Here is a 57057-nt window from a genome sequence, read left to right on the forward strand (position 1 = left end):
GGCCGCGCTCGCTTTCGATACGGGTGCGGAATGGGTGCCGCGCGCACTGACTTTCCACGTCGACCTCGGCTTCCAGCGCCTCGACGATCCGGGTAACGATCAACCGCTGATGGCGCGCGGCAATCCCGTGCTGCTGCACGAAGTGATCGCCAATCTGCTGGATAACGCGCTCAAGTACGTGCCGCCTTCGCGTTTCGATGGCGGCCGCATCACCGTGACGGTGTCGCAAACCGTGATCGACAATCTGCGCATGGCCGAGATCGTCGTCGAAGACAATGGGCCGGGCGTGCCGCTCACGCAACAAGCCGATCTGTTCAAACGGTTCTTCCGCGGCGACGGTCAGAGCGACGCCGGCGTGGATAGCGGCGCCGGCCTCGGTCTCGCGATCGTTCACGACATCATGGTGCTGCATCACGGCAGCGTGCATTACGAAGATGCGCCGGAAGGCGGTGCGCGCTTTATTGTGCGCATTCCGCTGATACCGATCCGCGTGCAGCACGAAGTCGATCCCGAGGTACGGCGTCCGTCAAAAAAATCGGCGCACTCGGCGCCGATCGATATATGACTTTACAGCCGGTTTAAAGTACTGCCACGGGCTGCCTTGAGCTCACTTACGTTCAACTCAGGCAGCCCGCGTTTCATTTCTTCTTCGCTTTTTTCGCGGACGTCTTCGCCTTCTTCACCGTCTTGTCGGATTTGGAAGCGCCCTTCTCTTTCTCCGCCGGCGCCAGCATCGTGCCGCGGCACTTGCGCGCGCCGCAGCGGCATTCGTATTCCTTCTTGAGCTTCTTGGTCTGGCGCGCGTCGATGACGAGGCCGTAGTCGTAAAAGACTTCCTCACCCTCGGCGATGTCGCGCAGCGCGTGCACGTACACGTGACCGTCGATCTCTTCGGCTTCGCAGTTCGGCGCGCACGAATGGTTGATCCAGCGCGCGCTGTTGCCGTCCACTTTGCCGTCGATCACCTTGCCGCTGTCGAGCGCGAAGTAGAACGTGTGATTCGGTTCGTCCGGATTGTGCGGATGACGGCGCAGCGCTTCTTTCCAGGAGATCCGCTCACCCTTGTATTCGATCAGCCGTTCGCCCGCCGCAATCGGCTCGATGGCAAACACGCCTTTGCCGTGCACACCCGAACGGCGCACGGCGATCCTGCGTGAACTCATTGAATGAATCCTTGTGAAGAACTAGGGGTGAAGATCCGGCAGCCGTCAGAAATGCCCGCGTCTAACGCGCTGCTTTTTCCGACGCGGATAGCAAACGCGGCGCCTTGCGAGCGCCGCGTCGACCTGCGACGCTCATGCGCCACATCCGGCATCCTACACGCTCAAGACGGCTTCGTTCAACCGTCAATAAGACGTGCGCGCACAAGGCGCGTTGGCAGGTTCACCGTTGTCCGAACGAAATATCGCCGAACAGGGCTTTTTGCTCGCGCGGTTGCGAACGCCAGTACTGCGGCGGCGCCTCGACCGTTGCACCGAGTTGCGCCGCGGCATGCCACGGCCAACGCGGGTTGTACAGCAACGCGCGAGCCATTGCGATCAGATCGGCATCACCTTCTTCGATGAGTTGCTCGGCATGCAGCGGATCGGTAATCAAGCCCACGCCGATGGTCGTCAGGCCCGTTGCCTGTTTGACGGCGTGCGCGAAAGGAATCTGATAGCCCGGCTCAAGTGGGATCTTCTGCAATGGCGAAACCCCGCCGGACGACACGTCGATCCAGTCGCAGCCGCGCTTTTTCAATTCTTGGGCGAACGCGATCGTGTCTGCGAGCGTCCAGCCGCCTTCGACCCAGTCGGTCGCCGAGACGCGCACGCCAACCGGTTTGTCGGCCGGAAACGCGGCACGCACGATGTCGAAGATTTCGAGCGGAAAGCGCATGCGGTTTTCGAGGGAACCGCCGTAGTCGTCGCTGCGTTGATTGGCGATCGGCGACAGAAACTGATGCAGCAGGTAGCCATGTGCCGCGTGCACTTCGAGAGCATCGATGCCGAGGCGCGCGGCGCGACGCGCAGAGGCCGCGAACGCTTCACGAATCCGGTTCAGTGCGGGCGTGTCGAGGGCGAGCGGCGGCTCTTCACCCGCCTTGTGCGGCAACGCCGACGGCGCATGCGGCAGCCAGCCACCTTGCGACACCGGAATCAGTTGCCCGCCTTCCCAGGGCACATGGCTCGACGCCTTGCGCCCTGCGTGCGACAACTGCATGGCGACGCGAATCGGCGAATGCTTGCGGATCGCGGCCAGGACCGGCTTCAGCGCGGCTTCGGTCGCGTCGTCCCACAGCCCGAGATCGCCCGGCGTGATGCGGCCATCCGGTTCGACGGAGGTTGCCTCGATGCACAACATGCCGGCGCCGGATAACGCGAGACTGCCGAGATGGATCATGTGCCATGCCGTCGCCTCGCCACGTTCGGCGGAATACTGGCACATCGGGGAGACGACGATACGGTTGGGAAGCGTCACGCTACGCAGCGTGAGCGGGGAAAAAAGCGCGCTCATGGATTACGCCCAGTAGAAACCCGAGAGCGATCGAGCATAGCACCGCGGATGATTGTCTGCAGGCGTGCGCGGATCAGGGTTTCGGCTCGACCTGATCGAGCCACTCGCTGAACATCCGGCGCGCGGCGGTTTCCAGCACCGGACCGAACTGAGCGGTCTCGGCCCGCAACTGCCGCGCATCGATACCGTGGCCGGCAATTTCACCGGCGTTGCCGATCAGCCAGGGTTCGAACCGGTCAGCGCGAATCTCTGGGTGACATTGCAGACCCAGCACATGGCCGCCCCACGCGAACGCCTGGTTTTCGCAGGCAGGCGTCGAGGCGAGACGTGTGGCGTTGTCGGGAAGCTCGAAGGTGTCGCCGTGCCAGTGCAGCATCGACGTGTGGGCGCCGTCCAGATGACGCACTGGCGAAGCACGGCCCGCATCGGTGAGCGTAAGCGGTGTCCAGCCGAGTTCGGTACGGCCCGCGGGGTAGACCCGCGCACCGAGCGCACGCGCGATCAATTGCGCGCCGAGGCAGATGCCGAGTGTCGGCAGGCCGGCGGCGATGCGCCTTTCGATCATGGACAGCAATGGGACAAGCGTCGGGTAAAGCGCGTCGTCAGTTGCACTGATCGGGCCGCCGAGTACGACCATGAGCGATGCGGCAACCGGGTCAGGCGCTTCGATACGGCCAACGCCGACGTCGAGATAGCGCACCGGGCGCCCCCGTTCGCCGAGCTCCAGCTCAAGACTGCCCAGATCCTCGAAGTGCACGTGGCGAATGGCCAGAACTTCCCGATTCATCAGCCTGCCCCACCTTCAGGTTGCCTAAAGACTTGCCGCTACACGGCGCGAACCGGCCGGCGGACGGCAATCGCCGCCCGCCGGCACACGGTTTGGCAGTGTAACGGATTGTCCCAGGAGAAGCCGCCTTATTGGGCGAAGATCTTCCAGGTCTTCTTTTGGGTAGCGACGTCGGCCACTTCGTACACCGAGCAATCGAGACGCAGATCCGTGTCCGACATCTTCATGTCGAGCAGCGCGCAGTGGTGCGGCGTCTTCTTCGGATTCTTGCTCGGCTCAAAGTGCGAGCAGCTCAGGCACATGCGGTGCGGCGGAATCGTGCCTTGCGCTTCCAGCTGATGGATGGTCTTGAGCAGCGTGCGATAGAACAGCGTCTGCTCTTCGTCACGCAGCGTGCCGACCGCTTTGGCCAGGAAGTCCGGCCATTGCGCAGCGCGCTTCGCGGCCGTGCGGCCACGCGCCGTCAGACGGACCGCGAGGGCGCGGCCGTCGTCGAGGGCGCGGCGCTTTTCGACCAGGCCTTTGGTCTCGAGCGTGCTCACCGCATCGCTGGTGGTCGCGGCGGTCAGGGCCGTCTCGCGGGCGATCTCGCCAAGACGCATCGGGCCCTTGCGTTGCATCAGCAAGACCAGGATTTCGCCCTGGGTCGGCGTAAGGCCTGCGCCCTCCGCCCATTCCCAAGCCTGGCTCCGCATGGCCGTGCTCAATCGCAATAGGCTGTGGGTCACTCGCCCGGTTGCCTGTTCTCCGTATACGCCTTCGCTCATAATCTTCGTTTGGTTTATTAAGCTTGCGAGCGATGCCGGCAAACCGTTGCCGAACACGCCCGTAGCCTGTGTGGGGTAGCCCCGCCCGAAAGCAGACGAGACGGTTTCTACTATCTCAAAAATTTACCGCCTTGCAAGCCAAAGGCAGATGAAACGACATTCTATGCGAGACCGGCCAATCGTACAGCTAAGTTATCCAGCGCAAGCTGTGGATAACCATGGGAAAACACAGGGGATGGCATGTGTGTCGATTCTTGATAAGCAGCTTGCCCCCTCTTTCCTTACTAAAGTTGTCCTCGTTTACCGCCATCGATGCGCCTCGGATCAGCCCAGTTATGGTTTACGTAGCACTTTGACTTTTCAGGGAATTATTCAGTTGTCCACAGGCAGATGCAATGCTTGTTAACTACTACTACTTTTGTATACGTAAATTTTAGAAAAACCTGAAGGCCCGCGAGCTGGAAATTTATTTACGAAAAAAAACCCGCACGAGGCGGGTCTTCCTTACGGTTTAACGTAAGCAATCCTCTACCTGGCTAGGCTCGCCACTGCAGACACTGCTGTCTGACAGCTTCGTGCAAGGACTTTTCCTGATCGAAGACGCCCCGCAGCCACGTCGCGTCATTGACCTGACCGCGCGCAATCGCACCGATTTCGGCGAGCGCGTTGCCCGAGCCCAATGCTTCGGCGTGCGGTGCAATCAGATCCAGCGTTTCGAGGATGTCTTCGGAAATCGTCTTGCGTTCGCTCGTTTGCGGATTGATGCAGTTGCCGGCCAGACCGAAGCGGCATGCTTCGAAGCGGTTGAACGTGTAGACGAGATAATCGTCTTCCTGCGGCGTGATCGGCTTGTCGAGCAGCAGATGCCGGGCCAGCGTCTGGATGTAGCAGGCAATCGCCGCGGCGCGATCCACTGAAAACGGCGTATCCATCACCCGCACTTCGATCGTGCCGAAACCGGGCTTTGGCCGGATGTCCCAGTAAAAATCCTTCATGCTGTTGACCACGCCGGTGTGGACCATCTTCGAGAAATATTCCTCGAAGCTGTCCCACGTCAACACGAACGGCGCGCGGCCCGAGAGCGGGAATGCGAACACGGAATTCAGTCGTGCCGAATGAAAACCGGTGTCCACACCCTGCACGAACGGCGACGAAGCGGACAACGCGATGAAATGCGGAATGAAGCGCGACATCGAATGCAGCAGATACAGCGCGCTGTTCGGATCCGGACAGCCGATGTGCACGTGCTGGCCGAACACTGTGAACTGCTTGGCAAGATAACCGTACAACTCGGAAAGATACTGAAAGCGTGGCGTATCGACGATTTGCCTTTCACTCCATTGCTGGAATGCGTGGGTACCGCCGCCGCACAAGCCGACGTTCAGACGGTCAGCCGCGGACACCAGCGTGTCGCGAATCGTGCGCAAATCGGTGACGGCCTGTTCATGCGTTGTGCAGATACCGGTCGACAGCTCGATCATGCTTTCCGTGATTTCCGGCGTGATGTTGCCGGGAATTTTTTCGTCCTTGATGAGGCGCATCAGATCCGAGCCGGCTTTGGTCAGATCATAGTCGTGCGTATTGACGATCTGCATCTCGAGTTCGACACCGAAAGTGAACGGTTTCGAATCGATGAAGGGTTCGAGTGACATGGCGTCCCCTGAGTCAGGTCGGCCGACGTGTGTCACATGTCTGTGTCACACGCCCGGCCGTTTTTGAATCGAATAAGTTGGATAAAGCGCGCAAATCAGGCGCATAAAGCGTCAGACAGCGCATCGGACAGCGGCGTGCCCTTACCGTGCGCTTACTCTTCGCGCCGTTCAGCCACCAGCGCCAGGCTGCGATACACGAGCCACGGCCCGAGAATCTGCAGCACGAAAATCGAACACATCACGATCGCGCGCAGTTGCGGATCGAAATTCGGATAGAGGTTGTAGGTATCGTCGACGAGCAGGTACGCGAGCGCCGACATGGGCGATAAGGACAAACCGAGCGCCATGCCCTGCTTCCAGTTCAAGCCGCTCGGCTTGGCGAAAGCCATCACGCCCACCAGTTTCGCAACCAGACGCGCAACAATCAGACCCAGCGCGGCGACACCGCCTAACGCGATGTCTTTCCATTCGAACGAAGTCAGCGTCAGCACGAACAGAATCACAGTCAACAACCAGCCGGCCGTGCCGAAATGTTCCGGCCACAACTGCGGGCGAGCTTCAAGATTCTTCACGATGATGCCCGCGGCCAGCAACGCGAGAATGGTGGAAAGCTTGAACACATGCGCCACCGCAATGGCGAGCAGCACGAGGCCGAACAGCGCGACGAACGAATGCTCGTCCTGCATGTTCAGACGACGATAAAAAAACGTGCAGGTGCGCGCCAGCAGATAGGCCAGCACGAGTGAGCCGACCAGCAGATACAGCGGCTGCAGAATCGTGGCGTAGACGTTGCCGTAAACCTCCTGATGCAACCAGCTCGAGACAAGCTTTTCGACCACCACCGCATACATGCTGTTCAATGCGGTAAGGGTCAATAGACGTTGAGTCACCTGACCTTCCGCGCGTAGCTCCGTTTTGAGCTGGATCACCATAGCCGGCGAAGTCGCCATGGCAATTGCGGCAAGCACCGTCGCTACGATCAGCGGCACTTTCAGGAATAACAAAACCGGCAAAACCAGCGCGAACGTCAGCGTAGCTTCGGCGATGCTCGACAGAATCAGCCAGGGATTGCGGCGAATCCAGCGCAGATCAAGCCGGCTACCGAGTTCGAATAACAACAAACCGAGCGCCACGTCGAGCAATGGCCGCGCGGCGCTCGCGGAATCGGCGTCGATTACGCCGAAACCGGCTGCGCCGGCTACCAGACCAATGACCGCATACCCGGAAATGCGCGGCAAACGCCATGCGCGATAGCACAGTTCACCGCACAGACCCGCGGCGAGCAATGCAAGACCAGCCCAAAAAATGGCGTCGGGTGTGAGTGGCCAGGCTGGGAAAAATGAAAACGCCGACTTCATCGTGATGGGTTCTCCTTGGCAGCAACGGCAGACAACACGAACCGGCGCAAACACCGGCGAGCGGATGAACGCATGAGGCGTTCACTGTCGCGATCGCTTCGCGTGACCCGCGTTGCGAGTTTTCAACGATCGGATGATCTGAATGTGCTGCAGCCGCAAGGGGCGCAGCGCATTCTGGGGGCGGCCGTAGCTACCGGCCCGGCACGGTGAAAGAACGCCGTCGACTTTGAATCAGATTCTGATTGCGCGGCACCGTTCCATTGCAGCGCGTGCGGCCAGCGGCGAGGCGCGACGCGGAAAAGAACGGCGATTGTGCCATAGCTTTTTCAGACTTGACCGAAAAGACAGGAACATGCAGGCAAAACGGTAAAAACGTACGTTATCTTCGTGAGATGAGGAAAAAGCGACCGCTTTAAAAACGGGTCGGGCTCTCATAGCGTACAGATCTGACGTTGCAGATGTGTTTCCTGGGACACGGCCAGAACCGTTTTCCTTCAACTTTCGACGCTTCTGGCTCAACGATTGCGCTCGATCTCGGCACGGCCTTTCTGTTTACAGGTTTACCGTATGTATACGTAGTAACAGTTAACAAGGTGACTCGTTTTCTGTGGATAACTCGGGTTTACCGAATTGATTCATCGGCTTGCCGCTCGCATAACAGGATGCACAGCGTGTGCGGCAGCGGCGGGTATACAAGGGTAACTTTTCGCGATTTTCGGCCGCGTCGAAGTTACCCCGTTTACGTCCACAACGGTTCCACACGAGTTGCTTCGGTAAACGGCGCGGTTATCCACAAGTTTCGGTGGATAACTTTTCCTGGCGGCGATGTGCGGCGATGTGCGGCGCGCGCGGTTAACTACGGGTTAACTCACCGTACCCTGGCGCAACGCACGCAAGAGGAAGCGGGCTGGATCGATGTCTTCGGCCAGATCCCGTTCGAGCGGCCACGGTTCGCCTTCGATCTGCGAGGCGATCAACTCTGCTCCAAGTGCCGCCCATACCAGACCGCGAGAACCGTATGCGAAGGCGCCGTACAAGCCGTCGACGCGTGGCAGATCGAGCGGCCATGCGCCACGCAGGCGCTGGGCGTCGCGTGCCGAGGCGGCTTCATCGGCGAAGTTGCCGATCATCGGCATCCGGTCGCTCGTGACGCAGCGAAACGCGACGCGCCCGTCGAGCGCCGCCGCTTGTGCCGGATCGACGACGCCGTTAAAGGCCGGCAGCATTTGCGCTACACGCTCGAGGTTTTCCAGATGGCCATCCGGTCGCAGCGCTGTGTCCGGGTCGTCGAGTTCGTAGGTGGCGCCGGTCAGCGTAGCGCCGTCGGCGAGTGGGACGGCGTAGCCTTCGCCGATAACCGGCATCTCGAGTGGAGGCACCGTGCCCGGCGGCAGCAAAGTCAACTGGCCGCGGATGCTGCGGGTCGGTGCGTACTGCAAACAGGCGAGCCGCGCGGCGTCGTGCGCGCTCGCGACAATGACCACCGGCGCACGCGCGATCGCTTGTCCCGCTGCGTCGAACACGGTCCATTGATTGCCGGATCGCTCGAGGCGCGCCACATCCACTCCGAAGCGGCGTTCGAGCAGCCCGCCCGCAGCTGCGCACTGCGCGGCGCAAAGCGACGCCGGGTCGATCCAGCCGCCTTGGGGAAAGAGCCAACCGCTTTGCGCGAGCGGCATTCCAGCAAGCCTTTGTGCTTCGCTCAGCGAAACGGGCGTCACATATTCCGCCGGGTAACCGAACGCGGCGATTGCCTCGCTCATCGAGCGTGCTTCTTCTTCGTCCGCTGCGATCTGCAACAGACCTGGCGCGCCGCGCAATGGACGGTAGCCCAGCCGTTCGAGCGCGGCCCAGCGTCTGAGCGTGTAGAGAAAGCCCGCGCGCGTGACGCGTGAAGCGACGCTGTCGTCGCGCGAGATCATGGGGTGGAACACGCCGGCCGGATTGCCCGAGGCGTCCTGAGCGACCGACGCGTGCCGCTCCAGCGATGTGACTCGCCAACCGCGTGCGGCCAGGCGCTCGATCGACGCGCAACCCGCGAGTCCGGTGCCAATCACGATTGCATGCCGTTCATCGACTTCAAGTGGCGCGGGCGGTTCATAGCGGCGCACACGCCAGCGTGGCGCGAAATGGCCGACCAGCATCGCGCGTTTCCAGCCGAAGCCATCGACTTTTTGGTACACAAAGCCGTTTTGCGTCAACGCACGCTTGATGTCGCCGGCACTGCTGTAGGTCGCGAACGTGGCGTTTTCGCCGGCCATCCGGGCGAGCGCCTTAAAGATCGCGGGCGCCCACATTTCGGGGTTTCTCGCCGGTGCGAAGCCGTCGAGATAGAACGCATCGGCGCGCAACCTCAACGCCGGCAGGCTCTGCGCGGCGTCGGCGAACACCAGCGTCAACGTGATTCGCCCGCCCTCGAATTCGAGCCGGTGCGTGCCGGGGACGAGCATCGGCCATTCAGCGGCCAGCGTTTCTGCGAGCGCGGCGATCTCGGATTCTGAAATCGTCTTCGCATAGACGCTGCGCAAATCGGCTTGAGTAAACGGATGCTTCTCGGTCGAGACGAAGTGCAAGCGTTCGCAACGCGCCGGATCGGCACGCCAGGCGGCCCAAGTCATCAGGAAGTTGATCCCCATGCCGAAGCCGGTTTCGAGCACGGTGAAGACGCGGCGGCCCTCCCATCGCTGCGGCAGTCCATTGCCGCGGAGAAAGACGTATTCAGCCTGCTCGAGACCGCCGACAGCGCTGTGATAGATGTCGTCGTAGAACGGCGAAAAAGGCGTGCCGTTGTCGCGAAAAGCGAGGACGGCGGGGATCAGCGGATCGGTCATGCGCGGCGGAAATGACGCTCGAAAGAGCGAGTCAGACGTTACCGCCAGCGCGCGCAGCTCGCCGGGCGGCGAAAAAGACGTGTTGCAACGTTGGCAAAAACCAACGCCAAGCCCCGTCCATACTGGGTTTCAGCCTTCAATTGGGTCCTGCGAGGAGGAAAAGGAAGGGTTTCCCCTCGATATCTGCCCCAGAACCGCTTAAATCTTCGAAACCCTTATCCTGATTGGGTTTGCGCTGCGCTATCATAGCAAGCGCCGCGAAGGGAGCGGCAGCACGGCCGACGGGCAGTCACTGCCCGGCGCTAATTGTCCGGAGGGGATCCGGAGCCGCAGCTGCTCGACGGCGCGGCCCGCGCACGTATAATCGGCGCGTTCGCGCTGTTCGTGTCAACCTAAACTCAGAAAGGAACCTTAATGAACAAACAGGAACTGATCGACGCCGTCGCAGGACAGACCGGCGCCAGCAAGGCTCAAACCGGTGAGACGCTGGACACGTTGCTTGAAGTGATCAAGAAGTCTGTGTCGAAGGGTGACGCGGTCCAGTTGATCGGCTTTGGCAGCTTCGGTTCGGGCAAGCGCGCAGCACGTACGGGTCGTAACCCCAAGACCGGCGAAACTATCAAGATCCCGGCCGCCAAGACCGTCAAGTTCACGGCTGGTAAGGCGTTCAAGGACGCAGTCAACAAGCGCTAAGCAGATTACTGCCTGGCAGTTGACACCCGCCAACGGCGGGTTTTTTTTCGTCTGCGATTTCTGTTTAGCCGCGACGCCCGTCGCGGCTAAACAGTCAGCACCGAGCGCAAAGGCCGCTCGAGCTTAATCGTGGCGATGCACGATTTCGCCGTGGCCATGACCGCCGTGGTCGTGATCATGGTGATCGTGGTCGTCTTCGTCGAAGTCCCATGCCGGGAACGGATCGGCGAATTGTTGCCACGCTTCTGGTCCCGCCGCGTATTCCTCATCGGTCAGGAGGCATGCGTCGAACTTGGCTTGCCAGACAGCCGGGTCGATCCCGACGCCGATCATCACCAGTTCCTGGCGGCGATCGCCAATGCTCAGATCGTCCGGATTGCCGTACCAGTCGGCGGCAATTTCGGCGGCCAGCTCGTCATCTCCGTCCGGCCATTCGCTGCGATCCTGCGCGGCCCACCACATCCCGGCCGGACCATGCCGGCAAGCGCCACCCGCCTGCGACAGCGATCCGGCAATGTCGTTACGCGTTGCGAGCCAGAAGAAGCCCTTGCTGCGCAAGACGCCCTTCCACTCCTGATGCAGCAACGCCCACAGCCGCTCCGGGTGAAACGGCCGCCGTGCGCGGTAAATGAAATTGCCGATGCCGAATTCGTCTGCTTCGCCGTGATGAGTATAACCGTGGTCGTGCCCATGTTCGTCGTTAAGCGACGCCAGCCAGCCCGGTGCGCTCGATGCCTCATCGAAATCGAAGCGCCCGGTGTTCAGCACTTCAGCCAGCGGTACCTCGCCGAAGCGGCTCACCACCTGCACGGCACGCGGATTGATGCGGGCGAGGATGCGCTGCAAACGCGTGAGCTCATCGGCGCTCACCAGATCGGCCTTGTTCACCACCAGCACGTCACAGAATTCAATCTGCTCGATCAGCAATTCGACCAGCGTCCGGTCGTCCTCTTCGGTTGCGGCGATGCCCCGCTCGGAAAGCGCGTCAGAAGAACCGTAGTCACGCAGGAAGTTGAACGCATCGACCACCGTCACCATCGTATCGAGCTGTGCAACGTCGGACAGCGACGCGCCGTCATCGTCGACGAAGGTGAAGGTTTCGGCGATCGGCATCGGCTCGGCCACGCCGGTCGACTCGATCAGGATCGCATCGAAGCGCTTCTCACCGGCAAGCCGCTTGATCTCGACCAGCAAGTCGTCGCGCAACGTGCAGCAGATGCAGCCGTTCGACAATTCGACGAGCTGCTCTTCGACATGCGAGAGCGCGGCGGCGTCGCGCACGAGCGTTGCATCGATATTGACGGCGGCCAGATCGTTGACGATCACGGCGACGCGCAAACCGGCGCGATTCGCGAGGATGTGGTTCAGGAGCGTGGTCTTGCCGGCGCCCAGAAAACCGGAGAGCACGGTGACGGGCAATAGCGGCTGGTTCATCGCAGTACGGAAAAACAAGAGGATTGGAAGGCGTGCCGGGTTGGGGTCGCATGATTCCGGGGCCGGAAGATGGCCGAACACCGACGGCAGCACGATGCCGCATTGTGCATCAAACGGGAAGCGGCCGCGTGACGGGCCGGATCGGGACGTGCGGGAGTCAGCGTGCAGCAGCCGGCATCAGATTCCACTTGCGCAGGATTGCGGCGATCTGCATCGCATACTTATCACGCAGTGCCGGCGTCTCGGAGTGGTACGCGCCGACCGCCTGCCAGGTATTGCCGTACTTGTTCATCTGGCGGCGCAGATGCCACGCCGCGATGTAGACGTTCTTGCAAGGCTCCATCAGGGTGCCTTGCGAGATGCCGTACTGCGCGAGTACGGGCAGATGGATCGAATTGATCTGCATCACGCCGTAGTCGGTCGAGCCGTTGGCGTTCTTATGCTGCGCGTCCGGCCGATTGTGTGACTCCTGCCACGCAATTGCGCGCAGAATCAGGGGGTTGACCTTCTGATACTTGGCCGCTTCGTCAAAGCAATCGGCGCGCGCCTGCCCTGCTGCGATCAGCACGACAAGTCCAGCGGCGACGGTGACGAGGGTTCGTTTCATCAGTCAAGACGACTAATCAAATCGCAAGGGTAAGGTTTGGTAAGGCCAGGCGTCGGCCATACTTCAGTCTCTGGAAGCCGGTGAGGCGTACTGGCAGGGCCTTCGTCGGTCATCGGGGAAAACCCGCGTTGCCAAGTCACAACCAGTACCTCGAACGGCTCGTATCATACCGGCAGACTTACACGCGTCAAGTTGGCTAACCGACATAATCAACCGTAAAACGAAGCGCTTCTGCGGTTCGGCGCACACAAGCTCGTTTGCTTTCAATTGTTTGACAGTCTGCGACGGTCTTTAGAGTAATCGCACGGAGCTGTTCGTTTTGTGACAAATCCGACATGAAAAACTGTTACTGTTCCTTTTTTTCGGGCATTGGACGTAAGGCATCCAGGGCGTTGATCGCCTGTGAAGCCGACTGGCAGACCGACAGGGCGGCGGCCTGCTCAAATGTTCGCACTGCATGACCGTTGGCGGCTGCGGCCGTCGGCATCGATCCCATATTCCATGAGAAGAAATCGTATGGCATTGCGTCGCGTCGCAACGGCGCTGCTGGTGGCTGGATTGATCACCGCGCAGACAGCACAGGCACAGGTGACACTCAACTTCGTGAACGCCGATATCGACCAGGTGGCCAAGGCGATCGGCGCGGCGACCGGCAAAACGATCATCGTCGACCCACGTGTGAAGGGTCAGCTGAACCTCGTGTCGGAAAATGCAGTGCCTGAAGATCAGGCGCTCAAGACCTTGCAATCCGCTTTGCGGATGCAGGGCTTCGCGCTAGTCCAGGACCACGGCGTGCTGAAGGTCGTGCCCGAGGCCGATGCCAAGCTGCAAGGCGTGCCGACCTACGTCGGCAATACGCCGGTGGCACGAGGCGACCAGGTGGTCACGCAGGTGTTCGTGCTGAAGAACGAATCGGCTAATAACCTGTTGCCGGTGTTGCGTCCGCTGATCTCGCCGAACAATACGGTGGCGGCCTACCCGGCCAACAACTCGATTGTCGTGACCGATTACGCCGACAACGTCCGGCGTATCGCGCAGATCATCGCGGGTGTCGATACGGCGGCGGGCCAGTCGGTATCGGTCGTGCAGTTGAGGAATGCCAACGCGATCGACATCGCCACGCAGTTGACCAAGATGCTCGACCCCGGCGCGATCGGCAGCACCGACGCGACGTTGAAGGTGTCGGTCACCGCGGATCCGCGCACCAACTCGCTGCTGATTCGCGCATCGAACGGCGGCCGGCTCGCGGCCGCGAAGCAACTGGCGAAAGAACTCGACGCGCCGACCACCATGCCCGGCAACATGCACGTCGTCGCGCTGCGCAACGCTGACGCGACGAAGCTCGCGAAGACCTTGCGCGGGATGCTCGGTAAGGGCGGCGACACCGGCTCGTCGGGTGGCTCGAACGAAGCAAATTCGTTCAACCAGAACGGTGGTGGTGGAGGTGGCCTCGGCAGCAATTCGACGGGCACGTCGGGTACGCCGCCGCTGCCGTCGGGCGGACTCAACGGCAGCTCGGGCGCGTCACCATTGGGCGGTGGCGGGGGCGGATATGGTTCGAGCGGCGGTTCGGGTTCAGCCGGCCTGCTCGGCGGCGACAAGGACAAGAACGACGACAATCAGCCGGGCGGCATGATTCAGGCTGACTCGGCGACCAACTCGCTGATCATCACGGCGGCTGAGCCGGTGTACCGCAACCTGCGAGCGGTGATCGACCAGCTCGACGCGCGGCGCGCGCAGGTCTATATCGAGGCGCTGATCGTCGAGTTGAACTCGAACACGAACGCCAACCTCGGCATTCAGTGGCAGGTCGCGAACAATTCGATCTTTGCCGGCACCAACCTGGCGACCGGCAATGGCAACAGCATCATCAATCTGACGGCTGCGGCCGCAGCGACGGGCGCGACCGGCGGTCTCGCCGGGGCGCTCGCAAGCGGGAGCGGTATCCAGCAGGGCCTCAACGTCGGCTGGATTCACAACATTTTCGGTGTGCAGGGACTCGGCGCGCTGTTGCAGGCACTTTCGCAGACTCAGGATGCGAACGTGCTGTCCACGCCTAACCTCATCACGCTCGACAACGAGGAAGCGAAGATCGTTGTCGGTACGAACGTGCCGATTCAGACGGGTTCGTACTCGAACCTCACGAGCGGCACCACCAGCAACGCGTTCAATACGTTCGACCGCGTCGATGTCGGCCTGACGCTGCACATCAAACCGCAGATTACCGAGGGCGGGATTCTCAAGCTGCAGCTCTACACGGAAGACTCGGCGATCGTGAACGGCACGACCAACGCGGCCACCAATCCGGCGGGTCCCGAGTTCACCAAGCGTTCGATCCAGTCGACCGTGCTCGCCGATAACGGCGAGATCATCGTGCTGGGCGGCTTGATGCAGGACAACTACCAGGTCAGCAACAGCAAGGTGCCGTTGCTGGGCGATATCCCGTGGATTGGCCAGCTGTTCCGTTCGGAACAGAAGACCCGCGCCAAGACCAACCTGATGGTGTTCCTGCGCCCCGTGATCATCACCGATCGCGATACCGCGCAGGCCGTGACGTCGAACCGTTACGACTACGTCCAGGGCGTGACGGGTGCGTACAAGTCGGATAACAACCTGATCAAGGACAAGGACGACCCGGTGGTTCCGCCGATGCCGATCGGCCCGAGCCAGGGCGGTTCGCCCGCGATGAACCTGTTCGATCTCGACAGGATGCGCCGTCAGCAGATGGCGCCGCCGGTCATGAATGGTGGCGCTGTGCAGACGAACCCGGTCACGAGCGGTGGCGCTGTGCAGACGAATCCGGTACCCACGGCACCGTCCACGGCGTCGCCTGGAGTGCAGCCGTGAGCACGCCGTCCACGCCGCCGCCAGCTTCGGGATCGTCCGCAGCGGCGCGCGTCGCTGCATCGACGCAAGCCGCGGCGATTTCGCCGGCAGTCGTGGCGGAGCAAGCCGAACGCATCGCACCGTCGGCAGTCGCTGCGCGCCTCGTGCCCTACGGCTTCGCCCGTGGCGGCCAGATTCTGGTCGCGCATCAGCACGCCGATAGTCTCGAAGTCTGGATCAGCGAACGCACCAGCGATGCTGCGCTTGCCGAAGTCGCACGCAATTTCGGCGCATTGTCCGTGGTACGTGTGCCGGCTGACGAACTGGCGCTCGCGATCAATCAGGCTTACGCGCGCCAGGATGGCAGCGCGGCGCAGGTGGTCGGCGAAGTGGAAGGTGAAGTCGATCTGTCGCGTTTGATGCAGGACATTCCCGAGATCGAGGATCTGCTCGAGTCGGAAGACGACGCGCCGATCATCCGCATGATCAACGCGCTGCTCACGCAGGCGGCACGCGAACAGGCCTCGGATATTCACATCGAGCCGTTCGAGACTTCGTCAGTGGTGCGCTTCCGCGTCGACGGCACGTTGCGCGACGTCGTGCGGCCGAAGAAAGCGCTGCATGGCGCGCTGATCTCGCGGATCAAGATCATGGCGCAGCTCGACATTGCGGAGAAGCGTCTGCCGCAGGATGGCCGGATCACGCTGCGCGTCGGCGGACGTCCGGTCGACGTGCGCGTCTCGACGTTGCCCACCGGTCACGGCGAACGCGCGGTGCTGCGTCTCTTGGAAAAGGACGCCTCGCGCCTGAATCTCGAAGCGCTTGGTATGGCGCCCGACACGCTCGTCAAGTTCGACAAGCTGATAGGCAAACCGCACGGCATCGTGCTGGTGACCGGCCCGACCGGCTCGGGCAAGACGACCACGCTGTACGCGTCGATGTCGCGGCTTGAGACGGCGACCACCAACATCATGACGGTCGAAGATCCGATCGAATACGACCTCTCAGGCATCGGCCAGACGCAGGTCAACGAGCGGATCGGCATGACCTTCGCGCGGGCGCTGCGCTCGATTCTGCGGCAGGACCCGGACGTCATCATGATTGGTGAAATCCGTGACCTGGAGACCGCGCAGATCGCGGTGCAGGCTTCGCTCACAGGTCACCTTGTGCTGGCGACGCTGCACACGAACGATGCAGCATCCGCCGTGACCCGTTTGACCGACATGGGCGTCGAGCCGTATCTGCTGGCGTCGTCGCTGCTCGGCGTGCTGGCGCAGCGGCTGGTGCGGCGCTTGTGCCCGGTGTGCCGCGAAGAACGCGTCGAGGAAGATGGCAGCGTGCGCTGGCATCCGGTCGGCTGCGAGAAATGCGGCCAGTCCGGTTATGCGGGACGTCGCGGTGTCTACGAACTGCTCCTGATCGACGACGAAATCCGCACGCTGGTTCACCGCAATGCATCCGATGCGGAAATTCTCACTTCGGGTCGCGCGCAAGGCATGCGCACGCTTCGCGAAGACGCGGACCGCTGGCTCGCCTCCGGGCTGACGTCGCTCGAAGAAGTGATTCGCGTGACGGGCGGAGCATAAGCGCATGCCGGCATTTCGTTTCGAAGCAATCGATGCGGCGGGCAAAGCGCAAAAAGGCGTGCTCGACGCGGACAGCGCGCGCGGCGCGCGGACCAATCTGCGTTCGCAGGGACTGACGCCACTCGTCGTCGAACCGGCTGCGACGCGCACACGCGGTGAGCGCAATCAACGCTTGTCGCTAGGACGGCGTTTGTCGCAGCGCGAGCAGGCAATTCTCACGCGGCAACTGGCCAGCCTGCTGATTGCCGGTCTGCCGCTCGATGAAGCGTTATCGGTGTTGACCGAGCAATCGGAGCGCGACTACATCCGCGAGCTGATGGCGTCGATTCGTGCCGAAGTGCTCGGCGGCCATTCGCTTGCGAACGCGCTGACGCAACACCCCAAAGACTTCCCCGAGATCTATCGGGCACTCGTGGCCGCCGGTGAACATACCGGCAAGCTCGGTCTCGTCCTTTCGCGTCTGGCCGACTACATCGAGCAACGCAACGCGCTCAAGCAGAAGATCGTGCTCGCGTTCACGTACCCGGCGATCGTGACGCTGATCGCCTTCGGCATCGTCACGTTCCTGTTGAGCTACGTGGTGCCGCAAGTGGTGAACGTGTTCGCCAGCACCAAACAGCAACTGCCGATCCTCACCATCATGATGATGGCGCTGTCCGGTTTCGTGCGGCACTGGTGGTGGGCGATGCTGATCGGCGTGGTCGTGCTGGTGTATCTGGTGCGCTCGATCCTGAAGCAGCCCGGCCCGCGCCTCGCTTTCGACCGCTGGCTGTTGACCGCCCCGCTGCTCGGCAAACTCGTGCGCGGCTACAACACCGTGCGCTTTGCCAGCACGCTCGGCATTCTGACGGCGGCCGGTGTGCCGATCCTGCGCGCATTGCAAGCCGCAGCCGAAACGCTCAGCAATGTCGCGATGCGCGAGAACATCGACGATGCGATCGTGCGTGTGCGCGAAGGCACGTCCTTGTCGCGCGCGCTCGGCAATACGAAGACGTTTCCGCCGGTGCTGGTTCACCTGATCCGTTCGGGTGAAGCGACCGGCGACGTGACGACCATGCTCGATCGTGCGGCCGACGGCGAAGCACGTGAGCTCGAGCGTCGCACGATGTTCCTGACGAGTCTGCTCGAGCCCTTGCTGATTCTGGCGATGGGTGGCGTGGTGCTGGTGATCGTGCTGGCGGTGATGCTGCCGATCATCGAGTTGAACAACCTGGTGCAGTAAGGCCGAAGCCGGGCAGAACGCCTGGCTCAGCGCACGTAGATGGTAGGTCCTGCCGGATTGGCCGGCAGGAACACTTCGGAATGCGCGCCATTGCGGTCGATGATGATCGAGCGGGCGCGGACTTCGGAGAGTTTGGCGCCTTGCATGAGCGCGCTGCCGAGCGACACCGCATGCGGCGGTTCGCCACCGACGCTGACGATGGCCGCGGCGCCTTCCCGCAAAGCGAGGATGCCGAACAGATGCACGTCCTGGTTGGCGCTGCGGGTGAGCTGGCCGCCGAACAGCGTAGCCGCCTGATCGGTCGAGACCTGCGTATGCGCGGCGGCGGCGGGCAACGGCGCGCCGGACGTCGTGGAGATCGTGATGACCCAGTAGGTCAGCGTCGCGCAGAACACGGCGAACAGTGCGAGCGACAGAAGGCGGATTTGGATAGCGTTCATGCGCTTATTGTACGGACTATTGTGAAAATTGCGTTGGGGTGCCTGGCGGTTTCCCGCAACCCTTCAAGAACATGACATTAAAATGACCGGCCGGGCGTGTTCAATGGCACCTTGATTGCCTGACGCGCGAATTCCGCCCGATCGAAATTTCACCTGAAAAGAGGTAGCAAGCTATGCAATTGTCGACCCTTCGCCGTCATGAAATCGCGGGTCCGCGCAGCCGTCGTCAACGCGGTTTCACGCTGATTGAAATCATGGTCGTGATCGCGATTCTGGGTATTCTGGCCGCGCTGATCGTGCCGAAAATCATGAGCCGTCCGGACGAAGCGCGGCGTGTCGCCGCCAAGCAGGATATTGGCACCGTGATGCAGGCGCTGAAACTCTACCGTCTCGACAACGGCCGTTATCCGACTCAGGAGCAAGGCCTGCGCGCGCTGATCGAAAAGCCGAGCACGGACCCGGTGCCGAACAACTGGAAGGACGGCGGCTACCTCGAACGTCTGCCGAACGATCCGTGGGGCAATAGCTATCAGTATCTGAATCCGGGCGTGCATGGCGAGATCGACGTGTTCAGTTATGGCGCCGACGGTAAAGCGGGCGGCGAAGGCAACGACGCCGACGTAGGGTCGTGGCAATAGACGGATAGTTGATCGTTCGTGGCCGGCACTATGCGACTGTCCGCTTGCAAGTCCCGTGTGGACACTCCGTGTACGGCGTCGCTGCCGGGCACGGCGTGCGCCGGCGCGCGTGATTTCAGTGCAGGCCGCCGGAAGCGTGCGGCGGGTTTCACGCTGCTGGAAATGATGGTGGTGCTGGTGATCGCGGGCATTCTGGTATCGCTGACTGCGCTGACCATGACGCGCAATCCGCGCACCGATCTGAACGAAGAAGCGCAGCGTCTCGCGCTGCTGTTCGAATCGGCCGGCGACGAAGCCCAGGTGCGCGCAAGACCGATCGCATGGCAACCGCTCGATGGCGGCTTCCGCTTCGATCTGCGGACCGAAGACGGCTGGCGTCCGTTGCGTGACGACCTGCTGGGGCCGCGCAACTGGGAAGGTGGTGTGACCGGCGTCACGATCGATTACCCGGGATCGGACTCGCACCCGAGCCGTGTCGTGTTCGGCACCGAAGCGATCGACGTACCCGTGCAGATCACGCTGTTTTCTGCCGCGGGGCGCGCGACGATCATCGGCACCGGCAATGGCCGCTATGAGGTGCACTGAGATGCGTCGTTGCAGGAACAGGGGCGCTCGCGAGATGGTCCACGGCGCAGAGCGCGGTTTTACGATGATCGAAGTGCTAGTGGCGCTGGCGATCATAGCGATCGCGTTGGCGGCGTCGTTGCGCGCGGTGGGAAGTCTGGCGAGCGGCGAAGCCGATCTGCATCGACGGTTGCTGGCGGGATGGAGCGCCGACAACACGCTGGCGCAACTGCATTTGACGCATGGCTGGCCGAACGTCGGCTCGACGAGTTTTGACTGCTCGCAGGGCAATCTGGAGTTGATCTGTACCGAGCATGTGACGGCGACGCCGAATCCGGTGTTTCGTCGGGTGGAAGTGATGGTGACGACGCCGGGGCGTTCCGGCAATCTCGCCCAGATGGTCACGGTGGTCGCGAATGAAAACAACCGTTCGCTCTGAGCACCGCGGCCGATCGGGCGCGCGTGGTTTCACGCTGATCGAGTTGCTGGTCGCGATCGCGATCATGGCGGTGATTGCCGTGCTGTCGTGGCGCGGGCTGGACCAGATCATTCGTGGCCGGCAGACGATCACGAACGCGATGGAAGACGAGCGCGTCTTTGCGCAGCTGTTCGACCAGATGCGAATTGATGTGCGGCAGGCCGCGTCGGATGATGAGTCTGGCCAGGCGGCCGTATCGGTGAGTGGCAATGTGCTGCAGATCGTGCGGGAGATGGTATTGCCGGGGACGGCGCCGCGCTTGCAGGTGGTGAGGTATCGCGTGTCCGAGGGACGCGTGGTGCGGTATGCGTCGCCGCCGCTGGGGAATGTGGGCGAGTTGCGGGGTGCGCTGCGCGGTGGTGAGGGGAATGGCTGGACGGCGGTGCCTTTGATGGGAGGCGTCGGGGCTATTTCTGCTCGGCTGTATGTGCCGAAGGTTGGCTGGACCACGCAGATGAAGGATGTGCAGAGTGCGATTACGGAGAACGATAATAATTTGAAGGTGCCCCAGTTGGGGAATGCGCCGCTGCCGCGGTCGGTGACTGGGCTGGAAGTGAGTGTGGGGGCTAAGTCGTTGGCGCGGCCTGTAACGCGGGTTTTTCTCGTCGGAGAATGAGATGAAGGGTTTTTTGTTGTCTCCGCGACGCTCTGGGTCTTCTGGTTTGTTGTTGTCTTTGCGACGCTCTTTGGTTGGGCGTGTGCTGGGGTGCCTTTCGGTTTGGTCCTCTTTGCCTGCTTGGCGGGTTTGTCTGCACGCTTGCGGTGTTGGCCTTTCCTTGATTTGCTTTTGGTCTATTAGCGTTCCCCCTGTGCGGGGGGGCACCTACTTTTCTTTGCCGCCGCAAAGAAAAGTAGGCAAAAGAAAGCGGCTCAAACCGCTAATGCTAAGTGGGCACCGTAGCCTGCAACAGGTAGTGGTGCATCTGGAATCTGTGTTCGTGCACCTCCATACGCTAGTGACAAGGGCGTCATACCTCCCATCTCGCACTACGTGCTCGCCGGAAGAGCCATTCAACAAACCAGTGGTTCGCCTGATTCCGCCCCATTCGCAACGGATGCCTTCCACTTCGGTCGCGCGTGCAACGCGCAACCAACCAATCAGGCACCTCGCCGAGGCGAAGCCGACGGCTCCCGCAGCAAACAAACCCGCCCCTTGGTTTTCGGAATTACTCTTCGGCGCGCGTAGCGCCGCCGGAAGTATGACGCCCTTGTCACTGACGCCGAATGTGAGGGAACACAGATTCCACGGAGCCACTGGCGGTTCTGAGCTACGGTTCCCACTTAGCATTAGCGGTTTGAGCTGCTTTCTTTTGCCTACTTTTCTTTGCAGCCGGCAAAGAAAAGTAGGTGCCGCCCCGCACAGGGGCAACGCTAATAGACCAAAAGCAAATCAAGGAAAGGCCAACACCGCAAGCGCACAGACAAAAGCGCAAAACAGGCAAAAAAGCCAATCAAAGCCCAACACCGTAGGCAAACACCCAAGCGCCGCGCAGGCAACCCAACGCGGAGCAGCCATAATCAGCGCCCTACTAGTAGTCGCGCTATCAGCGATATTAGTTTCGGGCATGCTCTGGCGCCAGCAAGTCCAAATCCGAAGGATCGAAAACCAACGCCTCCTCTCCCAAGCGCAATGGGTCGCCCGCGGCGCACTGGACTGGACGCGCCTGATCCTCCGCTCGGAGGGCGACACCTCCGCAGGCATCACCTACCTGGGTGGCCTATGGGGCGTCCCCATCGCCAAAACCCGTCTGTCGGATTTCCTCGGGCAAATCGGCGAAGTCAGAGCCGACCAAGGCCAGGCAACCTATCTCTCAGGTTCGATCGAAGACGCCCAGGCGAAATTCAACCTCCGTAATCTCGTCTCGAGCCCCGCGCCGGGCGTCATGCAGATCAACACGGAGCAGATCGGCGCCTATCAACGCCTGCTGGTATCCCTCGGCGTGAATAGCCAACTGGCAAAGAACACGGCCTTGCAGATGCGCGCGAGCCTCGGTCAATCGGCAACACGCTTCCAGACCGTTACGTCCACCACCGGCACGCCGGCAGCCCCGATCAGCACGGGTGGCGGCGCCACGAGCGGCAGCTTCACCGACAAACCCGGTATGGAAGACGGCGACGACAACGCGGCCGTCGCGCCGCTGCAAATGACCAGCGTCGATTCGCTGCTCGATATCCCCGGCTATACGCCGGAAATGGTCGCGCGCTTGCGGCCGTTCGTCACCGTGCTGCCGACGGTGTCGGCAGTCAACATGAATACGGCCTCCGCCGAAGTGATCGCGGCGATCGTGCCGGGGATGAACCTGTCCGCCGCGCAAGCCTTCGTCGCGCGTCGGCAGACAGTGTTTTTCCATAACGTCAGCGATGTGCAACTCGCCTTGAGCGGCGCCGGCGTACCTCAGGTCGGGATCGATCCGAGTGAAATGGATGTCAACACGAACTACTTTCTGATTCACGGCCGCGTGCAGCACGAACGCGCGGAAGTGGACCGCACGACCCTCGTCTATCGCGACGCATTGACTCACACTACGCGTATCGTGCGGGTACAAGACCAACTATGAATAACGCCTTTCCCAGAGAGAGTGGCCTTTGAGCACACTGATCGTCCTACTGCCGCCGCGTGATCCGGCGGTGCCATCGCAGGAATGGCAACTGCCGGAGTTGCCGTTCGTGCTGCTCGACAAGTCGGGCCGCACCCAACGCGCGGGCCGCTCGGCGCTCGCGCTGCTGCCGCGCGCTACGTCGACGGTGCTGATGGTCGCCGCCCGCGACCTGCTGATGATGCCCGCCAAGCTGCCGCCTCTGCGTGGCCCGAGGTTGCGTCAGGCGCTGCCGAACGTCGTCGAGGATCAGCTGATCCAGGACCCGCAAACCTGTCACATCGCCGTCGATCCGCAACCGGTCGCGGGCGGCCGGCAGTTGCTCGCGATCATCGACCGCGGCTGGTTCCGCTTCATCTGCGAGGCGTTTGCCGCTGCCGGCCATCGCAGCGTGCGCGCCGTGCCGGTGACGCGCTGTCTGCCGCAAGCGGTCGCGCTCGACACGCCCGCCGAAGTCGCGGAAATGGTCAACGCGGGCGAGCCGGTCATGGCGGGCTCGGCGAGCGTGGCAACGTCGCTGCCGGGTGTGGCGCCGGTGATGGCGCCGGGCGTCGCGTCGGTGGTGCCGATGGTGGCAGCCGTGCTCGGCGCCGTCGTCCAGACCGCGCCCGCATTGCTGCTTGGGAGTGCGGTCGAAAGCGCGCCGGTCAGTGGTGCACCGCGCGTCGAACTGGCTATCGCGCGCGGCGTGCAAGGCGAAGGGCTCGCGGTGCCGGCTAATTCTGTGAACGCGACGCTCAGCGCGCTTGCCGGCGCGGCGCCGATTTCGCTCTACATGCTGACGGAAGTGCCCGGCAATGAGCCGAGTCTCGCGGCAACCAGCCCGGCGAAGCTCGCGGCCCATATCCATGGGGCCAGCCCGCTGCCGTTCGAGCAACTCGCCCGCCGTGCCCTGGAGTGCCGTTTCGACCTGTGTCAGTTCGAGTTCGCCTCGCAGCCGTGGCGGCTCGATCGCGCGACGCTGCGGCGTCTGCGCCTGCCGGTCGCGCTGGCGGTCGGTGCGCTGGTGATCGCGATTATCGGTGCGAACGTGCAGTGGTTGATGCTCGCGCGCCAGCGCGATGCGATCAACACGCAGATGACCGAGCTGCTCCTCAACGCCTTCCCCAAGACGACGGTCGTGCTCGATGCGCCCGATCAGATGTCGCGGCAGTTGCAACAGTTGCGGGTGGCGGCGGGTGAGTTGTCACCGGACGATTTCCTGTCGCTCGCCGATGGCCTTGCGCGTTCGTTGGCGCCAGTGCCAGTCAACGGCATCGCCGCGCTCGACTATCACGACCGGCGTCTCGATGTGACCTTCAAGCCCGAGGTGAAACTCGACCCCGATTTTGCCAAACGTCTCGCGCGCAACGGCCTGACCGGCGCGATCGACAGCAATACCGGCAAGTGGACCATCAGGAACGGACAATGAAAGCTGAACTTGCCCAAAGCTGGGCTGGATTCTGGGACCAGCGCACCGAGCGCGAAAAAACGCTGCTGGCATGGGGCGGCGGGGTGCTGGCTGTCGTCATTGCATGGTCGGTGCTGTGGGCGCCGGCGCAGGACGGCCGCGCGCATCTGCGTGAATCGCTGCCTACTTTGCAGCGTCAGCTGGCGCAGATGACTGCGCAGGCGAACGAAGCGCGCCAGCTCTCCGCCGCGGCTCAAGGTGTCGCGCCGACCGGCGCGGCGCTGAAGGACGCGCTCACCGCTTCGCTCGGCGATCACGGCCTTGCCGCGACCCAGGTGCAGGTGATCGGCAACATGGTGCAGATCCAGATGAAGAACGTGGCGTTCCCCGCGTGGACGAGCTGGGTCGACGACGCGCGCAGGCAGTTCAAGGTGCAGGTCGCCGAGGCGCACGTGACCGCGCTCAAGGAAGACGGCCAGGTGGATCTGACGGCGTCGATGCAGCCGTCTACCGCGAAATGACCGCGCCGTTACAGGATTTCGCATGACTTACTGGATGCGGCGCCTGCGCGTCGCGCTACCCTGGCTGGCGGTCGCGCTGCTGGCGAACGCAGTCGTGATGCTCACGTTGTTGCCGGCCGCCTGGATCACGCCGCAGTTCGCCAGACAAACCCGTGGCCACGTCAACCTCGTCAATCCGTCCGGTTCGCTGTGGCACGGCTCGGCCACGCTGATGCTCGCCGCCGGTTCCGACATGAGCGCGGCGACCCTGCTGCCGGGGCGGATCGAATGGCGCACGGCGTTCTGGCCGCTCTTCACCGGCCGTGTGCGCATGACCATGCGGCACAGCGAAGCGATGCCCGACCCGATCACCGTCGATGCGACCCTGCGCAGCGCGACCATCACGCCGGGTGCGATGGCGGTGCCGGCTTCGCTGCTGAGCGGCCTCGGCGCGCCGTTCAATACGCTCGATCTGCAAGGTGACGTGCGCCTTGCATGGTCCGATTGGCGCAGCTTCAATCAGGAAGCGTTCGGCCAGTTGACCGTGACCCTGAACGATGTCAGCTCGCGCGTTTCGCTGGTCAAGCCGCTGGGTTCTTACCGGTTGCTGTTCCAGGCGCAGGGTGTGTCGTCCACGCTGGATCTGACGACTCTCAAGGGGCCACTGATGCTGACCGGCAATGGCACGGTGTCCGCCGTCTCGACATCGTTTCGTGGGACAGCCAGCGCCGCCCCGGAAGCACGCGACAACCTCGCGGGACTGCTGAATCTGTTGGGCCGGCCAAGCGGACCGGATACGGTCGCGTTGACGTTCGTGCACTGAGGCGCTGAGCCGCGGGTCGTAAAAAAAGAGGCATGGCTGCATTTCGCGGCCATGCCTCTTTTGCTTTGCCTTGCCCGGGCGAGTTCTTTGCCTAGTTGCTCTGCGCCGGTCGCGGCGCGGCTCCGCTTTGCGCCACCGGCGTCGCTGACGCTGCCGGCTGCGGCGAGGGCGCCACCATATCACCCGTTTCGCGGTTCATCTGCGACACGTCCCAGCCGCCGCCGAGCGCCTTCACCAGACCCACCGACGACACCATCCGCTGCCCGGCGATGTTCTCAAGCTTCTGCTCAGCCAGGAAGGCCGTGGTCTGCGCGGTCAGCACGTTGACGTAGCCAACCGTACCCGCCTTGTATTCGTTCGTGACGATGGCCAGCGCCTGACGCGCTGAATCCACCGCTTGCTGTTGCACGACGATTTCCTGTTCGAGGATGCGCTGCGAGGCGAGATTGTCCTCGACGTCCTGGAACGCGGTCAGAATCGTTTGACGGTAGGCGGCGACGTTCTGGTCGTAGGCAGCGCGCGCGGCTTCGGTCTTTGCCTCACGCAGGCCCGCGTCGAAGATCGTGCCGGCGAGTTGCGGGCCGAGCGTCCAGAAACGCGACGGCGCGGTCAGCAATTGCGAGAACACCGAACTTTCGAAGCCACCCGTGGCCGACAGCGTCAGCGACGGGAAGAACGCCGCAATCGCGACGCCGATCTGTTCGTTCGCCGCCGCGGCCTTGCGTTCAGCCGACGCGATATCCGGGCGCCGCTCGAGTAGCGCCGACGGCATCTGCTCGGGCACGGCCGGTGGCGTGGCGGTGAGCGGCATCGGCGGAATCGAGAAGGTCGAGGCCGGTACGCCGACGAGTACGGCGATCGCGTGCTCGTCCTGCGCGCGCTGCACACCGTTGTCGATCGCGGCCGCCTGTGCCGATTGCAGCTGCGTTTGCGCCTGGATCACATCCGAGCGCGCGGCAACGCCGGCCGCGTACTGGTTCTGCGTGAGTTGCAGCGAGCGCTGGTAGGCCGCGACGGTGTCGTCGAGCAGCTTCTGGGTGGAGTCGAGCGCGCGCAGCGAGAAATAGGTTTGCGCGAGCGTGGCCTGGGCGGACAGCCGCGCATTCGCCAGATCGGCGGCCGCGCCCTGCTGGCCGGCTTTCTGCGAATTGACCGAACGCGTGACCGAGCCCCACAGGTCCGGCTCCCAGCTTGCGTCGAGTTGTACGTTGAAGCTGTTGCTGACGCCGGAGCGGCTTGAGACGGTTGAGTTGCCACCGGACGACGAACCGTTTCCGGAGCGCGTGGCGCCTGCCGATGCACCGATGGTCGGGAAATACGCCGCGCGCGCTTCGCCCGCCAGCGCACGTGCCTGGCGATAGGCGGCGGCAAATTGGGCGATGGTCTGGTTCGACGCGTTCAACTGGTCTTCGAGCGCGTTGAGTTGCGGGTCCTGGTAGATGGTCCACCAGTCGCCGCGGTCGTGTTGATCGGCCGGCTGGGCGACTTTCCAGCCGGGCGCGGCTTCCTTGTAAGACGCGGGGATCTCGGCCGCGGGCCGTTTGTAGTCGGGGCCGACCACGCAACCGGCCAGCACGGTGGCGAGGGCTACGGCGACCGCGATAGTCAGGGCGCGAGGCGCAAGCGTCCGCGCGCGCGAGATTCGTTCAAACTGCATGCAATGGATTCCTTCTGGACGCCGCAGTGCGGCCGATGGCGGCACTGTCGACCGGGCGAGATCATGGCTCTGCCGGAATGTTAGCGTATGGGACCGCTTGGGCGCGGGAAACTGAAAGGGTAATGCGGGGGGAGGCGGAGGTGTGTTACTTAGCGTGTCGGGATGGTTACGTGCTGTTACCGGCGTAGTTGGCTCTGGCGGCGGAAAAGCGCCGCACAGGCAACAAAGGCCGTCCCTCGACTAGAGAATCAAACGCGCGAATCCGATGACGTGGGTTGCCGGGCCTGCTTGCCAGCCGCGGCGCGACACGGCGCGCCTGAGCGTGCCTGGCAAGGGCCAACCGGACTTGCAGCAGCAGCGGCGGTCGCGACGACACTCCCCGCCGCAACGATGGACCCCACCGATTCCACCGGGACGACCTTGGTCCCCTTCTGCCCTCGCCGATGCTCCACCCACGCCAACACCGCGACGCCCACCGATCCACCGGGCAGCACGAACAGCACGGCGAACAACGCGAGTTTCCACCAGCGATGCGGACCTTGAAAGCTGCTCAGCGCGGAATCGGTCAGGGAGCGGCTCAAGCCGCCAAGGGTGTTTTTGAGGTACAGCATCAGGGAAATCCTTTTGGCACGGCGCCATTGCGGCGTGCAGACAATCGGTCAGAACATGGTCTCGGGTGGCGCGGGTCGCGCGTAACTCGTTGCCTATAATAATATTGACTATGCAATTAAATTTCAAGATACTTTGCTCGCGCGCAGCCGCGGTGTTGTTTTTTGCGCTGTTCGCGCGACGCGAAATGAAATTTGACTTGTCTGCTTAGGCAGCTAGAATCCGTTCTGCTTGACGATGTTCCCGGATACACGATGCCAGACGGCCCTTACAACGCGGATGAGATTCACCTCGAATCGAGTCTCGGCTATTACCTGACGAAAGCGCGAAACGTGCTGGTCGAGCGGATGGACCGCGCGGTCAAACCGTTAGGACTGACCGCCCAGCAAATCGGCGTGATTCTGGTGTTATCCGCGCAACGTGCGAGCACGCCGTTCGAGTTATCGCGCGTCATGTCATACGACAGCGGATCCATGACGCGTCTGCTCGATCGCCTTGAAAAGAAAGGCTTTATCGTGCGTACGCGCAGCGACGCCGATCGTCGGATGGTCAAGCTGGAGCTGACGCCGCAGGGCCACGAAGCGGCGCGGCAATTGCCCAGTCTGGGCGCCGCCGTGCTGAACGAGCAGTTGCGCGGATTTTCCGCCGCCGACCACGCCGCCCTGCTCGACCTGCTCGGCCGTTTCATTGCGAACGGGATCGATGCGGGAGGAAGCGCATGTTGCGGCGTCGGACCATCGCAAGACTCGCTGGAAGACTCACCCGAAGAACCTCCGCCAGGTCACGGCGGACAGTAACCAAGAGGCGCTTTTGAAAGCGCCATCGTTTGAAAATGTCTGTCTGGGCAGAGGGTGATCCGGCATGTAAGCGCGCCGCTTGATGGGTGCGATAAAGCTGCCGCGACAAGCTTTCCCGGCTGAGGAGAAACACATATGGCTGCCACGGCTTCCGCCGACGCCCTAACCGCCGCCGAACCCGCTCCACTCAAAGGCGGGACGCTGGCCTTGCTCACCGTCGGTCTTGCGCTCGGCACGTTCATGGAAGTGCTCGACACCTCGATCGCGAACGTCGCCGTGCCGACTATCTCCGGCAGCCTTGGCGTGGCCACCAGTCAGGGCACGTGGGTCATCTCGTCGTATTCCGTGGCCTCGGCGATCGCCGTGCCGTTGACCGGGTGGCTGGCGCGGCGCGTCGGCGAGGTGCGGTTGTTCACGCTGTCCGTTCTGCTTTTCACGATCGCCTCGGCGCTGTGCGGCTTCGCGCACAACTTCGAGTCGCTGATCGCATTCCGGCTCCTGCAAGGGCTCGTCTCGGGGCCGATGGTCCCGCTTTCGCAGACGATTCTGATGCGTTCTTACCCACCAGAAAAGCGCGGGCTCGCACTCGGCCTTTGGGCCATGACGGTGATTTGCGCGCCGATTTTCGGTCCCGTGATGGGCGGCTATATCACCGACAACTACACGTGGCCGTGGATCTTCTACATCAATGTGCCGATCGGGTTGTTCTCGGCGGTGTGCGCGTTCCTGCTGCTGCGTGGCCGCGAAACCAAGGTCACCAAACAGCGCATCGATGCGGTCGGCCTCGCGTTGCTGGTGATCGGCGTGTCCTGCCTGCAGATGGTGCTAGACCTCGGTAAGGATCGCGACTGGTTCAACTCGACGTTCATCATCACGCTGGCGATTATCGCGGTGGTGTCGATTGCGTTTCTGCTGGTGTGGGAGATGACGGACAAGGAACCCGTTGTCGATCTTTCGCTGTTCAAGGATCGTAACTTCGCGCTCGGCGTGGTGATCATTTCATTCGGGTTCATGGCGTTCTTCGGGTCAGTGGTGATTTTCCCGCTCTGGCTGCAGACGGTGATGGGGTATACCGCTGGGCTCGCCGGGTTGGCGACGGCGCCGGTCGGCATTCTCGCGCTGTTTTTGTCGCCGATGATCGGCAAGAACATGCATCGGCTGAATCTGCGGGTGGTGGCGAGTTTTGCGTTCATCGTGTTTGCGTTTGTGTCGTTCTGGAATTCGACTTTTACGCTCGACGTGCCGTTCAATCATGTGATCTGGCCACGGTTGGTGCAGGGGATTGGCGTTGCCTGTTTCTTTGTGCCGATGACTACTATTACGCTCTCCAGCGTGTCGGATGAGCGGCTTGCTAGTGCTTCCGGGTTGTCCAACTTCTTTCGGACTTTGTCTGGGGCGATTGGGACGGCTATTAGTACGACGTACTGGGAGAATGACACTATCTATCATCATGCGATGTTGACTGATTCTGTTAACGTCTATTCGGCTAATACCAATGCTTATACCAATGCGTTGGGGAGTATTGGGCTTTCTGGGGATAGCCTCACCGCTCAGTTAAATCAGGTTGTTACTGCGCAGGCCTACATGATGGCCACTAATGATTTTTTTCGTATTTCTTGTGCGGCGTTTCTTGTGCTTGCTGTGCTTGTTTGGGTTACTAAGCCCAGGAAGGGGGTTGGGGCTTCTATGGGGCATTGAGCGGTTTTTTGCCTTCGGCGGTGGTGGGTTTTGTTGTCGGATCGTTGGCGTGCTTGAGCTCTATGTTTGTACTCCTGGGGCGGTGCCTTTCCTTGATTTGTTAGTGGTCTATTAGCGCTGCCCCTGTGCGGGGCGGCACTTACTTTCTTTGCCGCCGCAAAGAAAGATAAGCAAAGAAAGCGGCTCAAACCGCTAATGCTAAGTGGGCACCGTAGCCCGCAACAGGTAGTGGTGCATCTGGAATCTGTGTTCGTGCCCGTGCATACGCCAGTGACAAGGGCGTCATACTTCCGGCGGCGCTGCGCGCGCCGAAGAGTAGTTCCTAAAACCCTCGTCGTGCTTTTGCGTCGGTGGTGGGAGTGTCTGATTTTTTTGTGCAAGGCCGGTCAGATCGTTCTAAAAGCAAAATCTGGTGAAGCCATCCTCGAGAGGATCGCGAACTCGTTCTTCGCTGATCGCGTTGCCGCTTTTTCCTCTCCTACTGCGTTATCGCTTCTCCGCTTGTTCCCGGGACCGATTGTCCTTGCAATGCGTCGGGGTGCATCGCCGTTGGTGATGGTTGCGATGGTTTTGTGTCGCTTTGCGGTGCGCCCGGTGTGTTGCCTCGTACGTATTGCTTGAAGTCGGCGCCCGCCTCCCATGGGTTTGGTTTGCAACCCATTGAGCCGTCGCAATGTGCCGCGAAACCGATCGTTGCTGTGCCGTCCGGGTTCGCGGTGCGCGTTATCTGGTACGCCAGCGCGCGCTTGCCGCCGTCCGGGCCCGATGTCTGGATCAACGTGTCAGTCGATGACTCGATCTTGTACGTCGAATGGCCCGCTACCCACGTCTGCGCTCGCTGCCACCACATGTCACACTCGGCCTTGCTCGAACACGTCAACGGCGTCGTCGCGATCTGCATCACGTCCGGGTTCACCTGCCCCTGCGTCGAACACCCCGCCGCCACTACGCACACTACAGCCAACAGACCTTTTTTCATCGCGGTGAAGCCTCCCTCTCTGGAGCGTGTCGTCTAAGTTGGACCGTAGCCCCAGCACAGTGTTTCATACGCATTTGCGAATGGTTAAACGGACGGAGAATTTGCCGATGCAGTTGGGCCGACAGCGAAGCGTTGCGTAGACGTTACCTAGGCGCAATAAAAAAGCGGCCCTTCATGGCCGCTTCCTGCTTCGCAAATGAAAATGCCGTTCAGCGATGGCTGAACGGCATTAGTTCTTAGCCTGCTTTTTCCGACGCGCTGCCTACGTTCGTCGTCGTTTAGACGCTAAACCGGTTCAACGTGTATGCCCTGTAGGCCGCGACGAATGCGTCGAATGAACCCACCTCTTCTCGCTCAAGTTTGGCCTGCTCTGCAAGCGATTGCGTTGCGAGGTCGGTAAATTCTTTCGTCTGTGCGGCATCCAGCGGGCGCGCGCGGAAATAGGCGGCGTGCGCTTCGCTTTGCTCAAGGCCAAAGGTGAGGAAGCTCTGCTGCTTGTCGCGCATCGTCTGTAATACGCGTGCGGACGGTGTCAGCGAGGCATCCGCCAGTTTTGCTCGTTGAACCGCCACGGCGCGTGCGTGTGAGTCGCCGCCGTGCAGCGCGTCGAGTGTTGCCGCGGCTGCGTCGATCTTGATCAACAGTTCGTTCGCCCAGTCCGTCATTGCAATCGCATTGCCGTTGCGCGTCAGTTCTAGGCCCGGTTTGCGGCCTTCCATCGTTACGCGGCCGAAGTTCTGATTGGCCTCCGCGTACGCGTCCGGTGGCAGCGTTGCGCTGTCGTCGAGTGCGCAGACCAGCAGGTAGGCGTCCAGGAAACGCGACGTCTCCAGTGAAATGCCGGTCGGCTCGAATGGGTCGATGTCCATGCAGCGCACCTCGACGTACTGCACGCCGCGCGCAGCCAGCGCGTGCAGCGGACGCTCGCCCGGATGCGTGACGCGCTTCGGACGGATCGTCGAATAGAACTCGTTTTCGATCTGCAGTACGTTCGTGTTGATCTGCACCCACTCGCCGTCGCGCTGCGTGCCGATCGCTTCATACGCGGGATACGGCTGGCTCACGGCCTTCGCGAGTGCGTCGAGGTAGCCCGGCAAGGTGTTGTAGTCGGCCTGCAGCGCGGCTTGCGCCGTGGTGTTCGAGTAGCCGAGGTCGCTCATGCGCAAGCTGGTCGCGTACGGGCGATACAGCGTGTCGGCGTCGAAGGTATCGAGCGTGTGCTGGCGATCGCGCAGGAAGCGGCGATCCAGTGCCGGCGATGCGCCGAACAGGTACATCAGCAGCCAGTTGGTGCGGCGGAAATTGCGGATCAGCGCCAGGTAACGGTCGGACTGGAAATCGACGGCGTTTGCCGTGGATTGCTGGTCGGCATGCAATACCCGCCACACTTCTTCGTTCAGCGAATAGTTGTAGTGGATGCCCGCAATGCACTGCATCGTGCGGCCATAACGGAGCGCGAGGCCAATGCGGTACACGTACTTCAGTTTGCCGATATTCGACGTGCCGTAATGCGCGATCGGAATGCCTTCGTCCGTTTCAGGCAGCAGGCCCGGCATCGAGTTGTTCCACAGGATCTCGTCGCCGAGTTCAGCGTAGACGAAACGATGCAGCGTATCGAGCTTCTCGAGCGTGATCGCCACATCGTGTTCAGCCGGCGTGATCAGTTCGAGCAGCGCTTCGGAATAGTCGGTGGTGAGCGACGGATGCGTGAGCGCCGAGCCAAGCGCGCGCGAATGCGGCGTCATGGCGAGCTTGCCGTCGTGCGTCACGCGCAGGCTTTCCTTTTCGATGCCGCGCAGGCCGCGTATCAGCGCGTCGCGCTGCGGGCCTGTGGTGAGCACGGACAGGCGGTGCGAGAACGTGTCGTTCGTGCGGGAAGGTGTCGTGTTTGGCATTGATGCGAGTCGGGCGTTGTCGGCCGCCATGTGCCGCTTCACTGCTTAGGTGCAGCACTGCGCGGTTGACAACGTTCGGCGGAATTTTCGGGTAGCGGGCACTTTAACATCTCGCCACGACGGCTGCTTGAGGCCGCTCCGGACGGCCTTCCGACGACACAACCTGGCCTGATTTCAGCACGATTCAGCACGAAAGTAGCTGCCCTGCGCCTTACGCTACCCTTCGCGCGCTCGACGCGCGATTCGCTTAGCGTCCCGAGTGCAGCCGCCACGCTAGCCGCGTGCCCACGCCCACGGTCCGCCAGTTCCGTGCTGCCCTCCCCCGACCGCTACACCACCTCAGCCGCCGCGCGCGGCGCCGGCCCGATCCGCCACCTCGTTCCACAGATGCATCGCCGCGTACGCGCGCCACGGCCGCCACGCGTCGGTGCGGGTGCGCTGCTGCGTGGGCCGCACGAGCGACGGATCGCGCGCGCAGATCGCCTGCATCAGCACGAGGTCCCATGCAGGCCAGGCGTCGGCATCGCGCCATGCACGCATCGCTACATACTCGACGGTCCATGGCCCGATGCCAGGCAGTGCGAGCAACGCTGCGCGCAGGCTGTCGGCATCGGCTACGTTGCTGTCGAGCGGCACGTCACCCGAAGCGACTGCCTGCGCGAAGCCCTGCAACGCCGCTACGCGTTTACCCGGCATGCCGATCTTCTCCAGATCCACAGCCGCGAGCGCGGCGGGCGTCGGAAAACGCCACGCGGTGTTCTCATGCGGGTGACCTTCGATGCGTTCGCCGGCACGCTGCACCAATCGTCCGATGATCGTGGTCGCCGCCTTCACGCTGACCTGCTGCCCGACGATCGCGCGCACCACCAATTCGAAACCCGACCACGCACCCGGCACGCGCAAGCCCGGCACGGCTTCGATCAACGGCGCAAGCCATGGGTCGGCGCCTAGTTCGTTGCCGATCTTCTTCGGGTCTGCGTGCAGGTCGAACATCCTCGCGATCGGCGCGGCGAGCGCGTCGGCGTGACGGCTCGCAGGGCCGTCGATGTTCGCGACGATGCAGCGCTTGCGCGGATGCAGCCGTACGGTCAACGTGCCGCTGTCGCCGGCCCAGTCGATCGCGCGGCGATAGGCGCCGTCTTCGACGGCTTCGACGCCGGGCGTCGCGCGCCCGCCGAAAAAGCGCAGCAGACGCGGCCAGTCGAAGGGTGGTTTGAAGGGAAGTTCGAGTGTTGCGACGTCGTCAAGCGTGCTCACGCGGCGTGGTCCAGGTTGGTGGTGGTTGCGATTGCCGCGTGCTCGCGGCGCTTGGGTTCGTCGCGCGAAACGTCGCCTGCGTGCTGGGCTTCGTTATCGAGCAGTGCAGCCTTGCGCGGCAGGCCCCAGCGGTATCCCGCCAGCGCCCCGCCCTTCTGCACGACCCGGTGACACGGAATCGCCAGCGCGACCGGATTCGTCGCGCACGCGCTCGCCACCGCACGCACGGCGCGCGGTGAGCCGACCGCTTCGGCGATCTGCGAATAACTGCGCGTCTCACCGTAGGGAATGCGCCGCAACGCGTCCCACACACGCTGCCGGAACGCGGTGGCGGCGATATCCAGCGGCAGATCGAAGTCCTGGCGGGTGCCGCGCAGATACGCGTCGATCTGGGCGATGAACGGTGCGAGCCGCGTTGCGTCTTCGACCAGTTCGGCGTTGGCGAACTCGCCACGCAGATCGTCGACGAGTATCGCCTCATCGTCGCCGAAACCGATTTTGCAGATGCCTTTGTCGGTTGCGGCGATCAGCACGAAGCCGAGCGAGGTCGACGCGCTGGCGTAGCGCACGGTAAGCCCGGCGCCTTTGCGGCGAAACGCGGATGGCGCCATGCCCAATTCGGCTGAAGCGCTGTCGTACATCCGCGATGGCGAGCCGAAGCCGGCGTCGAGCGTAGCGCGTGTCACGTCCGACCCGCTCTGCAGCGCGTCGCGCAACGCGGCGCCGCGTTGCGCGGCCTGATACTGACGCGGCGAAACACCCACCACGCGCTTGAACAGGCGCTGCAAGTGGAACGGGCTGACGTGCACCGCGTCGCTTAGCTGCGCGAGCGTGAGGCGCTGCTGCGGATCGGCATCCAGCGCGGCGCAGGCGCGATTGACGATCTCCAGCTCGCGCGGCAGGCCGCCGGGCTGGCAACGCTTGCAATCGCGATAGCCCGCGGTGCGCGCGGCGTTTGCGTCGGTGAAGAACGCGACATTTTCGCGACGCGGCTGGCGCGACGCGCACGACGGGCGGCAGAACACGCCCGTCGTTTTGACGGCGAAGAAGAACGCGCCGTCGGCCTGCGGGTCGCGGCGGGTGACGGCCTCCCAACGCTCGGCGTCGGTGGTCCAGCGCGGCGTGCTGGCAGCGGCTTCGTTGCTGATCTCGGTAGTCTCGGTGCGGTTCATGATGGTCCCGGAAAGGCGGTGTCGATGCTCACCAATGTAGGCCGCATGCCGAAACACTACGCTCCGGTTCTTGCTCTGTCATTGCGCTTCCTCGTAGGGCCGGAAGCCCCGCCGGGCGCCCGTTTCGCCTCAAACTGCGACAATTTGGCCCGATATCGGGTTTTCCCTTAAAAAGTTATTGCGTCGCATCAACCCCATGTGTATATTAGTACCTGTCTCCTCCATGTCTCCTCCTGATATGGATTCAGCCCGCTCCACATAGAGCGGGCTTTTTTTCGTCTGAACATTTTTGGTCTGTCCCTTGCGGCCGGTTGATCGCCCGCTCTCGCGGCGCCGTCCTTTCTCCTACACTGGTGGCTGTTCATCCGTTCTGCGAGCCACGCAAGGGGCGTTCGATATGAAAATCCACATTCGCGAGATCGATCACATTGTCATTCGGGCGTCGAACGTTCCGGAGATGACGCGCTTTTACTGCGAGGTGCTCGGTTGCAGCGTCGAGAAGGAGCAACCCGATCTGGGCCTGACGCAGTTGCGCGCGGGGCGCTCGCTGATCGACCTGTTAAAGGTCGGCGCCAAGCTCGATCACCCCGAAAACGGCGTGCCGGGCGCGGGGCGGAATATGGACCACGTGTGTTTGCGGGTTGAACCGTTCGACGCCGAGGCGCTCAAGGCACATCTGGCCGAACACGGCGCGCGGCCGGGCGAGGCGGCTTTGCGCTATGGCGCGGATGGGTTTGGGCAGTCGCTGTATCTGTTCGACCCGGAAGGCAATATGGTCGAGCTCAAAGGGCCACCCGAAGCGGCGCGTGTGACGTCGCTGTAATGGGCGCTGCCAAGGCCTTTACCAAGTTACAAGGGTAGCAGGCTACCAGGCGTTGGCGGGCGCCTTCAACACCGTCCACTCGATCTTCACCGCATCGGCATCGGCGCTGCCGAGCCATGCTTCGCCGTCCTGCACGGTGCATTGCAGACGCATGGTCCGTTCAGCTAGCGAGCCGAGCGCGGCGGCGACGTCTTCGCCGAGCGTCCATACCGTCACATTGCGCATGCGTTCGACCTTGCTGCGCACGCCCTGCCACCAGATGTCCGACGTGCGGCCGCCATAAGCGATCACGATCACTTCGTTCGAGCGGCCACTCGCCTTGGCAATGCGCCGTTCGTCGGGCTGGCCGACTTCGATCCAGGTTTCGATCGCGCCGGTGAGGTCCTTCTGCCACAGATCCGGTTCGTCGACATCCGACAAACCTTTGCAGAATTCGAGGCGTTCCTGCGCGAACAGCGCGAACGCGGCGACGCGGACCATCATCCGTTCGTCGGTTTCCGAGGGATGGCGGGCGATCGTCAGGGAATGGTCGGCGTAATAGTGCCGGTCCATGTTGGCGATCTGTAGTTCCGCCTTGTAAATCGTCGATTTGAGAGCCATGCCGTTACTAAACCAGGCGCTCACTCCACCGGAGCCGGAGCGAACAGAAAAAGAATCGTCGACGGCGCGTTGCCGTTTTCCGTGTTTGTTGTACATCGCGTGTTCCTCCCGGGCCGAAAAAACCGGCTGCAATTGCGACTATCGCAACGGGAGAAGCATTTATCGCGCCACTGTCGGCTCGAAAGCAGTGCCATACACCTCGGCAGCGGCTTGCCGCAAGGCTTCCAGCACGACGGAGGCCGCTGGCGAAAGCAGATGCGACTGGCGCGTGATGATACCGAATGTATCCATTCTGCACGGTAAATCGATCGGTACCTGCTTGAGAACACCGTACTGTTGGTACTGACGCGCCACTTCGTCAGGTAAAACCGCCAACATGTCGCTTTGAAGTAATAAGCTCGAAATTGCCAAAAAATTGTTGGTATTGACGACGTTTTGGGGCGGATTCAGTCCGATCTGCGAAAACATCAGATCAAAGCGGTGACGCAAAACGCTGCCCGGCGGGTGCAAAACCCAACTCGCGTTGACGATTCCACGCAGTGTCAAACCTGTTTCATTTTCGAGAGGATGGCCGGGACGCGCCACCACGCATAGCGGCTCGTCGGCGAGCGGTTCATAACGGACTTCCGCCTTGAACTGGTTTTGCCGCTCCAGGACCCGGCCGATCATGATGTCCAGTTCGCCTTCGGCAAGCTTCGGCAGCATCACGTCCGAGGTTTCCACCTCCACCCAGATTTGCAACTGCGGATAGCGTTCCTTCACGCTGGCAATGGCGCGCGGCACCATCGTCGCAGCGGCCGCGGCGATCACGCCGATCCGCACCTGGCCGGCCAGACCGGCACGCAGGGCCGAGATTTCATCGTGTGCGTGGCTGAGATTCGAGAGCACCATGCGCGCGTGACGGATCATCACTTCGCCATACAGCGTGGCGTGCATGCCGTGCGGCGTGCGGTCGAACAGACTCACCTCCAGCATGTCTTCCAGCTCTTTGAGGAGCCGCGACGCGGCGGGCTGGGTCATGCCGAGCACGTCGGCGGCGCGCCGGACGTTGCCCTCCTCTTCCATTGCCGCGAGCAGCAGCAACTGTCGTGTTTTAAGCCGCGCCCGCACGAACCAGTTCGAGTAGCTACGCGTCATGGCCTGTCTCCCTATGCGGCTCGATGCCATCTGTCGGACGATTTGCCGTCGTTGAGTCTCCATCATGCCATATCGAAATTGATATCGGGATGGCCGAAAAAGGGATTGGAAAGTTATTGGGGCGGCTCATACCATTCGTGGACTTTCTGAGCTTCCCCATGTGGCGCCCTCCCGTCGATGAATCGCGATCCGCTCGTCCCGCTCGTTGCCAGTCCGTTTCGCCATTACATCAATGGCGGATGGGAGACGGGCGCGACCACCGGCGTGTCGCTCAATCCGTCGGATCTGGATGAACCGGTCGGTGATTACGTGCGGGCCGATGCAAGGCAAACCGATATAGCCATTGAAGCGGCCAGCGCGGCGTTCCGCGAATGGTCGCTGGGTTCGGCGCAGCGCCGCGCGGATGCGCTCGATGCGATCGGCAGCGAGATGCTGGCGCGGCGTGACGAACTCGGCCGGCTGCTCGCGCGCGAGATCGGCAAGCCATTGCCCGAAGCCTTGACCGAAGCCACGCGCGCCGGCCAGCTTTTCAAATTCTTAGCCGCCGAGGCGCTTCGCGCATTTGCCGAGCCCGTGGCGTCGGCGCGCGCCGGCGTCGAGATCGATGTTACGCGTGAACCGCTCGGCGTAATCGGCATCATCGCGCCGTGGAGTTCGCCGTTGGCGATTGCCGCCGCCAAGATCGGCGCCGCCCTCGCCTACGGCAATTGCGTAGTCTTCAAACCGGCCGAATCGGCAGCGGGTTGCGCTGCGGCGCTGGCATCGATTATCAGCCGCGCCGGTTTGCCGGCCGGCGTATTCAATTTGGTGATGGGCAGCGGCCGGCAGGTCGGCGCGCGGATCGTTGCGCATCCGTTGGTGGCGGCGATCAGTTTCACCGGGTCCGCAGAGACCGGCACACGTGTCCTGCAGGTTGCCGCGGCAAGGCAAGCACGCGTACAGCTGGAAATGGGCGGCAAGAATCCCTTCGTGGTGCTGGCCGATGCCGATCTCGACAGCGCTGTCGATGCCGCCCTCAGCGGCGCGTATGGCTCCACCGGTCAATGCAGTACGGCGGCGTCGAGGTTGATCGTCGAACGTGCAGTATTCGAGCCGTTCGTCGACGCATTGCGAGCGAAGCTCGCGAGACTCAACGTCGATCACGCACTGAAGCACGGCACGGATATGGGCCCGGTCGCCAACGCCGCGCAGTTGGAGCGCAATCTCGACTACGTACGCGTTGGTCAGGAGGAAGGCGCGCAACTTCTGCACGGCGGCCGACAGCTGGAGCGCGCGACACGTGGGTACTTTTTCGAACCGGCATTGTTTATCGGCGAACCCGAACACCGCATCGCACGGGAAGAGATCTTCGGTCCGCTCGCCGTCGTGCTGAAAGCCGACGATTACGACCACGCGCTGCATCTCGCGAACGACACCGCTTACGGTCTATGCGCCGGCATCTGCACGCGCTCCTTGAGTCGCGCGCGGCATTTCCGCCGCCACGCGCAATGCGGCCTCGTCACGATCAATCTGCCGACGACCACCGTCGAGCACCACGCGCCTGGTGGCGGTCGCAAGGCATCGGCCTACGGCGCCACCGATGCAGCGTTCTGGACGGCCGTGAAAACGGCCTACGTCGCGGGTTGATGGCCATGAGACTCGCTTACCACGCCACATCTCCCACGGCTCAGTCCGCTGCCCGTTGCGGCGCCGTAGCTGCCGTGTATCTCGCAGTTCACCCGGCCGCGAATCTCATCGCTCAGCATGCCGCGTGTTGCACAGCGCACGCTGCCGCGATTCGAACGGCTAACCCCATCGCCCATCCACGCCCCGGCTGACGCCGCCGTGCATTCCCCGCTGCAAATAAACGAAACCAATGCAGCTTTCCAACCTCAGGAGACAAGTATGACCAGCAAGCTTCGCCGTTTGACGCTATCCGCGATCGCCGCCGCGGCACTCGCCGCACCCTTTGCCGCACAATTCTCCGCGCACGCCGATCAGCCGCTCAAGGTCGGCTTCCTTGTGAAGATGCCGGAACAGGCGTGGTTCATCAACGAACAGAAAGCCGCAACCGCGCTCGGACAGAAGGACGGCTTCTCGGTGGTCAACATCGGCACGCCAGACGGTGAAAAAGTGCTGGCCGCGATCGATAACCTCGGCGCGCAAGGCGCCAAAGGCTTCGTGATCTGCGCGCCCGACGTGCGGCTCGGACCGGCGATCCAGGCGCGTGCGAAGCGCTACAACATGAAGTTCGTCACCGTCGACGATCAACTGGTTGACTCCACCGGCAAGCCGCTGCCGAACGTGCCGCATCTGGGCATGTCCGCGTTCAAGATCGGCAATCAGGTCGGCACGGCGATCTCCGAAGAGATGAAGCGCCGCGGCTGGAAGCCGGAAGAAGTCGGCGCGCTGCGCATCACGAACTACGAACTGCCGACCGCCAAACTGCGCACCGACGGCGCAACGGAATCGCTGCTGGCCGGCGGCTTCAAGAAGGAAAACATCTTCGACGCGCCGCAAAAGACCACCGATGACGAAGGCGGTTTCAACGCATCGTCGCCGGTGCTTGCGCAGCATCCGAACATCAAGAAGTGGGTGATCTTCGCGTTGAACGAGGAAAGCGTGCTGGGCGGCGTTCGCGCGACTGAGCAACTGCACATTCCGGCGGCGGACGTGATCGGCGTGGGCATCAACGGTGCGGGCGAAGCGTTTGCCGAGTTCCAGAAGAAGGAACCGACGGGCTTCTACGGCACGATCGCCGTGAGCTCGACGATGCACGGCAAGGAGAGCACGGAGAACCTCGTCGAGTGGATCAAGGACGGCAAGCAGCCGCCCGCCGACACGCAAACCACCGGAAAGCTGATGGTGCGCGGCAACTGGCAGGACGTGCGTAAAGAGCTCGGAATTTAAGCGGTATTCGAGTCTGCACACTGCGGGCCTTTTTTCACGTTCACGCTGACGTCAACGCGAGATCGGCCCGCACAGTTTGTCCACCCGCTAGAGGCTTTTGATGACGGTTTCTCACACTGGCGAAATGGCGTCGCCCACGCAAGCGCCCTCGCCTACGCTTACGTCGACTGATCCGTATCTGCAACTCGACGGCATCACCGTGCGCTTTCCCGGCGTGCTCGCGCTCGACCAGGTGTCGCTCGACGTACGGCGCGGCGAGGTGCACGGTTTGATGGGTGAAAACGGCGCCGGCAAATCGACGCTGCTCAAAGTGCTGTCCGGCGTGAACCAGCCGGCGGCGGGCACCTTGTTGCTCGATGGTGTCGAGCAGCAGTTTGTCACCACCAAGGCGGCCATCGCGGCGGGCGTCGCGATCATCTATCAGGAACTGCATCTGGTGCCTGAATTGACGGTTGCAGAAAACCTGATGCTGGGCGCCCTGCCCAACCGCTTCGGCGTGCTCGATGAAAAAGCGCTGATCGCACGTGCGGTGCGCGAGCTGGAAAGACTCGGCGAAAAAATTGACCCGTCGCAGCAGGTGAAGAATCTCTCGATCGGTCAGCGCCAGATGATCGAAATCGGCAAGGCGCTGATGCGCGATGCGCGTGTGATTGCGTTCGACGAACCGACGAGTTCGTTGTCGTCGCGTGAAACTGCGCAGCTGTTCCGGATCATTCGCGCATTGAAGGCCGAGGGCCGCGCGATTGTCTATGTCACACATCGGATGGATGAAGTCTACGAACTATGCGACCGCGTGACAGTGTTTCGCGACGGCCGCCGCATCGATACGTTCGAAGCCGGCGACGGACTCGATCGCGATCGCCTGATCAGTTGCATGGTGGGCCGTTCAATCGCCGACGTGTACGGCTACCGCTCACGCGAACTGGGCGGCCTGCAACTCGAAGTCAAGGACCTGATGGGACGCGGCTTGCGCGAACCGGCCTCGTTCACCGCACGCAAAGGCGAAATCGTCGGCTTCTTCGGTCTGGTCGGTGCAGGCCGTTCGGAGCTGATGAAACTGATTTACGGCGCCGTCAAACCGAGCGCCGGTGAGATCACGCTGAAGGGAAAACGCGTGCGTTTCACCACGCCGCGCGATGCCGTGCGTGCGGGCGTCGCACTGTGTCCGGAAGATCGCAAACAGGAAGGCATCGTCTCGATTGCTTCGGTGTCGGACAACCTCAACATCAGTTGCCGCCGTCACTTCAGCCGTTTCAACGTGCTCAACGGCCGCAAGGAAGCGCAGACCGCCAAAGAGTTCATCGGCAAGCTCTCGATCAAAACGCGTAACGGCGAAACACCGATCGGCACCCTCTCCGGCGGCAATCAGCAGAAGGTGATTCTGTCGCGCTGGCTCGCCGAAGACATCGATGTGTTCCTGATGGATGAACCCACGCGCGGCATCGACGTCGGCGCGCGCAGCGAAATTTACGGCCTGCTGTATGGGCTCGCTGAAGCGGGCCGCACGGTGATCGTCGTGTCGAGCGATCTGGCCGAAGTGATCGGCGTGGCGGATCGCGTGATCGTGATGAAGGAAGGCTGCATCGTCGGCAATCTGCCGAAGGCGCAAGCCACGCCGGATGCGCTGATCAAGCTTGCGCTGCCACGCTGAGGACACCGCGTTCGCCAGTCAACCGAAGAACACTGAATGCAACCGACGGCAATTGCGTCACGCCATCGAAAACGGAATAGACATCATGCAGACACCCTCAACCGACTCCTCCACGCCAGCCATCGCTTCCTCGGGCCTGAGCGCGCGCGCCGCGCGCACCTGGGACCTGATCAACAAGTCCGGCATCGTGATGGTGTTCATCATCCTGTTCGCGGCTTTGTCGTTCACCGTGCCGGATTTCTTGAGCTCGCGAAACATCCAAGGCTTGCTGCTCTCCGTCACGCTAATTGGTTCGATATCCGTAACGATGATGTTCGTGCTCGCGCTCGGTGAAGTGGATTTGTCGGTAGCGTCGATCGTTGCGTTCGCGGGCGTGGTGGCGTCGACCCTGATTACCGCGACGCATAGCGTGACGCTCGGCATCGCCGCCGGCGTGCTCGCGGGTGGCGCGGTCGGACTGGTCAACGGCGTGCTGGTTGCGCGCTACAAGATCAACTCGCTGATCGTCACGCTTGCGATGATGGAGGTCGTGCGTGGCCTCGCCTTCATCACGTCGAACGGCGACGCGGTGATGATTTCCGAAGAGCGTTTCTTCGACCTCGGCGGCGGCGCGTTCCTCGGTATTTCCTATCCGATCTGGAGCAACATTGTCGGCTTCGTGCTGTTCGGTTTTCTGCTGAAGAAAACCGTGTTCGGCAAAAACGTGCTGGCCGTGGGTGGCAATAGCGAGGCCGCTTTGCTCGCGGGCTTGCCGGTCACCCGAATCAAGATCACAGTGTTCGTATTGCAGGGCCTCGTCACGGGCTTTGCCGGCGTGATGCTGGCGTCACGCATGAGTCTCGGCGACCCGAAAACGTCGGTCGGTCTCGAACTCGGCGTGATCTCTGCGTGCGTGCTCGGTGGCGTCTCGCTGACGGGCGGCGTCGCAACGATTTCCGGTGTGCTGGTCGGCGTGCTGATCATGGGTTCCGTGCAGGACGCAATGAGCCTGATGAACGTGCCGACCTTCTACCAATACCTGATTCGCGGCGGGATTCTGCTGCTCGCGGTGTTGTTCGATCAGTACCGCCGCAGCAAGCGCGTGCACTGACACGCGCCCCGCACTACATGCTTGTCAACAGGAGATTTCATGGCTGATTCCAACCAGACTAAAAAGCCGCTGCGCAGCCAGGCGTGGTTTGGCCTCAAAGACCGCGACGGTTTTCTGCATCGTTCGTGGATGAAAAACCAGGGCATTCCGCACGACGAATTCGACGGACGTCCGGTGATCGGTATCTGCAATACGTGGTCCGAGCTGACGCCCTGCAATGCGCATTTTCGCGAGCTCGCCGAGTACGTAAAAAAAGGCGTGCACGAAGCGGGCGGCTTGCCGCTCGAGTTTCCGGTGATGTCGCTCGGCGAGACCAACCTGCGGCCTACGGCGATGCTGTTTCGCAATCTGGCTTCGATGGACGTCGAGGAGTCGATTCGCGGCAATCCGATGGACGGCGTGATTCTGCTGGTGGGCTGCGATAAGACCACGCCGGCGCTGCTGATGGGCGCGGCGTCGTGCAATCTGCCGGCACTGGCCGTGTCGGGCGGACCGATGCTCAACGGACGGTTTCGGGGCAAGAACATCGGCTCGGGTACGGGCGTCTGGCAGATGTCCGAGGAAGTGCGCGCCGGCACGATGACACAGGAAGAGTTCACCGAAGCCGAGTCGTGCATGAACCGCTCACGCGGCCACTGCATGACGATGGGCACGGCGTCGACGATGGCTTCGATGGTCGAATCGCTCGGCATGGGTTTGCCGCACAACGCCGCGATTCCCGCCGTCGATGCACGCCGGCAAGTGCTCGCGCATCTGGCCGGCCGGCGCATCGTCGATATGGTCCGCGAGGACCTCACGATGGACAAGATTCTCACGCGTCAGGCGTTCGAAAACGCGATCCGCACCAATGCGGCGATCGGCGGCTCGACCAATGCGGTCGTGCATCTGATCGCGCTGGCCAAGCGCATCGGCGTGGAACTTTCGTTGGAAGACTGGGAGCTCGGCTCGAACGTGCCGTGTCTCGTGAATCTGCAACCGTCAGGCGAGTACCTGATGGAAGACTTTTACTACGCGGGCGGCTTGCCCGCCGTGCTCAAGCAACTCGGCGAGCAAGGTCTTCTGCATCGCGAAGCGCTGACGGTGAACGGCAAGACGATCTGGGACAACGTGCGCAACGCGCCGAATCACGACGAGAAGGTCATCACGACGTTCGCCGAGCCGTTCAAGCCGAAGGCCGGCATTGCGGTGCTCAAGGGCAACCTGGCGCCGAACGGCGCGGTGATCAAACCGTCGGCGGCAACGCCGCATCTGCTGAAACATCGCGGCCGCGCGGTGGTGTTCGAGAACATCGAGGAGCTGCACGCGAAGATCGACGACGACTCGCTCGATATCGACGAGCACTGCGTCATGGTGCTCAAGGGCGCGGGGCCGAAGGGATACCCGGGTTTTGCTGAAGTCGGCAACATGCCGCTGCCAAAGAAGGTGCTGCAAAAAGGCATTACGGACATGGTGCGCATTTCGGACGGCCGCATGAGCGGCACGGCATACGGCTCGGTGGTTCTGCACGTATCGCCGGAAGCGGCCGCGGGCGGGCCGCTCGCGTTCGTGCAAACCGGCGACATGATCGAACTCGACGTCGACGCCCGCCGCCTGCATCTGGATGTCACCGACGAAGAGCTCGCGCGTCGGCGCGCTGCCTGGCAGCCGCCTGCGCCGCCTACGCGCGGCTACTACAAGCTCTACGTCGAGCACGTGTTGCAAGCGGACCAGGGGGCGGATCTGGACTTCCTGGTCGGATCGAGCGGCGCGCCGGTGCCGCGCGACTCGCATTGATGATCTTTTGAACGGTTAGCCGTTTCTCCCTGCGCTTTGCGAGAAGGCGTATTGCCGATGCGGATCGAAAGCCCGCATCGGCTTTTTTATCGGCGTCACGTTATGGAAAACGCGTATGCAAAGCGCGCGCAGAAATAAAAAGCGGCCGGGCACGTAATGCCCAGCCGATTTTTAACTCGCAGGTTCGCAGCCCCTCAGTTTTTAATATCAGAGGGTTTATAGCGAAAATTAAACCGGGCGTTTACCCGGAGTATTGGCGTTTAGCTTATTGTTTGATGAATCGATCGTTTGCCCAGAGGCCTTGTGTATCGCTATTGCCGGCATTCACGAATTCGACGTCATGGCCGACTACGCGAACAACGCGGAAACTCGAGTTTTCTGGCGTCGAAACGCACTGATATCCCGAGAAGAATTCCTGCATCTTTTGCTGTTCACCGGCTTGCGCGTGGACATCGGCGGCGTCGAGTTTATCCTTCGACAGACAGCCATACGCGTTGGCCTTGAACTGGATTGTTTGCTGCGGCTTGACCATGGCGTCTTGAGCCTGAACAGAAGCGGCAGCCAATCCCGCAATGGCGAAAACAAGGGCGATTCGCGTTTTCATATTTTCCTCCGGTGCGGGTTGAATTACTCAGGTTAGCTATGTATTTAACTTTAACGTCGAACCCGCACCTTGCACTTTAGGAGAACGCGCAAGAACGACAAGCACATCTTGTGTGCGGTCGCAACAGCGGCGAATTGTCGCACCACCTGTCGCACCTGCTTAAGCCTTGAGCAGCCGCTTAAACAGGGCTGATTGAAACGGATAACTAAAAGACGGGCAGGGTGCGCCGCTTTAACCAGTAAAGCTTTGCGGTGCGTATTGGCGTAAACGAGAGGCACCAATTAAGTGAATTACTACAATTAATGCGGGCATTTGGTGCATTGCACACAAAGTCATTCACCCGACTAATCAAAAATCACGAAATAACGGTGTGTATACAGAAGATAAAAGGTGCCAGGTGCCCCAGGCGACGCAGCAGGGCGTGCCTGGGTGACGCGGTTTGAGGGTACTCAGCCGTGCTGATTGGTCTTGAAGAACTCGGACTGGAACATGCACATGCGCAACGCATTGTGATAGCGGCCGTTGCCGAAAAACTCCTCGATCAACTCGGCCTCGTGCCGGAAACCGCACTTCTCATAGACGTGGATGGCCGCGGTATTCGACTTGTCGACGATCAGGTAGACCTTGCGCAGGTTCAGCACCGAAAACGCGTAGTCGATCGCGAGTTGAGTGGCGATGGTGGCGTAGCCGCGGCCTTGCGCATCCGGTGCGATGATGATCTGGAACTCGCCGCGCCGGTGGATATAGTCCAGCTCGATCAACTCGACGACGCCGACGGTCTGGCCGTCGTTGTCGATCGCCACGAAGCGGCGCTCGCGCAGGTCGTGCACGTGCTGGTCGTAGAGCTGGGTCAGTTCGGAGAACGTTTCATAAGGCTCTTCGAACCAGTAACGCATGATCTTTGCGTTGTTGTTCACTTCGTGGACGAAGCGCAGATCGGTGCGCTCGAGCGGGCGCAGGGTCAGTTCGCTGCTGCGTTCGATAGTCATTGGATTCCCCTTGAGAATTATTGGTTTGATTGCACAGGTTCAGCGTGAGAACTCAAGCCTGCGTTTCCTGTTAGTCAGACCTTAGCGCGGGGAGTTCTTACAACGCCTCGCGCCCACGCAGCCCGTTCTTGCGAAGCGCGAGGCGTCGCGCGGGTTCGACAAGGGTGGGGCGTCGCGTTGTCGCAGGCCGCTTATCGTAAATTTGTGAGGGGCTCGGCACCGTGTGGGCACATGCGGTGCTCTACAATGAAATCATGCTCTTGCGATGGAGGCTACCGTGATCGAGCACTTGATATTAGGCGCCTTTCTGGTCATCCCGCTGCTCATCGTCGCGTTTCTTTTCTCCGACGAGTTGTGGCAGGAGCATCGTCATCTGCATGACCTGCATCTTGAGCCCACGAAGCCGCGCCGTGACTGGCGGCATCCGCTGCGCCGCTCGCGGCATCGGGTTTGACCCTTTCAGTGGAATGCATCGATCATCGCGCTGCAAGGCGAGGGCGCATCGCGTGAGACCCGCGAACGAAACCCGCAAATAAAAAAGCCTGCCGTTTCGGGCAGGCTGAAAAGAGATCCACACTCAATGCCTTGCGGGTACAAGGCAGACGCCAGTCTAGCCGTCTAGCGCGTGCGGCTGGTTTCACCAGCCATTACACATATTACGGGGCGTGACCAGTTGCGTCGTCCTCGGCCTTCGCGCCGTCTGCAGGGGCGCGCCAATGGTTGCGAATGCGCGTGGCGAGCGCTTCGAGCGTGGCCGCATCGGCGACATCGCGTGCATGCATGCGCAGCGGCTGTCCTTCCCAGCGCGGGATCACGTGAAAATGCACGTGCGGCACCGTTTGTCCCGCCGCGGCGCCATTGAACTGTCCGATGAACACGCCGTCCGGGCGCAAGGCCGCGCGAACGGCGATGGCGAGTTTCTGCGTCATGCGCATGCAGGCCACCGTCGACGCATCCGACAACTCGAAGATCTCAACCGCCGCTTCCTTTGGCACGATCAGCATGTGGCCGTCGGCTTGCGGCATCAGGTCCATGAAGGCCAGCGCGGCATCGCTTTCCGCCACTTTGATGCAGGGTAATTCGCCGCGCAGAATCTTCGCGAAGGGATTGCTGTCGTCGTAGTTCATCACGCGTCCTCTAGTTGCCGTACGGTTCAAAGTGGAGATGCTGTTGGCGATATTGTCCACCACCTCTGTTACAACACACTGCTACATCGCGCGCGCTGCCCGTTTAATCGCTTGCGGCGGCTGGCCGAACGCGCGCAGAAAGGCGCGCCGCATCCGTTCGGTATCGATAAAGCCGGTTTCGGCCGCGACGGCTTCCATCGAGTGACGGCCCGCTTCGAGCATGGCGCGGGCGGCTTCTACACGCAACGCCTCGATGGCCTTGGCCGGCGATTGGCGCGTTTCGTCGCGAAAGGCGCGGCTGAACTGGCGCGGACTCAGATGCGCGACGTCGGCGAGTTGTTCGACCGTCAACGGCTCGCGCAGATGGTTCTTCGCGTATGACAGCGCGTCCTGAATGCGGTCGGACTTCGGCGCCAGGTCGAGCATGGCTGAGAACTGCGATTGCCCGCCCGCCCGCCGGTGATAGACCACGAGCTTCTTGGCGATGGCGCGCGAGACCTCGACGCCGAGATCGCTTTCGACCAGCGCCAGACACAGATCGATGCACGCCGTCATGCCGGCAGAGGTCCACACTCTGCCGTCGACGATAAAGATGCGGTCGTCGTCGATCCGTGTATCGGGAAAGCGCTGCTGCAAGTCGCGGGCGTGGAACCAGTGGGTGGTGGCATGCCGGCCGTCCAGGATGCCCGCTTCGGCCAGCACGAAGGCTCCGGTGCAGATACTGGTGGTGCGGCGCGAGGCGGCGAGGGCGTCGTTCAAAAACTCCAGCAATCCCGCCGACGACGGCTCGATCTGCATCGCGCCCGTCACGACCACCGTGTCATACGCCGGGTCGCCGAACGCCTTTGTGGCAACTTCGACGCCCGCCGAGCTGCGCACCATCCCGCCCTGTTCGGAGATGACTTCCACCTCGTATTCCGGCTGACCAACCTCGAGATTGGCCAGCTCGAACACGGAGATCGCCACCATATCGAGGATCTGGAAGCCGGGAAACACCACCACGCCGACGCGCTTCATTGCGATGTCCTAAAACGAGGTAAATACGACATTTGAGACAAGAGGCTACGCGCCTAGACTTCACTCGTCAACACCGCGATGCCCACCAAGAAGGCGCAGCGGCGGAGGTTTCAGTTTCCCCATTCATCGATCAGGGCTCAGGCGTGACGCGCCAAGCCCGCAAGGAGATTCACCATGGCAACGCAAGCAAACAAGGGCACGGCATTGATTACGGGCGCATCGTCGGGCATCGGTGCGGTTTATGCGGACCGCCTCGCACGGCGCGGTTACGACCTGATTCTGGTGGCGCGCGACGTCAAACGTCTGACGGGCGTAGCCGAGCGCCTGACCGCGGAAACCGGCCGCCATATCGAGACCATTGCCGCCGATCTGACCGTCAAGGCCGACCAGCGGCGTATCGAGGAGCGTCTGCGCGCCGACCGGGGCATCACCATGCTGGTCAACAACGCGGGCGTCGGCGCGACGGCTTCGCTGATCGACTCGAATATCGATGACCTCGACGGCATGATCGAGCTGAACGTGACAGCGCTGACGCGCCTGACGGCGGCAGCCGTGCCGGGTTTCGTGGAGCGCGGCAACGGTATCGTGATCAACATCTCGTCGATCGTCGCGCTGTCGCCGGAAACGCTGAACGGTACCTACAGCGGCACCAAGGCCTATGTGCTGAACCTGACGCAGTCGCTGCATCATGAAGTGGGCGACAAGGGCGTGCAGTTGCAGGCCGTGCTGCCGGGCGCCACCAGTACCGCGTTCTGGGACCGCGCCGGTCTCGCGGTCGAACATCTGCCGTCGCAGATCGTGATGACCGCCGAGGACATGGTGGACGCCGCGCTCGTGGGCCTCGACCAGCATGAACTCGTGACGATTCCGTCCTTGCCGGACGCGGCCGATTGGGAGCGCTTCAACACCGCTCGCCAGCATCTGGGGCCGAACCTGTCGCACAGCCTGCCGGCTGCGCGTTATACACGCGGGTAATCGCTGGCTTGGTGCGCGCTTGGTGAACCCCCTAGCGCCAGTCGGTTGAAACGTCGTCGGGATCGGCCAGCGTCAGTCCCGACGACGGGAGCGGCAACGCCGTCTTGTAGCGCACCTGCTTGAGCGCAAAGCTCGACCGGATGTTGGAGATGCCCGGAATCTTCGTCAGATGATCGACGATGAAGCGCTCCAGCGTCTGCATATCCGGCATCACGACGCGCAGCAGATAGTCGGCGTCGCCCGTCATCAGATAGCACTCCATCACCTCGGGGCGCTCCGAAATCGCCTGCTCGAAGCGAGTCAGCGCGTCTTCCACCTGCTTTTCCAGACTCACCTGAATAAACACGTTGATGCGCAGCCCGAGCGGTTCCGGATTCAGCAGCGTGACCTGCTGCTTGAACAGGCCGAGCTTTTCGAGCGCGCGCACGCGGTTGAAGCAGGGTGTGGGCGACAGATTCACCGAACGGGCCAGATCCGCATTGGTGATGCGCGCGTTCTGCTGCAACTGGCTCAGGATGCCGATGTCGATGCGGTCGAGTCGTCTGGGTGGTGTGGTCATAGAGTAAATATTCTGTCGTGTGGGCCAAATCCGGAATAAATAGCCTATCCCAGTGCGGGATCACAAGCAAATGAGATGCTCATTTTGTGAGCACGTGGTTACCATTGACTCACTTGATCTTGAGCCGAACGCGTTGATGCGGGAGTGGTGCCATGACGGATTTGTCCAGCGGTAGCAAGCAGTTGCAGTCTTTGGATCTCGAGCGCGCGGAGCGTGCGGAGCCGGAAGATGCCGATCCGCAGGAAACCGCCGAATGGCTGGAAGCGCTCGATGCCGTGGTCGAGCATGTCGGCCGTGATCGTGCGCAGTTTCTGTTCGACAAGCTCGCGGGGCATGCGCTGTCGCTGGGTGTGGAATCGGCGCGGACCAATGTCACTCCGTACCAGAACACGATTCCGTTCGATCAACAGCCGCGCTATCCGGGCAATCTCGACCTCGAAGAGCGTCTGGCCGGCGCGTTGCGCTGGAATGCGCTGGCGATGGTGGTGCGCGCGAACCAGGCGTACGGCGAACTCGGCGGCCATATTGCGAGCTATGCGTCGGCGGCGGATCTGTTCGAGGTCGGCTTCAATCATTTCTTTCGCGCCGCGGCGCCGGGCGGAGAGGAGGGCACGGGCGACCTCGTCTACTTCCAGCCGCATTCGTCGCCGGGTGTGTATGCGCGGGCTTATCTCGAAGGCTTTCTCTCCGAACAGCATCTGCAGCACTACCGCCGCGAGATCGGCGGGCCGGGGTTGTGTTCGTATCCGCATCCGTGGCTGATGCCGGACTTCTGGCAGTTTCCCACCGGCTCGATGGGCATCGGTCCGATCAACGCGATTTATCAAGCGCGCTTCATGCGCTATCTCGCCAATCGCGGCCTCGTGCAAACGGAAGGCCGCAAGGTGTGGGGCTTTTTCGGCGATGGCGAGATGGACGAGCCGGAATCGACCGGCGCGCTCTCGATTGCGGCGCGCGAAGGGCTCGATAACCTCGTATTCGTCATCAACTGCAATCTGCAGCGCCTGGACGGACCGGTGCGCAGCAACGGCCGCATCATCGACGAACTCGAAGCGCATTTCATCGGCGCCGGCTGGAACGTGATCAAGGTGGTGTGTGGCTCCGACTGGGACGCGCTGTTTTCACGCGATCGCACCGGCGCGCTGCTGCGCGCGTTCGCACATACCGTCGACGGCCAGTTCCAGACCTTCTCGGCTAATGACGGCGCGTACAATCGCGAGCGTTTCTTCGGCCAGAACCCGGAACTTGCGGCGCTCGCCGCGCAACTGAGCGACGACGATATCGACCGCCTGCGCCGTGGTGGCCACGACGTGCGCAAGCTGCATGCGGCGTATGCGAAGGCGCTCGGCCATCGCGGCCAGCCGACGGTGATTCTCGCGAAGACGATGAAGGGCTTCGGCATGGGCACCTCGGGCCAGGGCCGCATGACCACGCATCAACAGAAAAAACTCGGTTTCGACGACCTCAAGGCGTTTCGCGATCGCTTCCGCCTGCCGCTCACGGATGAGGACGTCGAACAGGTGAAGTTTTACAAGCCAGCGGACGACAGCCCGGAGATGCAATACCTGCATGCTCGCCGGGCTGCCCTGGGAGGCTATCTGCCCAGAAGGCGGAAAGTGGCATCGAAGGGGCTGATCGTCCCGCCGATGTCCTCCTGGGGGCAATTCGCGCTGGACTCGAACGGTCGCGAGATGTCCACGACGATGGCGTTGGTTCGCATGCTGACCGCGCTGCTCAAGGACAACGAGGTCGGCCCGCGTGTGGTGCCGATCGTCGCGGATGAAGCACGCACCTTCGGCATGGCGAACATGTTCCGGCAGGTCGGCATCTATTCACCGCTCGGGCAGTTGTACGAGCCGGAAGACCTCGGCTCGATGCTGTACTACCGCGAGGACACCAACGGGCAGATTCTCGAAGAGGGGATTTCGGAAGCGGGTGCGGTGTCGTCGTGGATTGCGGCGGCGACCTCGTACAGCGTGCACAACCTGCCGATGCTGCCGTTCTACATCTACTACTCGATGTTCGGCTTCCAGCGGATCGGCGATCTGATCTGGGCGGCGGCGGATCAGCGTGCAAGAGGTTTTCTGATCGGCGCGACGTCGGGTAAGACGACGCTCGGCGGAGAAGGCCTGCAGCATCAGGACGGCACGAGCCATCTGGCGGCATCGACGATCCCGAACTGCCGCGCGTACGATCCGGCGTTCGCTTACGAGGTTGCCGCGATCGTCGACGAGGGCATGCGTGAGATGGTCGAAGAGCAACGCGACGTGTTCTATTACGTGACGGTGATGAACGAGAACTACGCGCAGCCTTCAGTGCCGGGTGGTGATTTGCAGGCGCTGCGTGAGGGCATTCTCAAGGGCATCTATCCGCTTGGCGGGGATGCGCAGGCGGTAACGTCGGCAATTTCAGCGCAGGTGCAGTTGCTCGGCGCGGGCGCGATTCTCGGTGAAGTCATCGCGGCGCAGCAACTGCTCAAGGACGACTGGCAAATTGAAGCCGCGGTGTGGAGCGTGACCAGCTTCACCGAGTTGCAGCGTGACGGCATGACGTCGGAGAGAAACGCGCGTCTTGGGGAGCCGGCAGAGACGCCCTACGTCACGAAAGCGCTCGAAGCATCGCACGGCCCGATCATTGCCGCGACCGACTATGTCCGCGCGCTGCCCGAACTGATCCGGGCCTACGTGCCGCGCCGCTATGTGACGCTCGGCACGGACGGCTTCGGTCGCAGCGATACGCGGCAGGCGTTGCGCGAGTTCTTTGAGGTCGACCGCAAGTCGATCGTGATCGCGGCGTTGAAGGCGCTGGTGGACGAAGGCGCCATCGATGCGAGCGTGCTTGCCGAAGCACGCAGCCAGTATCGAAGCGATGCGCCCGTGGGCGCTGCTTCGTGGCAATGCTGATCAGCCGCTCACCGAGACCTGATTCTTCCCGTCGCGTTTCGCCCGATACAGTCCGACATCGGCGGCTTCGATCAAGGTGGTCACCGGTTCGGTAGCGGACGGCACGATGTTCGCGGCGCCGATGCTGATCGTCACGACGCCCGCCGCCGATCCTGCATGCGGAATCGCGAGTCCTTCGATTGCGAGACGGATTTTCTCGGCAAGCAAGCGCAAGCCACCCGAGGATGTTCCCGGCAACACCACCGCGAACTCTTCGCCGCCAAACCGGGCCGCGAGATCGGGTGAACGGCCCAGACACGACTCGACGGTGTGGGCGACGCGCTTAAGCACTTCGTCACCGGCAACGTGTCCGTAGGTGTCGTTGTAGGCCTTGAAGTTATCCACATCGATCATCAGAAAACCTAGGGCCGTCTTGTCGCGCGTGCCGCGACGCCATTCGGCGGCCAGGTACTGATCGAGGTAACGGCGATTCGACAAACCCGTCAAACCGTCCGAATGCGTGAGCCGCTGCAATTCCAGATTGGTTGCAAGCAACTGCTGTTGCGACTGGCGCAGGGCCTGATACGCCTCGTCGCGCTGCAACAGGTTCAGATACGAGCGCGAGTGATAGCGAATCCGCGCAATTAACTCGATGCGATCCGGCAGCTTCACCAGGTAGTCGTTGGCGCCGGCGGCGAAGGCCGCGCTTTTCACGAGCGGCTCTTCCTTGGTCGACAGCACGATGATCGGAATATCGCGCGTTGCCGGTTTCTGCCGGTATTGGCGCACGAGGGTAAGGCCGTCGGTGCCGGGCATCACGAGGTCCTGCAGGATCACCGTCGCGCGGGTTTCCTCGGCGCAGCGCACCGCCTCTTCAGGCGATGCGCAGTAATGGAAGTCGACGCTCGTTTCGTCGGCCAGCGCCTGGCGGACCGCCTCGGCGATGATCGCCTGGTCGTCGACCAGCAACACCATGATCGGGCACTCTGCCGCGGGCGGATTGCCGAGGATGCGCGCTAACGCGTCATCGATGGCGCTATTGGGTGCGTCCTCCGCGTAGGCCTGCGCGTTCGCGTCCTGTTCTGCGAGCTCCGGCGCGGTGGCGGTCTGATGCGGTTTAGGAGTGTCCATATTGGTCAGCCAGAATGAATGTCAGTGAGTCGTAGCGGGCTAATGTGCGGCTAGTGTGCGCCTATCGGGCCTTAACGTGTGCCGACGGCCGCAGCGAGCGCAGCGGCAATACGGGGCAGAGGCAGGATCGCGGCGGCGGCGTCGAGCGCCGCGGCCGCCTTCGGCATGCCGTACACGGCGCAGGTCGCTTCGTCCTGCGCGATCGTGTGATAGCCCTTGGTGCGCATCGCCTTAAGCCCGATCGCGCCGTCGCGGCCCATGCCGGTCAGCAGCACACCGATCGCCCGCGCCGGCCAGCGCGCCACGACACTATGGAAAAACACGTCGACGGAAGGCCGGTAGGGCGTTTCCGCCGGCACGTTCGTGTAACCGAGTACGTTGGGCAGTTTCAGGTGTAAATGGTCGTCGGTGGCGGCGAGCAGCACGATGCCCGCTTGCGGCCGGTCGCCTTCGTTGGCGATCCGCACCGGCAGCGCCGACTGTTGGTTCAGCCAGTCGGCCATGCCGGCGGCGAAGGCCGCGTCGACGTGCTGGACGATGACGATTGCTGCCGGGAAGTCTTTCGGCAAGCCGGCGAGCAAGGTAGCGAGTGCTGCCGGGCCGCCAGCCGAAGCGCCGATTGCAACCAGCGGCGTGTCGCGGGTCGTCGCGGCTCTGGGCGCCGCCGCAGCTGCTGAGCCAGGCGCATTGCGTTCCGTGACCAGCGCGGCGATGCTGTCGATCTTGGCGATCAGGGTGGCGATGCTTTTGTTCGCGTCAGGGCCGCTCAGCGAGGGCGTATCCACTGCATCGAGCGCGCCTGCGCCCATCGCTTCGTAGACGCGCCACGCATTCGCGCCCACGTCGACGGTCACGATCAGGATCGCGCACGGCGCCTTCGCCATGATGCGGCGCGTGGCTTCGATGCCGTCGACGTTCGGCATCACGAGGTCCATCAGCACGATGTCGGGTCGCTGCGCGGTGCAGAAATCGACCGCCTGCTGGCCGTCCTGCGCGACCCATAGCACCTCGTAGTCGTGGCGCGCAGCAAGCGCGCGGCGCAGTGCCTCGACAGCGAGCGGCAGGTCATTGACGATTCCGATTTTCATCCGTTTTACCCGTGGGTTTAACCGTAAGCTTCGCCGATCAGATCACGCACTGCATCGAGCAGTGCTTCGTCGTGGAAACTGCCTTTCGCCAGATAGTAATCCGCGCCCGCGTTCAGGCCGGCGCGGCGATCCTCTTCACGATCCTTGTACGAGACGATCATCACCGGCAGCGACTGCAGTTGCGGATCGCGCTTGATGAGCGTAACGAGTTCGATGCCGTCCATGCGTGGCATATCGATGTCGGTAATCACGAGGTCGAAGTGTTCGCCGCGCACCGCGTTCCAGCCGTCCATGCCGTCGACGGCGATCGTCACGTCGTAGCCGCGTGTCGCCAGCAGCTTGCGTTCGAGCTCGCGCACGGTGAGCGAGTCGTCGACCACCAGCACGCGCCGCGTGACGCGCCGGGCGGTGAGGGCAGCGCCGTGCTGCGTGTGTTTCAGATCGCCGCCGGCGACGAGTCTTTCGACTGAGCGCAGCCAGTCATCGACATCCGCTATCAGCACCGGGTCGCCGTTTTCCATCAACGCGCCGGCGGTGATGTTCCTGATCTTGCCGAGGCGCGGGTCGAGCGGCTGCACGACCAGCATCCGCTCGCCGAGAAAGCGATCGACCACCACGCCGTAGGTTTCTTCACCGTCGCCGATCACGATCAGGCTGACGGTATCGCCTTCGTTGGCGGGCGGCGCGGTGTCGAGAATCTGATGCGCGGTGACGACGCCGATGCGGCGGCCGTCGAAGGCGATGTGCTGATGGCCTTCGAGCAATTCGATATCCGCGCGGCTCACGTGTAGCGTGCGGTTCACATGTGCGAGCGGTACGGCGTACGGCTCGCCTGCGACTTCGACGAGCAGGCTGCGAATCACCGAGAGCGTGAGCGGCAACTGCAACTGCACGCGCGTGCCGACGCCGGGTTCGTGTGTGATGCGCACCGTGCCGCGCACGCGTTTGACGACGTCGTGCACCGCGTCG

The 57057-nt window shown here is 62.3% G+C and carries 51 protein-coding genes (2 of these 51 only partly in view); 24 read left to right on the plus strand and 27 right to left on the minus strand.

What is annotated here, in order from left to right:
- Positions 1–565, plus strand: partial view of a sensor histidine kinase gene (locus tag KHO33_RS16395; protein WP_054042732.1) — the 3' end only. 938 nt of this gene lie to the left of the window's left edge; the window shows 565 of its 1503 coding nt (coding positions 939–1503); its start codon lies off the left edge, out of view; the stop codon is at positions 563–565.
- Positions 566–638: 73 nt separating this feature from the next.
- Here the strand turns inward: KHO33_RS16395 and KHO33_RS16400 are convergent, their stop codons facing one another.
- The 7 genes from KHO33_RS16400 to mnmC all read right to left on the minus strand — a co-directional run bounded on the left by KHO33_RS16400 (position 639) and on the right by mnmC (position 9891).
- Positions 639–1163 (minus strand): SET domain-containing protein, encoded by a 525-nt coding sequence (locus tag KHO33_RS16400; RefSeq protein WP_054042734.1) that lies wholly within the window; start codon positions 1161–1163, stop codon positions 639–641.
- Between the two features lie 220 nt (positions 1164–1383).
- A complete protein-coding gene (locus KHO33_RS16405; RefSeq protein ID WP_200565607.1) occupies positions 1384–2496 on the minus strand; it encodes an NADH:flavin oxidoreductase/NADH oxidase in 1113 nt (370 codons plus the stop codon).
- A gap of 73 nt (positions 2497–2569) precedes the next feature.
- On the minus strand, positions 2570–3283 hold the full coding sequence (locus KHO33_RS16410; RefSeq protein WP_054042736.1) for a glutamine amidotransferase: 714 nt from the start codon (positions 3281–3283) through the stop codon (positions 2570–2572).
- Positions 3284–3411: 128 nt separating this feature from the next.
- Positions 3412–4050 carry a MarR family winged helix-turn-helix transcriptional regulator gene (locus KHO33_RS16415; RefSeq protein WP_054042738.1) on the minus strand — a complete coding sequence of 213 codons (639 nt, stop codon included), beginning with the start codon at positions 4048–4050 and terminating at the stop codon, positions 3412–3414.
- Between the two features lie 536 nt (positions 4051–4586).
- Positions 4587–5702 carry a YbdK family carboxylate-amine ligase gene (locus KHO33_RS16420; protein ID WP_054042740.1) on the minus strand — a complete coding sequence of 372 codons (1116 nt, stop codon included), beginning with the start codon at positions 5700–5702 and terminating at the stop codon, positions 4587–4589.
- A gap of 152 nt (positions 5703–5854) precedes the next feature.
- Positions 5855–7060 carry a cation:proton antiporter gene (locus KHO33_RS16425; RefSeq protein WP_200565608.1) on the minus strand — a complete coding sequence of 402 codons (1206 nt, stop codon included), beginning with the start codon at positions 7058–7060 and terminating at the stop codon, positions 5855–5857.
- 863 nt (positions 7061–7923) lie between these two features.
- Positions 7924–9891, minus strand: a complete 1968-nt coding sequence (gene mnmC / locus KHO33_RS16430) for a bifunctional tRNA (5-methylaminomethyl-2-thiouridine)(34)-methyltransferase MnmD/FAD-dependent 5-carboxymethylaminomethyl-2-thiouridine(34) oxidoreductase MnmC (protein ID WP_200565609.1) — start codon at positions 9889–9891, stop codon at positions 7924–7926.
- A 414-nt stretch (positions 9892–10305) separates the two neighbouring features.
- Between mnmC and KHO33_RS16435 the strand changes: the two genes are divergently transcribed.
- Positions 10306–10584 (plus strand): HU family DNA-binding protein, encoded by a 279-nt coding sequence (locus tag KHO33_RS16435; RefSeq protein WP_006050811.1) that lies wholly within the window; start codon positions 10306–10308, stop codon positions 10582–10584.
- Between the two features lie 123 nt (positions 10585–10707).
- Here the strand turns inward: KHO33_RS16435 and KHO33_RS16440 are convergent, their stop codons facing one another.
- From KHO33_RS16440 to KHO33_RS16450, 3 genes are all read right to left on the minus strand, one after another.
- On the minus strand, positions 10708–12018 hold the full coding sequence (locus KHO33_RS16440; RefSeq protein WP_200565610.1) for a GTP-binding protein: 1311 nt from the start codon (positions 12016–12018) through the stop codon (positions 10708–10710).
- 157 nt (positions 12019–12175) lie between these two features.
- Positions 12176–12625 carry a lytic transglycosylase domain-containing protein gene (locus tag KHO33_RS16445; RefSeq protein ID WP_054042742.1) on the minus strand — a complete coding sequence of 150 codons (450 nt, stop codon included), beginning with the start codon at positions 12623–12625 and terminating at the stop codon, positions 12176–12178.
- Positions 12626–12971: 346 nt separating this feature from the next.
- On the minus strand, positions 12972–13148 hold the full coding sequence (locus KHO33_RS16450; protein ID WP_172737895.1) for a hypothetical protein: 177 nt from the start codon (positions 13146–13148) through the stop codon (positions 12972–12974).
- Here KHO33_RS16450 and gspD point away from each other — a divergent pair.
- The 3 genes from gspD to gspF are packed head-to-tail and all read left to right on the plus strand — an operon-like array spanning position 13142 to position 18259.
- The gene (gene gspD, locus KHO33_RS16455; protein ID WP_054042744.1) at positions 13142–15472 is read left to right on the plus strand and encodes a type II secretion system secretin GspD; all 2331 of its coding nucleotides are present in this window, start codon (positions 13142–13144) and stop codon (positions 15470–15472) included. The two genes, KHO33_RS16450 and gspD, sit on opposite strands and share 7 nt — an antisense overlap.
- A complete protein-coding gene (gene gspE, locus KHO33_RS16460; RefSeq protein ID WP_054042745.1) occupies positions 15469–17037 on the plus strand; it encodes a type II secretion system ATPase GspE in 1569 nt (522 codons plus the stop codon). Before gspD ends, gspE begins: the two co-directional genes overlap by 4 nt.
- 4 nt (positions 17038–17041) lie before the next feature.
- Positions 17042–18259, plus strand: a complete 1218-nt coding sequence (gene gspF, locus KHO33_RS16465; protein WP_093634517.1) for a type II secretion system inner membrane protein GspF — start codon at positions 17042–17044, stop codon at positions 18257–18259.
- A gap of 26 nt (positions 18260–18285) precedes the next feature.
- Here the strand turns inward: gspF and KHO33_RS16470 are convergent, their stop codons facing one another.
- Positions 18286–18699 carry a type II secretion system protein N gene (locus tag KHO33_RS16470; RefSeq protein ID WP_200565611.1) on the minus strand — a complete coding sequence of 138 codons (414 nt, stop codon included), beginning with the start codon at positions 18697–18699 and terminating at the stop codon, positions 18286–18288.
- Between the two features lie 173 nt (positions 18700–18872).
- Between KHO33_RS16470 and gspG the strand changes: the two genes are divergently transcribed.
- From gspG to KHO33_RS16510, 8 genes are all read left to right on the plus strand, one after another.
- A complete protein-coding gene (gspG, locus tag KHO33_RS16475) occupies positions 18873–19337 on the plus strand; it encodes a type II secretion system major pseudopilin GspG (protein WP_054042748.1) in 465 nt (154 codons plus the stop codon).
- Positions 19338–19367: 30 nt separating this feature from the next.
- A complete protein-coding gene (locus tag KHO33_RS16480) occupies positions 19368–19922 on the plus strand; it encodes a GspH/FimT family pseudopilin (RefSeq protein WP_128576848.1) in 555 nt (184 codons plus the stop codon).
- A 1-nt stretch (position 19923) separates the two neighbouring features.
- On the plus strand, positions 19924–20340 hold the full coding sequence (gene gspI, locus KHO33_RS16485; RefSeq protein WP_054042750.1) for a type II secretion system minor pseudopilin GspI: 417 nt from the start codon (positions 19924–19926) through the stop codon (positions 20338–20340).
- The gene (locus tag KHO33_RS16490) at positions 20318–20995 is read left to right on the plus strand and encodes a PulJ/GspJ family protein (protein ID WP_200565612.1); all 678 of its coding nucleotides are present in this window, start codon (positions 20318–20320) and stop codon (positions 20993–20995) included. The genes gspI and KHO33_RS16490 overlap by 23 nt, the downstream gene beginning before the upstream one ends.
- Positions 20996–21578: 583 nt before the next feature.
- Positions 21579–22937, plus strand: a complete 1359-nt coding sequence (gene gspK / locus KHO33_RS16495) for a type II secretion system minor pseudopilin GspK (protein ID WP_234480616.1) — start codon at positions 21579–21581, stop codon at positions 22935–22937.
- 28 nt (positions 22938–22965) lie between these two features.
- Entirely contained in the window at positions 22966–24387 is a 1422-nt protein-coding gene (gene gspL, locus KHO33_RS16500) for a type II secretion system protein GspL (RefSeq protein WP_200565613.1), read from the plus strand.
- Positions 24384–24887 carry a type II secretion system protein M gene (locus tag KHO33_RS16505; RefSeq protein ID WP_200565614.1) on the plus strand — a complete coding sequence of 168 codons (504 nt, stop codon included), beginning with the start codon at positions 24384–24386 and terminating at the stop codon, positions 24885–24887. The genes gspL and KHO33_RS16505 overlap by 4 nt, the downstream gene beginning before the upstream one ends.
- A gap of 22 nt (positions 24888–24909) precedes the next feature.
- Positions 24910–25689, plus strand: coding sequence for a type II secretion system protein N (locus tag KHO33_RS16510; RefSeq protein WP_200565615.1), 780 nt, complete (start codon positions 24910–24912; stop codon positions 25687–25689).
- 91 nt (positions 25690–25780) lie between these two features.
- Here the strand turns inward: KHO33_RS16510 and KHO33_RS16515 are convergent, their stop codons facing one another.
- Complete coding sequence (locus KHO33_RS16515) at positions 25781–27346, minus strand: efflux transporter outer membrane subunit (RefSeq protein ID WP_200565616.1); 1566 nt, start codon at positions 27344–27346, stop codon at positions 25781–25783.
- A 248-nt stretch (positions 27347–27594) separates the two neighbouring features.
- The gene (locus tag KHO33_RS16520) at positions 27595–27957 is read right to left on the minus strand and encodes a hypothetical protein (RefSeq protein WP_054042760.1); all 363 of its coding nucleotides are present in this window, start codon (positions 27955–27957) and stop codon (positions 27595–27597) included.
- 252 nt (positions 27958–28209) lie between these two features.
- On the opposite strand from KHO33_RS16520, the gene KHO33_RS16525 reads away from it, so the two are divergent.
- Both KHO33_RS16525 and KHO33_RS16530 read left to right on the plus strand, forming a co-directional pair.
- Complete coding sequence (locus KHO33_RS16525) at positions 28210–28752, plus strand: MarR family winged helix-turn-helix transcriptional regulator (protein WP_054042763.1); 543 nt, start codon at positions 28210–28212, stop codon at positions 28750–28752.
- A gap of 135 nt (positions 28753–28887) precedes the next feature.
- Positions 28888–30450, plus strand: coding sequence for a DHA2 family efflux MFS transporter permease subunit (locus KHO33_RS16530; RefSeq protein ID WP_200565617.1), 1563 nt, complete (start codon positions 28888–28890; stop codon positions 30448–30450).
- 478 nt (positions 30451–30928) lie between these two features.
- On the opposite strand, the gene KHO33_RS16535 is transcribed toward KHO33_RS16530, so the two are convergent.
- From KHO33_RS16535 to ada, 4 genes are all read right to left on the minus strand, one after another.
- Positions 30929–31429: a hypothetical protein gene (locus KHO33_RS16535; RefSeq protein ID WP_200565618.1), complete on the minus strand. Its 501-nt coding sequence runs from the start codon at positions 31427–31429 to the stop codon at positions 30929–30931.
- A 278-nt stretch (positions 31430–31707) separates the two neighbouring features.
- Complete coding sequence (gene gshA, locus KHO33_RS16540; RefSeq protein ID WP_200565619.1) at positions 31708–33324, minus strand: glutamate--cysteine ligase; 1617 nt, start codon at positions 33322–33324, stop codon at positions 31708–31710.
- Between the two features lie 339 nt (positions 33325–33663).
- On the minus strand, positions 33664–34581 hold the full coding sequence (locus KHO33_RS16545) for a DNA-3-methyladenine glycosylase family protein (protein ID WP_054043652.1): 918 nt from the start codon (positions 34579–34581) through the stop codon (positions 33664–33666).
- A complete protein-coding gene (gene ada / locus KHO33_RS16550; RefSeq protein ID WP_200565620.1) occupies positions 34578–35753 on the minus strand; it encodes a bifunctional DNA-binding transcriptional regulator/O6-methylguanine-DNA methyltransferase Ada in 1176 nt (391 codons plus the stop codon). The genes KHO33_RS16545 and ada overlap by 4 nt, the downstream gene beginning before the upstream one ends.
- 397 nt (positions 35754–36150) lie before the next feature.
- Between ada and KHO33_RS16555 the strand changes: the two genes are divergently transcribed.
- On the plus strand, positions 36151–36576 hold the full coding sequence (locus tag KHO33_RS16555; RefSeq protein WP_093634532.1) for a VOC family protein: 426 nt from the start codon (positions 36151–36153) through the stop codon (positions 36574–36576).
- Positions 36577–36618: 42 nt separating this feature from the next.
- Here KHO33_RS16555 and KHO33_RS16560 read toward each other — a convergent pair whose 3' ends face one another.
- Together KHO33_RS16560 and KHO33_RS16565 are read right to left on the minus strand one after the other, a co-directional pair.
- On the minus strand, positions 36619–37176 hold the full coding sequence (locus KHO33_RS16560; RefSeq protein WP_054037178.1) for a YaeQ family protein: 558 nt from the start codon (positions 37174–37176) through the stop codon (positions 36619–36621).
- 159 nt (positions 37177–37335) lie between these two features.
- Positions 37336–38313 carry a LysR family transcriptional regulator gene (locus tag KHO33_RS16565; protein ID WP_200565621.1) on the minus strand — a complete coding sequence of 326 codons (978 nt, stop codon included), beginning with the start codon at positions 38311–38313 and terminating at the stop codon, positions 37336–37338.
- A 177-nt stretch (positions 38314–38490) separates the two neighbouring features.
- On the opposite strand from KHO33_RS16565, the gene KHO33_RS16570 reads away from it, so the two are divergent.
- From KHO33_RS16570 to KHO33_RS16590, 5 genes are all read left to right on the plus strand, one after another.
- Complete coding sequence (locus KHO33_RS16570) at positions 38491–39939, plus strand: aldehyde dehydrogenase family protein (RefSeq protein ID WP_200565622.1); 1449 nt, start codon at positions 38491–38493, stop codon at positions 39937–39939.
- Positions 39940–40197: 258 nt separating this feature from the next.
- Positions 40198–41202, plus strand: coding sequence for an arabinose ABC transporter substrate-binding protein (locus KHO33_RS16575; RefSeq protein WP_054037023.1), 1005 nt, complete (start codon positions 40198–40200; stop codon positions 41200–41202).
- A gap of 100 nt (positions 41203–41302) precedes the next feature.
- Positions 41303–42853: an L-arabinose ABC transporter ATP-binding protein AraG gene (araG, locus tag KHO33_RS16580; RefSeq protein ID WP_407946177.1), complete on the plus strand. Its 1551-nt coding sequence runs from the start codon at positions 41303–41305 to the stop codon at positions 42851–42853.
- 85 nt (positions 42854–42938) lie between these two features.
- Positions 42939–43943 carry an L-arabinose ABC transporter permease AraH gene (gene araH, locus KHO33_RS16585; protein ID WP_093634676.1) on the plus strand — a complete coding sequence of 335 codons (1005 nt, stop codon included), beginning with the start codon at positions 42939–42941 and terminating at the stop codon, positions 43941–43943.
- Positions 43944–43982: 39 nt separating this feature from the next.
- Complete coding sequence (locus tag KHO33_RS16590) at positions 43983–45716, plus strand: IlvD/Edd family dehydratase (protein WP_200565623.1); 1734 nt, start codon at positions 43983–43985, stop codon at positions 45714–45716.
- A 265-nt stretch (positions 45717–45981) separates the two neighbouring features.
- Here KHO33_RS16590 and sap1 read toward each other — a convergent pair whose 3' ends face one another.
- Both sap1 and speG read right to left on the minus strand, forming a co-directional pair.
- Positions 45982–46320: a surface attachment protein Sap1 gene (sap1, locus tag KHO33_RS16595; protein WP_054037026.1), complete on the minus strand. Its 339-nt coding sequence runs from the start codon at positions 46318–46320 to the stop codon at positions 45982–45984.
- A gap of 449 nt (positions 46321–46769) precedes the next feature.
- A complete protein-coding gene (speG, locus tag KHO33_RS16600; RefSeq protein ID WP_054037028.1) occupies positions 46770–47309 on the minus strand; it encodes a spermidine N1-acetyltransferase in 540 nt (179 codons plus the stop codon).
- Between the two features lie 277 nt (positions 47310–47586).
- On the opposite strand from speG, the gene KHO33_RS16605 reads away from it, so the two are divergent.
- Positions 47587–47763 carry a hypothetical protein gene (locus tag KHO33_RS16605; protein WP_172737709.1) on the plus strand — a complete coding sequence of 59 codons (177 nt, stop codon included), beginning with the start codon at positions 47587–47589 and terminating at the stop codon, positions 47761–47763.
- 202 nt (positions 47764–47965) lie between these two features.
- On the opposite strand, the gene KHO33_RS16610 is transcribed toward KHO33_RS16605, so the two are convergent.
- Together KHO33_RS16610 and KHO33_RS16615 are read right to left on the minus strand one after the other, a co-directional pair.
- Positions 47966–48436 (minus strand): HIT family protein, encoded by a 471-nt coding sequence (locus KHO33_RS16610; protein ID WP_200565624.1) that lies wholly within the window; start codon positions 48434–48436, stop codon positions 47966–47968.
- Positions 48437–48517: 81 nt separating this feature from the next.
- On the minus strand, positions 48518–49453 hold the full coding sequence (locus tag KHO33_RS16615) for a GlxA family transcriptional regulator (protein ID WP_200565625.1): 936 nt from the start codon (positions 49451–49453) through the stop codon (positions 48518–48520).
- 174 nt (positions 49454–49627) lie between these two features.
- Between KHO33_RS16615 and KHO33_RS16620 the strand changes: the two genes are divergently transcribed.
- Positions 49628–50428: an SDR family NAD(P)-dependent oxidoreductase gene (locus tag KHO33_RS16620; protein WP_200565626.1), complete on the plus strand. Its 801-nt coding sequence runs from the start codon at positions 49628–49630 to the stop codon at positions 50426–50428.
- A 31-nt stretch (positions 50429–50459) separates the two neighbouring features.
- On the opposite strand, the gene KHO33_RS16625 is transcribed toward KHO33_RS16620, so the two are convergent.
- Positions 50460–50987, minus strand: coding sequence for an Lrp/AsnC family transcriptional regulator (locus KHO33_RS16625; RefSeq protein ID WP_200565627.1), 528 nt, complete (start codon positions 50985–50987; stop codon positions 50460–50462).
- Positions 50988–51139: 152 nt separating this feature from the next.
- Here KHO33_RS16625 and mdeB point away from each other — a divergent pair, with 152 nt between their 5' ends.
- Entirely contained in the window at positions 51140–53890 is a 2751-nt protein-coding gene (mdeB, locus tag KHO33_RS16630) for an alpha-ketoglutarate dehydrogenase (protein WP_200565628.1), read from the plus strand.
- On the opposite strand, the gene KHO33_RS16635 is transcribed toward mdeB, so the two are convergent.
- From KHO33_RS16635 to KHO33_RS16645, 3 genes are all read right to left on the minus strand, one after another.
- On the minus strand, positions 53891–55000 hold the full coding sequence (locus KHO33_RS16635; RefSeq protein WP_328822134.1) for a diguanylate cyclase: 1110 nt from the start codon (positions 54998–55000) through the stop codon (positions 53891–53893).
- A 71-nt stretch (positions 55001–55071) separates the two neighbouring features.
- The gene (gene cheB, locus KHO33_RS16640) at positions 55072–56088 is read right to left on the minus strand and encodes a chemotaxis response regulator protein-glutamate methylesterase (RefSeq protein ID WP_054037041.1); all 1017 of its coding nucleotides are present in this window, start codon (positions 56086–56088) and stop codon (positions 55072–55074) included.
- 17 nt (positions 56089–56105) lie between these two features.
- Positions 56106–57057 carry the final stretch of a hybrid sensor histidine kinase/response regulator gene (locus tag KHO33_RS16645; protein ID WP_200565629.1) on the minus strand. 1589 nt of this gene lie beyond the right edge of the window, so the window shows 952 of its 2541 coding nt (coding positions 1590–2541); the start codon falls outside the window, past its right edge; its stop codon occupies positions 56106–56108.

Source organism: Paraburkholderia nemoris, from assembly GCF_905221015.1.
Lineage (GTDB): Bacteria > Pseudomonadota > Gammaproteobacteria > Burkholderiales > Burkholderiaceae > Paraburkholderia > Paraburkholderia nemoris.

Bases quoted from the DNA above. Each gene is read 5' to 3' on its own strand.
- ada (WP_200565620.1), bottom strand. From the start codon at position 35,753: ATGAACCGCACCGAGACTACCGAGATCAGCAACGAAGCCGCTGCCAGC.
- mnmC (WP_200565609.1), bottom strand. From the start codon at position 9,891: ATGACCGATCCGCTGATCCCCGCCGTCCTCGCTTTTCGCGACAACGGC.
- KHO33_RS16620 (WP_200565626.1), top strand. From the start codon at position 49,628: ATGGCAACGCAAGCAAACAAGGGCACGGCATTGATTACGGGCGCATCG.
- gspF (WP_093634517.1), top strand. From the start codon at position 17,042: ATGCCGGCATTTCGTTTCGAAGCAATCGATGCGGCGGGCAAAGCGCAA.
- KHO33_RS16410 (WP_054042736.1), bottom strand. From the start codon at position 3,283: ATGAATCGGGAAGTTCTGGCCATTCGCCACGTGCACTTCGAGGATCTG.
- KHO33_RS16520 (WP_054042760.1), bottom strand. From the start codon at position 27,957: ATGCTGTACCTCAAAAACACCCTTGGCGGCTTGAGCCGCTCCCTGACC.
- KHO33_RS16480 (WP_128576848.1), top strand. From the start codon at position 19,368: ATGCGACTGTCCGCTTGCAAGTCCCGTGTGGACACTCCGTGTACGGCG.
- KHO33_RS16490 (WP_200565612.1), top strand. From the start codon at position 20,318: ATGAAAACAACCGTTCGCTCTGAGCACCGCGGCCGATCGGGCGCGCGT.
- KHO33_RS16425 (WP_200565608.1), bottom strand. From the start codon at position 7,060: ATGAAGTCGGCGTTTTCATTTTTCCCAGCCTGGCCACTCACACCCGAC.
- gspI (WP_054042750.1), top strand. From the start codon at position 19,924: ATGCGTCGTTGCAGGAACAGGGGCGCTCGCGAGATGGTCCACGGCGCA.
- araH (WP_093634676.1), top strand. From the start codon at position 42,939: ATGCAGACACCCTCAACCGACTCCTCCACGCCAGCCATCGCTTCCTCG.
- KHO33_RS16420 (WP_054042740.1), bottom strand. From the start codon at position 5,702: ATGTCACTCGAACCCTTCATCGATTCGAAACCGTTCACTTTCGGTGTC.
- speG (WP_054037028.1), bottom strand. From the start codon at position 47,309: ATGACTATCGAACGCAGCAGCGAACTGACCCTGCGCCCGCTCGAGCGC.
- KHO33_RS16565 (WP_200565621.1), bottom strand. From the start codon at position 38,313: ATGACGCGTAGCTACTCGAACTGGTTCGTGCGGGCGCGGCTTAAAACA.
- KHO33_RS16555 (WP_093634532.1), top strand. From the start codon at position 36,151: ATGAAAATCCACATTCGCGAGATCGATCACATTGTCATTCGGGCGTCG.
- KHO33_RS16625 (WP_200565627.1), bottom strand. From the start codon at position 50,987: ATGACCACACCACCCAGACGACTCGACCGCATCGACATCGGCATCCTG.
- araG (WP_407946177.1), top strand. From the start codon at position 41,303: ATGACGGTTTCTCACACTGGCGAAATGGCGTCGCCCACGCAAGCGCCC.
- KHO33_RS16400 (WP_054042734.1), bottom strand. From the start codon at position 1,163: ATGAGTTCACGCAGGATCGCCGTGCGCCGTTCGGGTGTGCACGGCAAA.
- KHO33_RS16560 (WP_054037178.1), bottom strand. From the start codon at position 37,176: ATGGCTCTCAAATCGACGATTTACAAGGCGGAACTACAGATCGCCAAC.
- KHO33_RS16510 (WP_200565615.1), top strand. From the start codon at position 24,910: ATGACTTACTGGATGCGGCGCCTGCGCGTCGCGCTACCCTGGCTGGCG.
- KHO33_RS16435 (WP_006050811.1), top strand. From the start codon at position 10,306: ATGAACAAACAGGAACTGATCGACGCCGTCGCAGGACAGACCGGCGCC.
- mdeB (WP_200565628.1), top strand. From the start codon at position 51,140: ATGACGGATTTGTCCAGCGGTAGCAAGCAGTTGCAGTCTTTGGATCTC.
- gspK (WP_234480616.1), top strand. From the start codon at position 21,579: ATGACGCCCTTGTCACTGACGCCGAATGTGAGGGAACACAGATTCCAC.
- gshA (WP_200565619.1), bottom strand. From the start codon at position 33,324: ATGCCAAACACGACACCTTCCCGCACGAACGACACGTTCTCGCACCGC.
- KHO33_RS16440 (WP_200565610.1), bottom strand. From the start codon at position 12,018: ATGAACCAGCCGCTATTGCCCGTCACCGTGCTCTCCGGTTTTCTGGGC.
- KHO33_RS16535 (WP_200565618.1), bottom strand. From the start codon at position 31,429: ATGAAAAAAGGTCTGTTGGCTGTAGTGTGCGTAGTGGCGGCGGGGTGT.
- KHO33_RS16445 (WP_054042742.1), bottom strand. From the start codon at position 12,625: ATGAAACGAACCCTCGTCACCGTCGCCGCTGGACTTGTCGTGCTGATC.
- KHO33_RS16610 (WP_200565624.1), bottom strand. From the start codon at position 48,436: ATGAACTACGACGACAGCAATCCCTTCGCGAAGATTCTGCGCGGCGAA.
- gspD (WP_054042744.1), top strand. From the start codon at position 13,142: ATGGCATTGCGTCGCGTCGCAACGGCGCTGCTGGTGGCTGGATTGATC.
- KHO33_RS16615 (WP_200565625.1), bottom strand. From the start codon at position 49,453: ATGAAGCGCGTCGGCGTGGTGGTGTTTCCCGGCTTCCAGATCCTCGAT.
- KHO33_RS16570 (WP_200565622.1), top strand. From the start codon at position 38,491: ATGAATCGCGATCCGCTCGTCCCGCTCGTTGCCAGTCCGTTTCGCCAT.
- KHO33_RS16450 (WP_172737895.1), bottom strand. From the start codon at position 13,148: ATGCCATACGATTTCTTCTCATGGAATATGGGATCGATGCCGACGGCC.
- KHO33_RS16525 (WP_054042763.1), top strand. From the start codon at position 28,210: ATGCCAGACGGCCCTTACAACGCGGATGAGATTCACCTCGAATCGAGT.
- gspG (WP_054042748.1), top strand. From the start codon at position 18,873: ATGCAATTGTCGACCCTTCGCCGTCATGAAATCGCGGGTCCGCGCAGC.
- KHO33_RS16415 (WP_054042738.1), bottom strand. From the start codon at position 4,050: ATGAGCGAAGGCGTATACGGAGAACAGGCAACCGGGCGAGTGACCCAC.
- KHO33_RS16590 (WP_200565623.1), top strand. From the start codon at position 43,983: ATGGCTGATTCCAACCAGACTAAAAAGCCGCTGCGCAGCCAGGCGTGG.
- sap1 (WP_054037026.1), bottom strand. From the start codon at position 46,320: ATGAAAACGCGAATCGCCCTTGTTTTCGCCATTGCGGGATTGGCTGCC.
- KHO33_RS16635 (WP_328822134.1), bottom strand. From the start codon at position 55,000: ATGGACACTCCTAAACCGCATCAGACCGCCACCGCGCCGGAGCTCGCA.
- KHO33_RS16575 (WP_054037023.1), top strand. From the start codon at position 40,198: ATGACCAGCAAGCTTCGCCGTTTGACGCTATCCGCGATCGCCGCCGCG.
- KHO33_RS16515 (WP_200565616.1), bottom strand. From the start codon at position 27,346: ATGCAGTTTGAACGAATCTCGCGCGCGCGGACGCTTGCGCCTCGCGCC.
- cheB (WP_054037041.1), bottom strand. From the start codon at position 56,088: ATGAAAATCGGAATCGTCAATGACCTGCCGCTCGCTGTCGAGGCACTG.
- KHO33_RS16405 (WP_200565607.1), bottom strand. From the start codon at position 2,496: ATGAGCGCGCTTTTTTCCCCGCTCACGCTGCGTAGCGTGACGCTTCCC.
- KHO33_RS16530 (WP_200565617.1), top strand. From the start codon at position 28,888: ATGGCTGCCACGGCTTCCGCCGACGCCCTAACCGCCGCCGAACCCGCT.
- KHO33_RS16505 (WP_200565614.1), top strand. From the start codon at position 24,384: ATGAAAGCTGAACTTGCCCAAAGCTGGGCTGGATTCTGGGACCAGCGC.
- KHO33_RS16470 (WP_200565611.1), bottom strand. From the start codon at position 18,699: ATGAACGCTATCCAAATCCGCCTTCTGTCGCTCGCACTGTTCGCCGTG.